At 63.1% G+C, this 54,346-nt stretch carries 54 protein-coding genes and 2 pseudogenes (2 of these 56 only partly in view); 36 read left to right on the top strand and 20 right to left on the bottom strand.

Features of this window, described 5'->3' with window-relative positions:
• Positions 1-493, top strand: partial view of a 2,3-bisphosphoglycerate-independent phosphoglycerate mutase gene (gene gpmI, locus ACZ5MC_RS03715; RefSeq protein WP_306598948.1) — the end only. It extends 1,031 nt beyond the left edge of the window; the window shows 493 of its 1,524 coding nt (coding positions 1,032-1,524); the start codon falls outside the window, past its left edge; the stop codon is at positions 491-493.
• Here gpmI and ACZ5MC_RS03710 read toward each other — a convergent pair.
• Entirely contained in the window at positions 490-1,473 is a 984-nt protein-coding gene (locus ACZ5MC_RS03710) for an integron integrase (RefSeq protein ID WP_306598947.1), read from the bottom strand. The two genes, gpmI and ACZ5MC_RS03710, sit on opposite strands and share 4 nt — an antisense overlap.
• 303 nt (positions 1,474-1,776) lie before the next feature.
• Between ACZ5MC_RS03710 and ACZ5MC_RS03705 the strand changes: the two genes are divergently transcribed.
• The 3 genes from ACZ5MC_RS03705 (at position 1,777) to ACZ5MC_RS03695 (ending at position 4,314) form a co-directional block, all read left to right on the top strand.
• Positions 1,777-2,091: a hypothetical protein gene (locus ACZ5MC_RS03705; protein ID WP_464517061.1), complete on the top strand. Its 315-nt coding sequence runs from the start codon at positions 1,777-1,779 to the stop codon at positions 2,089-2,091.
• Positions 2,092-3,438: 1,347 nt separating this feature from the next.
• Positions 3,439-3,774 carry a hypothetical protein gene (locus tag ACZ5MC_RS03700; RefSeq protein WP_464517062.1) on the top strand — a complete coding sequence of 112 codons (336 nt, stop codon included), beginning with the start codon at positions 3,439-3,441 and terminating at the stop codon, positions 3,772-3,774.
• 225 nt (positions 3,775-3,999) lie between these two features.
• On the top strand, positions 4,000-4,314 hold the full coding sequence (locus ACZ5MC_RS03695) for a hypothetical protein (protein ID WP_464517061.1): 315 nt from the start codon (positions 4,000-4,002) through the stop codon (positions 4,312-4,314).
• Between the two features lie 2,305 nt (positions 4,315-6,619).
• Here ACZ5MC_RS03695 and ACZ5MC_RS03690 read toward each other — a convergent pair.
• The gene (locus ACZ5MC_RS03690; RefSeq protein ID WP_464517060.1) at positions 6,620-7,735 is read right to left on the bottom strand and encodes an IS110 family RNA-guided transposase; all 1,116 of its coding nucleotides are present in this window, start codon (positions 7,733-7,735) and stop codon (positions 6,620-6,622) included.
• Between the two features lie 477 nt (positions 7,736-8,212).
• Here ACZ5MC_RS03690 and ACZ5MC_RS03685 point away from each other — a divergent pair, with 477 nt between their 5' ends.
• The 8 genes from ACZ5MC_RS03685 to ACZ5MC_RS03650 all read left to right on the top strand — a co-directional run bounded on the left by ACZ5MC_RS03685 (position 8,213) and on the right by ACZ5MC_RS03650 (position 15,520).
• Complete coding sequence (locus ACZ5MC_RS03685; RefSeq protein WP_464517059.1) at positions 8,213-8,455, top strand: hypothetical protein; 243 nt, start codon at positions 8,213-8,215, stop codon at positions 8,453-8,455.
• A gap of 853 nt (positions 8,456-9,308) precedes the next feature.
• A complete protein-coding gene (locus tag ACZ5MC_RS03680; protein WP_464517058.1) occupies positions 9,309-10,055 on the top strand; it encodes a hypothetical protein in 747 nt (248 codons plus the stop codon).
• Between the two features lie 245 nt (positions 10,056-10,300).
• Positions 10,301-10,849 carry a tyrosine-type recombinase/integrase gene (locus ACZ5MC_RS03675; protein WP_464517057.1) on the top strand — a complete coding sequence of 183 codons (549 nt, stop codon included), beginning with the start codon at positions 10,301-10,303 and terminating at the stop codon, positions 10,847-10,849.
• Between the two features lie 972 nt (positions 10,850-11,821).
• Positions 11,822-12,136: a hypothetical protein gene (locus tag ACZ5MC_RS03670; protein ID WP_464517056.1), complete on the top strand. Its 315-nt coding sequence runs from the start codon at positions 11,822-11,824 to the stop codon at positions 12,134-12,136.
• Positions 12,137-12,809: 673 nt separating this feature from the next.
• Positions 12,810-13,310 (top strand): hypothetical protein, encoded by a 501-nt coding sequence (locus ACZ5MC_RS03665; RefSeq protein WP_464517055.1) that lies wholly within the window; start codon positions 12,810-12,812, stop codon positions 13,308-13,310.
• A gap of 237 nt (positions 13,311-13,547) precedes the next feature.
• Positions 13,548-14,057 (top strand): hypothetical protein, encoded by a 510-nt coding sequence (locus ACZ5MC_RS03660; RefSeq protein WP_464517054.1) that lies wholly within the window; start codon positions 13,548-13,550, stop codon positions 14,055-14,057.
• Positions 14,058-14,283: 226 nt separating this feature from the next.
• Positions 14,284-14,823 (top strand): hypothetical protein, encoded by a 540-nt coding sequence (locus ACZ5MC_RS03655; protein ID WP_464517053.1) that lies wholly within the window; start codon positions 14,284-14,286, stop codon positions 14,821-14,823.
• 208 nt (positions 14,824-15,031) lie between these two features.
• Complete coding sequence (locus ACZ5MC_RS03650; RefSeq protein ID WP_464517052.1) at positions 15,032-15,520, top strand: hypothetical protein; 489 nt, start codon at positions 15,032-15,034, stop codon at positions 15,518-15,520.
• A 265-nt stretch (positions 15,521-15,785) separates the two neighbouring features.
• Here the strand turns inward: ACZ5MC_RS03650 and tnpC are convergent, their stop codons facing one another.
• A complete protein-coding gene (tnpC, locus tag ACZ5MC_RS03645) occupies positions 15,786-17,303 on the bottom strand; it encodes an IS66 family transposase (protein WP_464517051.1) in 1,518 nt (505 codons plus the stop codon).
• Between the two features lie 161 nt (positions 17,304-17,464).
• Positions 17,465-17,641 (bottom strand): annotated as a pseudogene (locus tag ACZ5MC_RS03640) (transposase family protein); the annotation flags it as partial.
• A 178-nt stretch (positions 17,642-17,819) separates the two neighbouring features.
• Here ACZ5MC_RS03640 and ACZ5MC_RS03635 point away from each other — a divergent pair.
• The 3 genes from ACZ5MC_RS03635 to ACZ5MC_RS03625 are packed head-to-tail and all read left to right on the top strand — an operon-like array spanning position 17,820 to position 21,063.
• Complete coding sequence (locus tag ACZ5MC_RS03635; protein WP_316414410.1) at positions 17,820-19,058, top strand: site-specific integrase; 1,239 nt, start codon at positions 17,820-17,822, stop codon at positions 19,056-19,058.
• Positions 19,055-20,050, top strand: a complete 996-nt coding sequence (locus tag ACZ5MC_RS03630; protein ID WP_316414409.1) for a tyrosine-type recombinase/integrase — start codon at positions 19,055-19,057, stop codon at positions 20,048-20,050. The genes ACZ5MC_RS03635 and ACZ5MC_RS03630 overlap by 4 nt, the downstream gene beginning before the upstream one ends.
• Entirely contained in the window at positions 20,047-21,063 is a 1,017-nt protein-coding gene (locus ACZ5MC_RS03625) for a site-specific integrase (protein ID WP_464517050.1), read from the top strand. Before ACZ5MC_RS03630 ends, ACZ5MC_RS03625 begins: the two co-directional genes overlap by 4 nt.
• Positions 21,064-21,146: 83 nt before the next feature.
• On the opposite strand, the gene tnpB is transcribed toward ACZ5MC_RS03625, so the two are convergent.
• Both tnpB and ACZ5MC_RS03615 read right to left on the bottom strand, forming a co-directional pair.
• The gene (gene tnpB, locus ACZ5MC_RS03620; protein ID WP_464517049.1) at positions 21,147-21,335 is read right to left on the bottom strand and encodes an IS66 family insertion sequence element accessory protein TnpB; all 189 of its coding nucleotides are present in this window, start codon (positions 21,333-21,335) and stop codon (positions 21,147-21,149) included.
• Complete coding sequence (locus ACZ5MC_RS03615) at positions 21,332-21,643, bottom strand: hypothetical protein (RefSeq protein ID WP_464517048.1); 312 nt, start codon at positions 21,641-21,643, stop codon at positions 21,332-21,334. Before ACZ5MC_RS03615 ends, tnpB begins: the two co-directional genes overlap by 4 nt.
• A gap of 270 nt (positions 21,644-21,913) precedes the next feature.
• Here ACZ5MC_RS03615 and ACZ5MC_RS03610 point away from each other — a divergent pair, with 270 nt between their 5' ends.
• The 5 genes and pseudogenes from ACZ5MC_RS03610 (at position 21,914) to ACZ5MC_RS03590 (ending at position 26,194) form a co-directional block, all read left to right on the top strand.
• The gene (locus ACZ5MC_RS03610) at positions 21,914-22,180 is read left to right on the top strand and encodes an Lrp/AsnC ligand binding domain-containing protein (protein ID WP_464517047.1); all 267 of its coding nucleotides are present in this window, start codon (positions 21,914-21,916) and stop codon (positions 22,178-22,180) included.
• A gap of 1,503 nt (positions 22,181-23,683) precedes the next feature.
• A complete protein-coding gene (locus tag ACZ5MC_RS03605) occupies positions 23,684-23,929 on the top strand; it encodes a type II toxin-antitoxin system Phd/YefM family antitoxin (RefSeq protein ID WP_464517046.1) in 246 nt (81 codons plus the stop codon).
• Positions 23,919-24,203 (top strand): annotated as a pseudogene (locus ACZ5MC_RS03600) (type II toxin-antitoxin system RelE family toxin). The gene ACZ5MC_RS03605 and the pseudogene ACZ5MC_RS03600 overlap by 11 nt, the downstream one beginning before the upstream one ends.
• Positions 24,204-24,463: 260 nt before the next feature.
• Positions 24,464-24,943: a hypothetical protein gene (locus ACZ5MC_RS03595; protein WP_464517045.1), complete on the top strand. Its 480-nt coding sequence runs from the start codon at positions 24,464-24,466 to the stop codon at positions 24,941-24,943.
• Between the two features lie 834 nt (positions 24,944-25,777).
• The gene (locus tag ACZ5MC_RS03590; RefSeq protein WP_464517044.1) at positions 25,778-26,194 is read left to right on the top strand and encodes a hypothetical protein; all 417 of its coding nucleotides are present in this window, start codon (positions 25,778-25,780) and stop codon (positions 26,192-26,194) included.
• Between the two features lie 712 nt (positions 26,195-26,906).
• On the opposite strand, the gene ACZ5MC_RS03585 is transcribed toward ACZ5MC_RS03590, so the two are convergent.
• Positions 26,907-27,311, bottom strand: a complete 405-nt coding sequence (locus ACZ5MC_RS03585; protein ID WP_464517043.1) for a hypothetical protein — start codon at positions 27,309-27,311, stop codon at positions 26,907-26,909.
• Positions 27,312-27,608: 297 nt separating this feature from the next.
• Here ACZ5MC_RS03585 and ACZ5MC_RS03580 point away from each other — a divergent pair, with 297 nt between their 5' ends.
• The 4 genes from ACZ5MC_RS03580 (at position 27,609) to ACZ5MC_RS03565 (ending at position 30,821) form a co-directional block, all read left to right on the top strand.
• Positions 27,609-28,769: a hypothetical protein gene (locus ACZ5MC_RS03580; protein ID WP_464517042.1), complete on the top strand. Its 1,161-nt coding sequence runs from the start codon at positions 27,609-27,611 to the stop codon at positions 28,767-28,769.
• Positions 28,770-28,835: 66 nt separating this feature from the next.
• The gene (locus tag ACZ5MC_RS03575) at positions 28,836-29,237 is read left to right on the top strand and encodes a YybH family protein (protein WP_464517041.1); all 402 of its coding nucleotides are present in this window, start codon (positions 28,836-28,838) and stop codon (positions 29,235-29,237) included.
• Positions 29,238-29,914: 677 nt separating this feature from the next.
• A complete protein-coding gene (locus tag ACZ5MC_RS03570; RefSeq protein ID WP_306598941.1) occupies positions 29,915-30,379 on the top strand; it encodes a RidA family protein in 465 nt (154 codons plus the stop codon).
• 52 nt (positions 30,380-30,431) lie between these two features.
• Positions 30,432-30,821, top strand: coding sequence for a hypothetical protein (locus ACZ5MC_RS03565; protein ID WP_464517040.1), 390 nt, complete (start codon positions 30,432-30,434; stop codon positions 30,819-30,821).
• Positions 30,822-30,829: 8 nt separating this feature from the next.
• On the opposite strand, the gene ACZ5MC_RS03560 is transcribed toward ACZ5MC_RS03565, so the two are convergent.
• Complete coding sequence (locus ACZ5MC_RS03560; RefSeq protein WP_306598939.1) at positions 30,830-31,342, bottom strand: VOC family protein; 513 nt, start codon at positions 31,340-31,342, stop codon at positions 30,830-30,832.
• Between the two features lie 190 nt (positions 31,343-31,532).
• Between ACZ5MC_RS03560 and ACZ5MC_RS03555 the strand changes: the two genes are divergently transcribed.
• The 3 genes from ACZ5MC_RS03555 to ACZ5MC_RS03545 are packed head-to-tail and all read left to right on the top strand — an operon-like array spanning position 31,533 to position 33,449.
• Positions 31,533-31,919 carry a VOC family protein gene (locus ACZ5MC_RS03555; RefSeq protein ID WP_306598938.1) on the top strand — a complete coding sequence of 129 codons (387 nt, stop codon included), beginning with the start codon at positions 31,533-31,535 and terminating at the stop codon, positions 31,917-31,919.
• 26 nt (positions 31,920-31,945) lie between these two features.
• A complete protein-coding gene (locus tag ACZ5MC_RS03550; protein ID WP_464517039.1) occupies positions 31,946-32,530 on the top strand; it encodes a TOPRIM nucleotidyl transferase/hydrolase domain-containing protein in 585 nt (194 codons plus the stop codon).
• A gap of 28 nt (positions 32,531-32,558) precedes the next feature.
• Positions 32,559-33,449 (top strand): S-methyl-5'-thioadenosine phosphorylase, encoded by an 891-nt coding sequence (locus ACZ5MC_RS03545; RefSeq protein ID WP_464517038.1) that lies wholly within the window; start codon positions 32,559-32,561, stop codon positions 33,447-33,449.
• A 7-nt stretch (positions 33,450-33,456) separates the two neighbouring features.
• Here the strand turns inward: ACZ5MC_RS03545 and ACZ5MC_RS03540 are convergent, their stop codons facing one another.
• The 3 genes from ACZ5MC_RS03540 to ACZ5MC_RS03530 all read right to left on the bottom strand — a co-directional run bounded on the left by ACZ5MC_RS03540 (position 33,457) and on the right by ACZ5MC_RS03530 (position 35,590).
• Positions 33,457-34,200: a hypothetical protein gene (locus ACZ5MC_RS03540; protein WP_306598934.1), complete on the bottom strand. Its 744-nt coding sequence runs from the start codon at positions 34,198-34,200 to the stop codon at positions 33,457-33,459.
• A 66-nt stretch (positions 34,201-34,266) separates the two neighbouring features.
• On the bottom strand, positions 34,267-34,845 hold the full coding sequence (locus tag ACZ5MC_RS03535) for a hypothetical protein (protein ID WP_464517037.1): 579 nt from the start codon (positions 34,843-34,845) through the stop codon (positions 34,267-34,269).
• A gap of 16 nt (positions 34,846-34,861) precedes the next feature.
• Positions 34,862-35,590: a phosphatase PAP2-related protein gene (locus ACZ5MC_RS03530; protein WP_306598932.1), complete on the bottom strand. Its 729-nt coding sequence runs from the start codon at positions 35,588-35,590 to the stop codon at positions 34,862-34,864.
• Positions 35,591-35,792: 202 nt separating this feature from the next.
• On the opposite strand from ACZ5MC_RS03530, the gene ACZ5MC_RS03525 reads away from it, so the two are divergent.
• Entirely contained in the window at positions 35,793-36,248 is a 456-nt protein-coding gene (locus tag ACZ5MC_RS03525; RefSeq protein ID WP_306598931.1) for a hypothetical protein, read from the top strand.
• 23 nt (positions 36,249-36,271) lie between these two features.
• Here the strand turns inward: ACZ5MC_RS03525 and ACZ5MC_RS03520 are convergent, their stop codons facing one another.
• On the bottom strand, positions 36,272-37,309 hold the full coding sequence (locus ACZ5MC_RS03520; protein ID WP_464517036.1) for a WD40 repeat domain-containing protein: 1,038 nt from the start codon (positions 37,307-37,309) through the stop codon (positions 36,272-36,274).
• Positions 37,310-37,508: 199 nt separating this feature from the next.
• Here ACZ5MC_RS03520 and ACZ5MC_RS03515 point away from each other — a divergent pair, with 199 nt between their 5' ends.
• Both ACZ5MC_RS03515 and ACZ5MC_RS03510 read left to right on the top strand, forming a co-directional pair.
• Positions 37,509-38,042, top strand: a complete 534-nt coding sequence (locus tag ACZ5MC_RS03515; protein ID WP_464517035.1) for a hypothetical protein — start codon at positions 37,509-37,511, stop codon at positions 38,040-38,042.
• Complete coding sequence (locus tag ACZ5MC_RS03510; protein WP_306598929.1) at positions 38,039-38,851, top strand: arylamine N-acetyltransferase family protein; 813 nt, start codon at positions 38,039-38,041, stop codon at positions 38,849-38,851. The genes ACZ5MC_RS03515 and ACZ5MC_RS03510 overlap by 4 nt, the downstream gene beginning before the upstream one ends.
• On the opposite strand, the gene ACZ5MC_RS03505 is transcribed toward ACZ5MC_RS03510, so the two are convergent.
• Together ACZ5MC_RS03505 and ACZ5MC_RS03500 are read right to left on the bottom strand one after the other, a co-directional pair.
• A complete protein-coding gene (locus ACZ5MC_RS03505) occupies positions 38,798-38,986 on the bottom strand; it encodes a hypothetical protein (RefSeq protein ID WP_306598928.1) in 189 nt (62 codons plus the stop codon). The two genes, ACZ5MC_RS03510 and ACZ5MC_RS03505, sit on opposite strands and share 54 nt — an antisense overlap.
• 83 nt (positions 38,987-39,069) lie before the next feature.
• Positions 39,070-40,236 carry a trans-sulfuration enzyme family protein gene (locus ACZ5MC_RS03500; protein WP_306602310.1) on the bottom strand — a complete coding sequence of 389 codons (1,167 nt, stop codon included), beginning with the start codon at positions 40,234-40,236 and terminating at the stop codon, positions 39,070-39,072.
• Positions 40,237-40,516: 280 nt separating this feature from the next.
• Between ACZ5MC_RS03500 and ACZ5MC_RS03495 the strand changes: the two genes are divergently transcribed.
• Together ACZ5MC_RS03495 and ACZ5MC_RS03490 are read left to right on the top strand one after the other, a co-directional pair.
• Positions 40,517-42,259 (top strand): ABC transporter permease, encoded by a 1,743-nt coding sequence (locus ACZ5MC_RS03495; RefSeq protein WP_306598927.1) that lies wholly within the window; start codon positions 40,517-40,519, stop codon positions 42,257-42,259.
• 8 nt (positions 42,260-42,267) lie between these two features.
• On the top strand, positions 42,268-43,563 hold the full coding sequence (locus ACZ5MC_RS03490) for an ABC transporter ATP-binding protein (RefSeq protein ID WP_306598924.1): 1,296 nt from the start codon (positions 42,268-42,270) through the stop codon (positions 43,561-43,563).
• On the opposite strand, the gene ACZ5MC_RS03485 is transcribed toward ACZ5MC_RS03490, so the two are convergent.
• The gene (locus ACZ5MC_RS03485; RefSeq protein WP_464517034.1) at positions 43,550-43,927 is read right to left on the bottom strand and encodes a response regulator; all 378 of its coding nucleotides are present in this window, start codon (positions 43,925-43,927) and stop codon (positions 43,550-43,552) included. The two genes, ACZ5MC_RS03490 and ACZ5MC_RS03485, sit on opposite strands and share 14 nt — an antisense overlap.
• Positions 43,928-43,991: 64 nt before the next feature.
• Between ACZ5MC_RS03485 and ACZ5MC_RS03480 the strand changes: the two genes are divergently transcribed.
• Entirely contained in the window at positions 43,992-45,098 is a 1,107-nt protein-coding gene (locus tag ACZ5MC_RS03480; protein ID WP_464517033.1) for an NADH:flavin oxidoreductase/NADH oxidase, read from the top strand.
• On the opposite strand, the gene ACZ5MC_RS03475 is transcribed toward ACZ5MC_RS03480, so the two are convergent.
• The 3 genes from ACZ5MC_RS03475 to ACZ5MC_RS03465 are packed head-to-tail and all read right to left on the bottom strand — an operon-like array spanning position 45,058 to position 47,466.
• Entirely contained in the window at positions 45,058-45,609 is a 552-nt protein-coding gene (locus ACZ5MC_RS03475; RefSeq protein WP_306598921.1) for a DUF3501 family protein, read from the bottom strand. The genes ACZ5MC_RS03480 and ACZ5MC_RS03475 overlap by 41 nt on opposite strands.
• Positions 45,606-46,991 (bottom strand): heterodisulfide reductase-related iron-sulfur binding cluster, encoded by a 1,386-nt coding sequence (locus tag ACZ5MC_RS03470; protein WP_306598920.1) that lies wholly within the window; start codon positions 46,989-46,991, stop codon positions 45,606-45,608. Before ACZ5MC_RS03470 ends, ACZ5MC_RS03475 begins: the two co-directional genes overlap by 4 nt.
• Positions 46,992-47,046: 55 nt before the next feature.
• Positions 47,047-47,466, bottom strand: a complete 420-nt coding sequence (locus tag ACZ5MC_RS03465; RefSeq protein ID WP_306598919.1) for a rubrerythrin family protein — start codon at positions 47,464-47,466, stop codon at positions 47,047-47,049.
• A gap of 195 nt (positions 47,467-47,661) precedes the next feature.
• On the opposite strand from ACZ5MC_RS03465, the gene ACZ5MC_RS03460 reads away from it, so the two are divergent.
• Positions 47,662-49,188, top strand: a complete 1,527-nt coding sequence (locus tag ACZ5MC_RS03460; RefSeq protein WP_306598918.1) for a sigma-54-dependent Fis family transcriptional regulator — start codon at positions 47,662-47,664, stop codon at positions 49,186-49,188.
• Here ACZ5MC_RS03460 and ACZ5MC_RS03455 read toward each other — a convergent pair.
• Positions 49,178-51,286: a S9 family peptidase gene (locus ACZ5MC_RS03455; RefSeq protein ID WP_306598917.1), complete on the bottom strand. Its 2,109-nt coding sequence runs from the start codon at positions 51,284-51,286 to the stop codon at positions 49,178-49,180. The two genes, ACZ5MC_RS03460 and ACZ5MC_RS03455, sit on opposite strands and share 11 nt — an antisense overlap.
• A 208-nt stretch (positions 51,287-51,494) precedes the next feature.
• Between ACZ5MC_RS03455 and ACZ5MC_RS03450 the strand changes: the two genes are divergently transcribed.
• Positions 51,495-53,546 (top strand): PDC sensor domain-containing protein, encoded by a 2,052-nt coding sequence (locus ACZ5MC_RS03450; RefSeq protein WP_306598916.1) that lies wholly within the window; start codon positions 51,495-51,497, stop codon positions 53,544-53,546.
• 30 nt (positions 53,547-53,576) lie between these two features.
• On the opposite strand, the gene ACZ5MC_RS03445 is transcribed toward ACZ5MC_RS03450, so the two are convergent.
• Complete coding sequence (locus ACZ5MC_RS03445; protein WP_306598915.1) at positions 53,577-54,044, bottom strand: hypothetical protein; 468 nt, start codon at positions 54,042-54,044, stop codon at positions 53,577-53,579.
• Between the two features lie 93 nt (positions 54,045-54,137).
• On the opposite strand from ACZ5MC_RS03445, the gene acs reads away from it, so the two are divergent.
• Positions 54,138-54,346 carry the beginning of an acetate--CoA ligase gene (acs, locus tag ACZ5MC_RS03440; RefSeq protein ID WP_306598914.1) on the top strand. It continues 1,762 nt past the right edge of the window, so the window shows 209 of its 1,971 coding nt (coding positions 1-209); its start codon is at positions 54,138-54,140; its stop codon lies beyond the right edge, outside the window.

Genomic DNA, 54,346 nt, shown 5'->3' with positions numbered 1-54,346 from the left:
GGAGCCCTTCCCCGGCGAGGAGCGGGTCCTGGTCCCCTCCCCGAAGGTGGCCACCTACGAGCTGCAGCCCGAGATGAGCGCCCACGAGGTGGTGCGCGGCCTCGTGCAGGCCATCGGGGCCGGCCAGCACCGCCTCCTGGTGTGCAACCTGGCCAACCCCGACATGGTGGGCCACACCGGCGACCTCAACGCCACCAGCGCCGCCTGCGCCGTGGTGGACGACGCCATCCGCCAGATCGCGGCCGCCACCCTCGCCCAGGACGGCGCCCTCCTCATCACCGCCGACCACGGCAACTGCGAGTGCATGCGCGACGAGAAGGGCAATCCCCACACCGCCCACACCACCAACCCCGTTCCCGCCGTCCTCGTGGCGAAGGGCTTCGAGGCCAGGCAGCTCCGCGCCGGCGGCGCCCTGTCCGACGTGGCCCCCACCCTGCTCAAGCTCCTGGGCATGGAGCAGCCCGCGGAGATGGACGGCGTCAGCCTCTTCTAGATTCCGTCCAGCGGACTCGTCACGCCCCGCCCCCCGCGGTTCAGGACGTGGGTGTAGATCATCGTCGTCTCCACGTCCTTGTGCCCAAGGAGCTCCTGGATGGTGCGGATGTCCTGCCCCGCGTGGAGCAGGTGGGTGGCGAAGGAATGCCGCAGCGTATGGGGCGTCACCGGCTTGGCGATCCCCGCCCGCTGCCCCGCGATGCGGAAGGCCTTCTGGACGCTCTCGGGGTGGATGTGGTGCCGCCGGAGGGCCTCCCCCCGCGGATCCCGGGAGCGCACCGGCGAAGGGAACACCCACTGCCACCCCCAGGAGTTCCCCGCCATGGGGCATTTCTCCGCCAGCGCATCCGGAAGCCAGACCCCAGCGATCCCCTCCTCCAGGTCCAGGGCATGGAGCCCCTCCGCGACCATCAGCTGCCGCCGGAGGGCTCCCTTGAGGGATTCCGGCAGCATGGTTACGCGATCCTTGCCCCCCTTCCCCTCCCGCACGACGATCTCCCCACGCTCGAACTCCAGATCCTTCACCCGCAACCGGAGCCCCTCCATCAGCCGCATCCCGGTCCCGTACAGGAGGCGCCCCACCAGCCCCGCGATCCCGTCCAGGTTCCCCAGGAGCACCCTGACCTCCCCCGGCGTCAGCACGACGGGAAGCCGCCGCGGCACCTTCGCCTGCACCACCCCCGCAAGCCAGGGCAGGTCCACGCCCAGAACATGCTTGTAGAGGAACAGCAGGGAGGCCTTCGCCTGGTTCTGCGTGGCCGCCGCCACCCCCCTTCCGCTCGCGAGGTAGGAAAGGAACGCCTCCACCTCCACCGCCCCCATCTCCGCCGGGTGCCGCTTCCCATGAAAGAGGATGAACCTCCGCGCCCATGCGACGTAGGTTTCCTCCGTCCGCACGCTGTAGCGCCGCACCCGGATCTCCGCCCGCATCCGGTCCAGCAGTTTGGGTGGCTTGCCTGGGGCCTGGGAATTATCCATCCCGGGATTCTATGGGATGAACCCCCGAAACAGAATATTTAAGTCTTTATATTGAATTAGATATATAGCAACTTTGATTTCATTACCCGCATCCCCGGCGCGCCCGTTTCGACCTTCCCCGGGGCGCCCCATCCCCCCCCGGAAGACCGTGCGGAGATAATCCCGATCCGGCCGTGATTGGTACGCCAAAGCCGCCACCCCGGAGTAGAATCCAAGGCATATCAGCGCCTACTCAACTCCCATCATGGTTAGCCCAACCCGGGCCGCCTTTTCTGGGTTGGCCCAATTCACGTTAGGATTCCCATGAAGGGAAAACAATACAGTCTCTCGATTTGGGCATTGCTGGTGCCCTTCCTCGTGGTCTACGGAATCGCCTTGATATTCAATCCTTTTAGTCCAAAGGACCATTCAAGCTGGTCATTGGCTAAGTGGATTGGAACAGGACTCGTTGTTGGAACTGGTGCCCTGGTAATCGAATGGATCTTTGAGAAGGTGCCTTTGACGTTCCTCAGGTCCGATAAACTGACGGACCCAATTTGGAAACGAGGCATGAGAGCCATGGCGCTCATTGCCATCTTTTCGGCCATCCTCTTGGCATCGGTTCTATTTCAAAATTGACCGAACCATCCTGGGCTATTGTCCTGCCATTCAATGATCAATCGCATCGTCACAACGTGGCAATCTTCACGCGCCGATCCTAACCCAGCGTTCGAGGTCGGACCCCAACCTGACCTTCTCCCTTTGAGGTAATATCTTTCCAATCCTCCTTCTCCCCCGTTCGCGCCGCCAGGTTGGGGCCGACTCAACTTCGGCGTTAGGGCATGGGGCGCGCAGATCCTTAGCGGCCCCGCGATGCGCCGCGCCCTGCTGCGGCTCCTTGGAAGGCCACGGTAGGCGGGTTTTTCCGCGCCGGCCTCAGTGGGCGAAAAGCCCGGAGCTACATCACCAGGGCAAGCCGCAGCTCGATGGGCAATCAGCGCCCTTCTCCCTCGGGCGTTTCAACTGAACGCCGACCCCACCGCGCCGCCCCAACGAGGTAATATTCACGCGCCGGTCCTAACCCAGCGTTCGAGGTCGGACCCCAACCTGCACTTCTCCCCTTGGTGGTATCGTTTTTCCAATCCTCCTTCTCCCCCGTTCGCGCCGCCAGGTTGGGGCCGACTCAACTTCGGCGTTAGGGCATGGGGCGCGAAGAAACCCGAGGCCCAGCATCGCGCCGCGCCCTGCTGCGGCTCCTTCGAAGGCCACGGTAGGCGGGCTTCTCCGCGCCGGCCTCAGTGGGCGAAAAGCCCAGAGCAACATCACCAGGGCAAGCCGCAGCCCGATGGGCAATGAGCGCCCTTCTCCTTCGAGCGCTTCAACTGCACGCCCATCCAATCGCGCCGTCCCAACGAGGTAATATTCACGCGCCGGTCCTAACCCAGCGTTCGAGGTCGGACCCCAACCTGCACTTCTCCCCTTGGTGGTATCGTCTTTCCAATCCTCCTTCTCCCCCGTTCGCGCCGCCAGGTTGGGGCCGACTCAACTTCGGCGTTAGGGCATGGGGCGCGAAGAACCCCGGGGCCCAGCATTGCGCCGCGGCACGAGGCGGCTCCCGCGAAGGTCACGGTAGGCGTGCTTCTCCGCGCCGGCCTCAGGGAGCGAAAAGCCCAGAGCTACATCACCAGGGCAAGCCGCAGCCCGATGGGCAATCAGCGCCCTTCCCCTCCCAGCGCTTCAACTGAACGCCAATCCCGTCGCGCCGTCCCAACGAGGTAATATTCACGCGCCGGTCCTAACCCAGCGTTCGAGGTCGGACCCCAACCTGCACTTCTCCCCTTGGTGGTATCGTCTTTCCAATCCTCCTTCTCCCCCGTTCGCGCCGCCAGGTTGGGGCCGACTCAACTTCGGCGTTAGGCATCACCCACCACGCAACAATTCCGTCTCGGGCAGCACCGCAATATGCCAAGCCAAAGGAGGCGACCCATGGGGCACGAAATTCCCGAAAGTGATTGGAAGCTCCTCAGGAAATTTCACGAGAACGCGCTTGAACGCTATTGCAAGGCCACCATCGAAGCAATCGGCAAGAAGTGCGTCGGCACACCCGCCAAGTTCCACGAACGCTACCTTGAAATCTTCTCGCTGATCGACGAAAAAAATGATGAGCTTGGTTCCATTTTCGACAACATGCTTCGCCGGTCTGTCGCCACCCTTCATATCGATGGCCTCAGAAGACATGGCCTCATGACCGATGAAGAATTTGGTCAATTCAGCGAGGAGGTCCAGGCCAAAATCAACTTCATGCTCAAAGGCAGAGGGTAGTTCCGTCAATGACTTCAATGCTTTCACAGAAGAGGTGTTCCAAGAGGCATTGGCCCTTAGCGCCGCGTCATGCAGCGACATCATCAGCGGCGCGTCTGCCTAACCATCCCTTCGACCCGGACCCCAAAGTGCCTTCATCCCACCAGGTATCCAAGAACTCAATCTTCCTTCTCCACCAACCGCGCCGCCACTTTGGGGCCGGTCAAGGCGGGCGTTAGGATTCCCATGAAGGGAAAACAATACAGTCTCTCGATTTGGGCATTGCTGGTGCCCTTCCTCGTGGTCTACGGAATCGCCTTGATATTCAATCCTTTTAGTCCAAAGGACCATTCAAGCTGGTCATTGGCTAAGTGGATTGGAACAGGACTCGTTGTTGGAACTGGTGCCCTGGTAATCGAATGGATCTTTGAGAAGGTGCCTTTGACGTTCCTCAGGTCCGATAAACTGACGGACCCAATTTGGAAACGAGGCATGAGAGCCATGGCGCTCATTGCCATCTTTTCGGCCATCCTCTTGGCATCGGTTCTATTTCAAAATTGACCGAACCATCCTGGGCTATTGTCCTGCCATTCAATGATCAATCGCATCGTCACAACGTGGCAATCTTCACGCGCCGATCCTAACCCAGCGTTCGAGGTCGGACCCCAACCTGACCTTCTCCCTTTGAGGTAATATCTTTCCAATCCTCCTTCTCCCCCGTTCGCGCCGCCAGGTTGGGGCCGACTCAACTTCGGCGTTAGGCATCCACTATGCACCTACCCGTTTGGTACCGCGCAATCGTCATAATTTTTACGACCTTAGCGTTCCCAACAATACTCGGCCTTATCACAAGTCGGATGAGCCCATCCACACCGGTGAAGCAGGGATTCTTCATCTTCCTGCCATCCGGCATCGTCTGGGCAATTTCCAATTGGCTAGCTTGGTCCTTTCCCGGTATCCCTACCGACGTAATGAGGGCTACTGCCCCATGCCTCGGCCCTTGGCTGACTGTCAGATTTCTCCCCATTTCCTACTTCCGACCACGCAGTGAACTAAAGAAATAGTTGGGCGGTCTGCGGCCGATACCACCGAGCGTTTCAACTGAACGCCCATTCCACCGCGCCGTCCCAACGAGGGAATATTCGCGCGCCGATCCTAACCCAGCGTTCGAGGTCGGACCCCAACCTGACCTTCTCCCTTTGAGGTAACATCTATCCATTCCTCCTTCTCCCCCGTTCGCGCCGCCAGGTTGGGGCCGACTCAACTTCGGCGTTAGGGCATGGGGCGCGAAGAACCCCGGGGCCCAGCATCGCGCCGCGTCCTGCTGCGGCTCCCTCGAAGGTCACGGTAGGCGTGCTACCCCGCGCCCGCCTCAGTGGGCGAAAAGCCCAGAGCTACATCACCAGGGCAAGCCGCAGCCCGATGGGCAATCAGCGCCCTTCCCCTCCCAGCGCTTCAACTGAACGCCAATCCCGTCGCGCCGTCCCAACGAGGTAATATTCACGCGCCGGTCCTAACCCAGCGTTCGAGGTCGGACCCCAACCTGCACTTCTCCCCTTGGTGGTATCGTCTTTCCCATCCTCCCTCTCCCCCGTTCGCGCCGCCAGGTTGGGGCCGACTCAACTTCGGCGTTAGGGCATGGGGCGCGAAGAATCCCAGGGACCAGCATCGCGCCGCGTCCTGCTGCGGCTCCTTCGAAGGTCACGGTAAGCGGGCTTCTCTGCGCCGGCCTCAGTGGGCGAAAAGCCCAGAGCTACATCACCAGGGCAAGCCGCAGCCCGATGGGCAATCAGCGCCCTTCTCCTCCGAGCGCTTCAACTGAACGCCCATTCCACCGCGCCGTCCCAACGAGGTACTATTCACGCGCCGGTCCTAACCCAGCGTTCGAGGTCGGACCCCAACCTGCACTCCTCCCCTTGGTGGTATCGTCTTTCCAATCCTCCTTCTCCTCCGTTCGCGCCGCCAGGTTGGGGCCGACTCAACTTCGGCGTTAGGCAGCTCCCTTCGAGCATCCATCGCTAACAACGACAACTACACATCGGTTCATGCACAGGCAGGATTCAAATGCCAAGGTCCCGATTCCAAAACGTCCTAACCGTATCCCTCCTCGTCGCGATCGTTCTCGCTGCAGCCGTTGCTTTGACTACAAACGATCCGACTCTTAAAGCATCAATCCAAGCAACCCTCGTTTCCGAAACACTCAAACTCAAGCTAAAAAGCTTGCCAATAATGCTTGCGATAGTTGTCGCTTATATTCTCGCCAGAGGATTGGCACCAAAACGAACAATCCGACTAAAGGACTTTGCCAAATATCTAGTCAATTCAACGGGCCAGAAGATGAATGCCAAACAGACCGTAGCTGTCACCATTTGGATGGCTACATTTCTGGCCACCGCTCTTATTTTTCAACCAAACATCAGCGCGTGGCTCGGTTGGTTCCTTTCATTATGTTGGTTTGCCCTACTTCTGCTTCTGCTTCACGTTCTACGTTCAGAAGTCTCTCGGCCCACTTTGAATCCTACCCCCCATGGCCCCGCGCCCTGCAATGACATCACCAAAGGTCCGACTGCCTAACCCAGCGTTGATATGTTTTGGCCTGTCAAGGGGAGCGACAGCCAATTATTTCACTGTAGCCGGGCAGTGGGTGAGGAGCAGGACGAGCGGTGTTTCCGACGGTTGCTCAGTTTGATATGCGCGGGTTGGTTACCGGAATGACAACCGATACGTCGGGGAGCTGCCTCCCGCTCGAACCTTGGATCAGGCCGTTGCCGGCCGCCAGAACAACGCTGTCGAGGGTGCTCCCACCGGGGCTCATCCTGCTGCTCACGCACTGCGTGACGATATCTTCACGTCCTGGTCGCCCGGCCTAGGCCTTGGGGGTCAGGGGTGGCAAGGCCTGGCCGATGGCCCAGATGAATCCGGTCAGTTCCCGGGCCAGGGCGGTGGCGATTTTGACCGGCAACATGCCGCGCTTGGTCAGGGCCCGGTAGCGGGCACAGAGCCGTTTCTGGGCCGCCCAGGCGATGTCCTGGACCGCCTGGGGAGCCTGCTCGGCGCGGCGCTGGATGATACGGGTCTTGCGCGCAGGAAAGCGATAGGTCCAGGCCGCCTCCAGCAGGATCCGGCGAACGTGGCCATTTCCGGCCTTGGTGATGGCCCCGCGGACATGGTGGGGGCCACTGGAATGCTCGCTCGGGTTCAGGCCCACGAACGACCACAGGTTGGGCGCCTTGGGAAAGCGCCGGAGCTCGCCGATCTCGGCCGCGACGATGGTCGCAGCCAGCCGATCGATGCCGCGCAAGGCCATGAGCGCCGTGATGGTCGGGGCGAACTCAGCCTGGGGCTCGGCCGCCAGGATCTGGGTGTCCAGGGCCTTGACCCGGACCCCCATGGCCAGGACCAGGTCCACGTATTCCTGGAACACGATCTGCTGCACAGGGCGGTCGAACTTGATCGTCTCCAGCCAACGGAAGTGCGCCTGGGTCCAGTGGCTCTTTTCCGGATAGCGCTTGCCGTGGCGCAGCAAGAAGCCCAGCAACCGCTGCTTGGCTTGCTTATGCACGCGCATCAGGTCCTCCCGGGCCCGGGTCAGGTCGCGCAGCGCTTCCTGGGGTTCGCCCGGCACCCAGACTGCGGTCAAGTGGCCGGAGCGAAACAAATCCGCAAGCGACAGGCTGTCCCGGCGGTCGTTCTTGATCCGGCAGCCGGGCTTTTTCGGGATCAGCGACGGCGCCACCACCTGGCACTCCTGGCCCAGGCTGCGCAACTGCCTGTATAGCCCGAACCCGCACGGACCGGCCTCGTAGCAGAACCGGAGCGGGGCGTGGTCCTTCTTCAGCTTCCGGACCAACTGGGCCACCGCTTCCGGGGTGTTTGGGATCTCCCCCAGATAGCAGGGCACTCCGCCCGCACCTTCCGCCACAGCAGCGGCGATCGTTGCTTTGTGGACATCCAACCCGACGAATTTGCAGTAGACTTCCATCGCCTGCCCTCCTCATTTACGGCTCTGAGCCGGTTGGTTGAAAAGCGACCCGAGCTTAATCCACGAACGCTGCGGACGGGCAGGCCCTTTTCCTCTCTTGCGAACCCACCGCGAGGGACTCACCCTTCGTTCAGCCGGGCGGAAGACAAGGCTCCGCAGGGATGCGACCTGAGCGCCGGCCCGGGCCCGGAAACTGATGGGCCGGGAGCTTCCCGGCCCCCTTTTTCAGTGATGCCCCAGTTTCTGGGCGTCAGGCGATAAACCCCGGGGGCCCGGGGGCAGAGCCCCCGGAGTAACCTGGAGAATCGATCCCTTCAAATTCGCCGGGCCAATACATGATGTCTCGAGGTTGGACCTCAACCTGCGCTTCTCCCCTTGGTGGTATCGTCTTTCCAATCCTCCATCTCCCCCGTTCGTGCCGCCAGGTTGGGGCCGACTCAACTTCAGCGTTAGGAATCCCGGGCCTTTGAGAAACTCATGACCTTAATCCTGGCCGTTTCTGCTTTCCTGATTGCCAGCTTCGCTGCGGTTGCGGGGGGAGCAGTCGTATTCTTGATCCTTGCCAAGCTATCCGGCTACCAGCTTGGAATCTGGTCCAAGGAAACCGTCTGTCCCAACTGTGGAAATCCCTACAAAGTTTCGCGGTTCCTTGGCACCAGGAATTCAATTTGCGCCCATTGCGGTATCCCGAACATCCAGGATCCAACACTACCCAGGTAATGGCTGGCCTTCGCACCCACCGAACTACCGCGGGAAAATTCAAGCCAGAAAGCTCGTCCCATCGCGCCGTCCCAACGAGGGAATATTTTCGCGCCGGTCCTAACCCAGCGTTCGAGGTCGGACCCCAACCTGAACTTCTCCCCTTGGTGGTATCGTCTTTCCAATCCCCCTTCTCTCCCGTTCGCGCCGCCAGGTTAGGGCCGACTCAACTTCGGCGTTAGGCTCCACCGACGCTCGCCTCGACACTTCTTCAGGCACCCTATGAACGCAACGCACCATTCGGAAGCAGATTGGGCTCACTATCAACATCAAAGGAGGCGTGCAATCCTGGGCGCAATTTTAGTCCCAGTTTGCTTGTCACTATATGTTGTATGTATTGTCATTGGTGCTTTCTATTTTCAGTACCTGTTTGCAATAATTATCCTTTATGCGATTTATTCCATGATTAGACTTTACAATTCTGGATGCCCGGCGTGTGGAGAGTTTTTCTTTGAACATAAAGGTTTCAGCGATCGCCGAGGTTGGTACCTATTCAGAATTTTCTTCTCAAAGAAATGTCAATCTTGTGGCGTTGAGCGACCTTAGCATTCAGGCCAAACCAGCCTGTCTCGCATACAAAGCCAGCCTTCCTTCGCGCCGTCACAACGAGGCAACATTGGCGCGCCGGTCCTAACCCAGCGTTCGAGGTCGGACCCCAACCTGACCATCTCCCTTTGAGGTAAGATCTTTCCAATCCTCCTTCTCCCTCGTTCGCGCCGCCAGGTTGGGGCCGACTCAACTTCGGCGTTAGGCATCACCCACCACCCATCAAACCCACGTTAAGCATCCCGAGCCTCATTCAAAAGGGTCTTCAATGCTACGCACAATCGGCTTCAGTTTGATCTCCCTGACCGTACTAACGACGGTTGTTAGTTGTTCAAAGCGATTGCCACTAGATGAAATAATCTCGAAACACATTCATGCCAGGGGAGGTCTGGAGAATTTAGCCGCGAAATCCTCATGGCGGATGGAAAGCCATATTTTGAATTCGGCTTCTGTCACTACCAAGATTTCAATCATAATGAAGCGGCCTCAATTCTTTTATATGCGTTCTGAAATGGGTAGCCTTCAATCAATAACAGCTTTCGATGGGCATACGGCATGGGGCAAGAGCGGTGATGCTGAATCCACCCCGCTGAGTGAACCAGAGTCAAAGGCTCTTGTCTCTGAACTGGATTTTGATGGTCCCCTTGTCAACTGGCGCGCCAAGGGTAGCAAGGTAACGTATATGGGGAAAGAAGCAATAAATGGTGAACCATCCCATCATTTGAAGGTTCTTCGAATCAACGGCCTGACTTCTGACATCTTTATTAGCGCGAATTCCTTCCTCGAAATCAAAAATATCCTCCGGGCGTACAGAGATGGGAAGGACTTGGTTTCCAGCGAAGAGTTTTCGGATTATCGTTTAATTGACGGAGTCATGGTGCCCTTCCGTAGAATGTTCACAGATAGCAGTGGCTCAATCACCATCATCTGCGATAGATTTTCATTTGATCGAACCATCGACCAATCGGTATTCGCTTTTGTTAAAGCGCCGCGAAATTCGGCCACGCCATCGTAAGTGCGGCTGCCTAACCAAGCGTTCGAGCACGGACCCCAAAGTGCCTTCATCCCACCAACACTCGTCAAACTCAATCCTCGTTCTCCACCAATGGCGCCGCCACATGAACGAAGCCGCTTCGCGGCAGGGTGAAAAACGCCCGTCCAGTCCGGTCGCTCACCGGGGGACTTGCGGAAGTATATAAAAGCAGGCTCCTTGGTTATGGCGGTGTGTCAGCACCGTCCCCATAACCAAGGAGGAACTGCATGCGTGCAGATAGTGTATCTCTGTCCAGATTTTCCGGCGATCTCCGAATGGCGGGCCGGGCGGAAAGAACCATCGAGTTGTATGTCGCTTCGGCCCGGCGTTTCGAGGAGTTCCTCGGCCAGGACCTGCCGGATGCGAGCCAGGAGGCGATTCGGCGCTGGGTTGACCATCTCCGCGGCCAGGCGGTCGGGGCGTCCCGGCTTGGGCAGCATTACTCGGCCCTGAAATTTCTCTATTCAAGGACACTGGGCCAGCCGGAGAAGGTGGCCTGGATCACCATCCCCAAGGCCAAGGCGCACCTGCCCTCGATCCTCGGCCGGCCTGAGATCCAGCGGCTCCTGGACGGGTTCACGACCGCCAAGTACCGCATGTTCTTCACCCTGATCTATGCCACCGGCTTGCGTATCAATGAGGCCAGCCTGCTGGAAACCCGTGATATTGATGCCATGCAGAAGGTCAGGGGTTCCGCGAAATCTCTGCTCTTCTGCTGTCCGCATTTGTTGCGGGGTTCGCCGGAGTTATCCTCGGAATTATTGGTTACACGATGAAATCAGTTCGCATAAGAGCAATTGGTTTTTGTCTATCCGCACTCTCTATCGGATTCCTGGTTCTTTCATTACTTACGCAGTTTGGCCTCATGCCACGCCACGACACACCGTGACCGGCATTGATCAGATGCGCCGTCCCAACGAGGGAATATTCACGCGCCGGTCCTAACCCAGCGTTCGAGGTCGGACCCCAACCTGCACTTCTCCCCTTGGTGGTATCGTCTTTCCAATCCCCCTTCTCCCCCGTTCGCGCCGCCAGGTTGGGGCCGACTCAACTTCGGCGTTAGGCATCGCGAGAAATGAAACCACCCTACACATGGAAAATCCGAATCATTTTCTTTTTGCTAGACGCACTACTTTTATCCGCACTTATCTATTCATTCAGCCTCTCGAGGAGATTGAATTTCATTGGAATAGCTCTGTATTTACTTACAGGGTCAATAGTTCGAATAATCGGCAACTTCCATTTTCCAGCTTGGCTCCCAGGCAACTGCCAACTCGGAGAAGACAATATTACCGGGAATCGATTCAGCCTCTTTTCTTTGGGCATCGGGATGCTACTGGTCCTAATTGGCATTATTTACCAATAGCGAACTGGACACACTTTGCTATCCTTCTGGTCAATTCCGATTTCCGTGTGGCGCCGCGTCATGAAGCGCCTCCCATGAAGTCCACGGTAGGCGTGCTTCTCCGCGCCGGCCTCAGTGTGCCGAAAAGCCCAGAGCTAAATCACCAGGGCAAACTGCAGCCCGATGGGCAATCAGCGCCCTTCTCCCTCGGGCGCTTCAACTGAACGCCCATCCCGCCGCGCCGTCCCAACGAGGTAATATTCACGCGCCGGTCCTAACCCAGCGTTCGAGGTCGGACCCCAACCTGCACTTCTCCCCTAGGTGGTATCGTCTTTCCAATCCTCCTTCTCCCCCGTTCGCGCCGCCAGGTTGGGGCCGACTCAACTTCGGCGTTAGGATTCCCATGAAGGGAAAACAATACAGTCTCTCGATTTGGGCATTGCTGGTGCCCTTCCTCGTGGTCTACGGAATCGTCTTGATATTCAATCCTTTCAGTCCAAAGGACCATTCAAGCTGGTCATTGGCTAGGTGGATTGGAACAGGACTCGTTGTTGGAACTGGTGCCCTGGTAATCGAATGGATCTTTGAGAAGGTGCCTTTGTCGTTCCTCAGGTCCGATAAACTGACGGACCCAATTTGGAAACGAGGCATGAGAGCCATGGCGCTCATTGCCATCTTTTCGGCCATCCTCTTGGCATCGGTTCTATTTCAAAATTGACCGAACCATCCTGGGCTATTGTCCTGCCATTCAATGATCAATCGCATCGTCACAACGTGGCAATCTTCACGCGCCGATCCTAACCCAGCGTTCGAGGTCGGACCCCAACCTGACCTTCTCCCTTTGAGGTAATATCTTTCCAATCCTCCTTCTCCCCCGTTCGCGCCGCCAGGTTGGGGCCGACTCAACTTCGGCGTTAGGATCCTTATATGATTACGACTACAAATTCAAAATGGCCCCCTGTGCTGATTTATCTATACCTTTCTATAGGTGTAGTAATGGGGGTTGAAGGATTATTGCTTACATACCAAAGGCCCACGAACAGGCTATTTCCCCTAATCCTTGCAGGTCTAGGGCTCGCATTTATAGCACAAGGAATAGCAAACTTGCTCAAACCAGGTCACCCACGCGCATCTAGGGCGTTTGTATTCGCCTCAAGACTCATCTATGCCTCAATACTCGTATTCTGCGTTTGGCAAATCTCCCATTTGCGATAACCGGTCGGCCCCGCGCCGTCCCAACGAGGGAGTATGGGCGCGCCGATCCTAACCCAGCGTTCGAGGTCGGACCCCAACCTGACCTTCTCCCTTTGAGGTAGCACCTATCCAATCCTCCTTCACCCCCGTTCGCGCCGCCAGGTTGGGGCCGACTCAACTTCGGCGTTAGGCATCCCATGACCAAACCCCATTTGGCAGGTGTCTTGATAGCAACCATTGCTTGCCTAACCGCAAGCGCGGGCGATGATTTTCAACTCATGCATTCAGAATCAATCGGGTCCTTGAAACTGGGCATGAGCAAAGTAGATGTTCTTCTGAAGTTCCGAAGCAAGCCGAAGAACGGCCCGGTCGAAGAATGGGGTGCCGATGGGTGCTTCCACCAGGAGATTGCTTTACCAGAGGAGGGGATCAGATTGATGCTCGTCTCTGATACCAAGACCGGGAGACAGAAGCTCGAATCAATCACAGCCAAAGCTCCCTGTACCTTACCGACCAAGGCCGGAATAGTGATCGGTAGTTCTGAACAGGAAGTTATTCGTGCCTACAAGCGCCATTTCAACAGGGCGGAAAGCCGACCTGGATCGGTCTTCGTAGCCGGCTCAACGTACGGTGGTGTCATCTTCCAATTCAAAGCAGGAAGGGTTTCCCAAATATTCATCGGAGCCGCCAGCGAATAAGGCGTCCCTCCAAGCGTCCTAAATGAACGGCCATCCCACGGCACCGTCCCAACGTGAGAATGTCCGCGCGCCGGTCCTAACCCAGCGTTCGAGGTCGGACCCCAACCTGACTTTCTCCCTTTGAGGTAACATCTCTCTAATCTCCCTTCTCCTCCGTTCGCGCCGCCAGGTTGGGGCCGACTCAACTTCGGCGTTAGGTATCACCCAGACACGCAAGAACATTGCACAGGGCCTCAAATGCAAATCACCAGCAGCACAGCACTCCTGGTTGTCCTTGCTTTATTGTCGAATGTCAATTGCGTAGGATCAATTTCCTATTTCTCGCAAAAACATACGTACCAACTGCATGGATGGGGCACAACGCTACCCGGCCAAGAAAGTGGTGGACTTCACACGATGAAGCGGGCTGAAACTCCGAAGCGAATCTTTCCACACTCATCTAATGGTGAAATCGAAATCGTATTCTCATCCGGCGCTTCAACCACTTTCCCATGCAGCGTCACCACTGAATACCTACGCAATGTGGCCAGCCAGAATAGAGAAGGCGTGGTTACCCCTCTGGGCGATATTCAGGATTGGAATTGGGTAGCAGTAGTTGTTATAAATCGCCCTATCTCCGGAATCACTGTAAAATCACAAGGGCAACAGTTGACTAGCATTTCCTTTGACCCACCAATTCTCGAATGGCCGCCATCCTCTCCTCAAAACGGTCACATGGTTTACAGGACACCTTCCCCGAAGACCTGATCAACATAGAATGCCACCCCCGAGGAGCCGTCCCAACGAGGTAATATTCACGCGCCGGTCCTAACCCAGCGTTCGAGGTCGGACCCCAACCTGACCTTCTCCCTTTGAGGTAACATCTTTCCAATCTCCCTTCTCCTCCGTTCGCGCCGCCAGGTTGGGGCCGACTCAACTTCGGCGTTAGGAATCCTGTGCAAAATCCAAGCTTATGAAGAGTCCAGATCTCCAGATGGTTTTGGTCGCCGCCCTCTCGTTCTTTGGCGGATGGATGATTCTTCATGCGCTGATGGTTGGGGTTTCTACTGGAGTGATAATGGTTCGCGAAGAACCGTTTGTTCGCAAACGTGGTCGATTCGGCAGCCGAAATGCTTCTGACTTCTGGTTCATTTTCTGTTTCTATGGCCTCTTCGGTCTCTTCTTCTGGCTGATTCTAGCTTGTGTCATCGCATTATTATCATTTAGCCCAATGGGGATTTGGCTTATTGTAATTTCCCTGGTTGTTTTGGCTTGCGTGGCCATCAGGCCAACACCGGAAAAGAAAGCAAAGCCAAATATCGCTTTTGCCTACATCTCAATATTCACAGCATTAATATGCTGTTTGAGTGTCATTGCACAATTGTTTAATGATGAAGGCGGTTTGATTATTTTGCTTATCGATCTAACGCTGTCAATAAGCATTATAACAACTAATATTATAAAATTAATCCGCAAGCGCTTTCTATTTAATCAGCTGACCAAAAAACGTAACCTCAGGCGATCAGCCGAGTAACTATATCCTCGCGGACCTGTGCTTCCATTTGATGTGGTCCCACCGCGCCGTCCTAACGAGGTAATATTCACGCGCCGGTCCTAACCCAGCGTTCGAGGTCAGACCCCAACCTGACCTTCTCCCTTTGAGGTAACATCTTTCCAATCTCCCTCCTCCCCCGTTCGCGCCGCCAGGTTGGGGCCGACTCAACTTCGGCGTTAGGCATCCCATGAGAACTATTCTAGATGAGTCCCGCAGTTGGTTTTTCGAGGGGCTACTTCATCGTCCTGATGGCTCTCTCGTTGTTTCTTTAGTGGAAGGTATCAAGGCCGTTGAGCCCTGCATGGTGAATATTGGCTCAATTCAAGAAGTAGGCCCTTACTTCCAAATCCGGGTATTGGCCAAAAGCAAATGCGTCGATATCGTCTTTCCCGAAGCTGATGCTTTCTTCTCGTATAACGAATCTTACGATGTCGGTGATGATTTGCTACAGGGTGACGAGGGCACCCTCAGAAAGCTTTCCAATTCCGCCTTCCATCAATTTCTCAAAGCCGGAACCGGTCTCTACAAACTGAAGGATGAAGGCGTGGACGTCTGGTTCCTATGGACCGAAGACCGCATCTTCTATGTAATCAGCTCGAGTGAACCGTTGGTTCGGCTACTCGAAAAATCCCCAGATCTCTCCATTGCTCGAACTTCCACTTGGTCGGCAACCTAAACTCCAAGAATAAGCGCCCACCTGCCTGATCAACCATTCCCCAACACGTCGTCCCAACGAGGTAATATTCACGCGCCGGTCCTAACCCAGCGTTCGAGGTCGGACCCCAACCTGACCTTCTCCCTTTGAGGTAACATCTTTCCAATCCTCCTTCTCCGTGAGCTTTCGGCGGACGTGCGCAATGCCGCCAGATTCCCAAATTGGCCAGTCTTTGGTTGAGTCGTAGGGACTCACCTGGAACCAAAACACCCAACGACCCTGGGAACTATTGGGCTTCCAGCCCCTTCAGCGTGGCCTGGTATGTCCAGGGCATCCACTCCTCCGGGTTTTCCTCGGCGAGGACGTGGTTCCTCTGGACGGCGACGAGGTACTCGAACGGGTTCACGTCGTTCATCTCCGCCGTGTGGATCAGGCTCATGTAGATATCGCCGACCCTGGCGCCCTCCTCGCTCTTGTAGAACAAGCTGTTCTTGCGGTGCAGGATGGCGCGCTTCAGGGCGCGTTCGCAGACATTGTTGTCCAGGGGTGCCCCGGGTTCGCGGAGGAACAGGGTCAGGGCCGTCCAGTGTTTGAGCATGTAGGTGATGGCCTTGCCCAGGCCAGAGTTCGGCTCCACTTTCCGGGCCTCCATCTGGCGTTCCAGCGAGCCTTTCAGGGTCTCCACGACCGGGCCACTGTGCTCCTGGTGGAACCGGAGTCGCTCCTGAGGGGTCAGGGCTTTGGCCTGGCTGTCGTGATGGTAAACGTCCCGCAGGGCCTCCAGCAGGTGCCTGCACTCCTCGGGGAAGTCGTCCACCACCTCCACAAACCTACGGCGGGCATGAGCCAGGCAGTGTGCGACCAGGGTCTCGAAAGGTCCCTTGGTGTTGGCCGCCAATGCATCACACATCTGGATTGGTGGTGGCAGGTTCTGGTTCCGGAAACGGAGAATCTCGGCCAAATTCTCCCCGGCGTGGTGGTGCCCGGTACGGAATAGGACGACCCCCCTTGCCCGGCCGGGTCCTGAATGCTGGAGCCGGGCCACGATCCCGGAGGTGTAGACCCCCTTCCGTTCCTTCCGGTCGAGTCGGAGGTCTGGGCGATCGACAAGTTTCATGGTGGTGTCGTCGTTGAACACCACCTCCGCCTGGGCCGCGAGGCGGGCCAACTCGTCCATCACGGGATCCAGGAGGCCGGCCTGCTTCTGGACCAGCTCCCACTGGGTGGAGGCCGGGAGGGGGATGCCCAGGTTGGCCTGCAGCCGAGCCAGGCGGTGGAAGGGGGCCCCGGTTCCGTACTTCAGCAGGGCCACCATGGCCGCAGCGGAGGCGTCGAACTTCTCCGGCCCAGCCCCCTCCGGGGCCTTGGCCGTGAACACTTCGCCGCAGGCATTGCAGCGCAGGCGCTCCCGCTCGATCACCTTGGCTTGGAGGGGGGAAAGGCCCACGATCCGGACCATGACGGCGGGTTGGGCCATCGGGTAGACCCGGCCATTGGGGCATTCCGGGCACTCGTCCCCGGACTTCAGGCGCTCATGGGGGACCTTGACGCGCTGGGCCCCAGGATAACTGCCCGCCCCGGCCCTGCCATGGCCCTTCCTGGGCGCCTTCGGCTTCGGCTTGGGCCTCGGTGTTGTCGGTGGGAACAGGTTCTCCATGGCCTCGGTGGCATCCCCGAACAGCATCTGGGAGAGCCTCAGGATGGACGTGCGCTTGGATTTGAGCTCCTGGGCCATGAAACCGAGCGTGGCCAGGCTGCCCTGGATGATCAGGAAATCCTGCTCATCGGTGACCACCAACCGCATGCGCTCGATAAAGGCGGTGACCTGCGCCGGAGTCAGCTTTAGGATCTCTGGATTCACCAGAGCCGACGGCGACTGGGCCTTCCCGGCCTTTGAGGTGTGTGGTTTCGAGCGCCCCATAGTACGAGCCTGCCAGCCTCGGAAGGAAAGTACAAGCCCTGATTTCAGGGGCGGGACCGGGGCCCCACTGTGCGCCAGGCAGGGGGGTTCCCGGTGGCGGCCGGATTGCCGAAGCAGAGTAGGACCTGCAGTTCGTGGGCGAGCAGCTCCGTCGCAACTTCTTGTTCCTGGGGCCAATGCCGGAACCTACCCTGAGACAGGCGCTTGTGACAGAGCCAGAAGCCTTGCCCGTCGAATTATGTGGAGCTCCACATAATTCGATTTATGTTGAGACTTCCGTAATGTGGAGTCCCTCCAGGGGAAGGGCGGTCATCCACAATGGTGACCGTAAATACTGCACATTAATGGGCCTAGCATCGGAGCCGTGCCAATGGTGGCACAGGCTCTTTGGAGGCTCCGATGCTTCTGGAAATGCTTCCTGTTGTTCGCCAGCGCGTCTCCCTTTCGTCCCTGCCGGTTCTGGGACCTTCCCTGGGCGATTACGTGGACTGGATGCTTGAGCGAGGTTATCCCCGTAGAACGGCCAGGGAATACTTGCGACAAATCTGCCGCCTGGAAGAACGTCTCCTTGCTCTGGGCGTGACCTCCGATCATCAACTCACTAGGGAGGCCCTCCTTTCCTGCCGCGAGCCTTGGCATCCAAGGGCGGATCCGAGGGATTTTCTCCCGACCCTGGTCAACAGCCTTGACCGGTATTTCCTTGCCCAGGGCCGGTTCCACCCTCCTGCGCCCGCCATACGTGAACTGAAGGCCCTGGCCTTCGGCGAATACCTCCGGAATGTCCGCGGATTCGCTCCCGTCACCATCCAGCGGTACGAATCGATCATCCAGGAGTTCCTGGTTTACATCAGTTTCGATGGCAGCCCCGAGCGTCTAAGGAACATCGACGGCAGCATGATCGAATCCTTTGTCAAATTCCGGGCGCGACGAGCAGCCCGAGCCCATCTCCAGAAAATCGCGGCCGCGATGCGCGGCTTCTTCAAATTCCTGGCCATGTCCGGAGACATCCTTCCGGGTTTGGAGGACCAGATCGTTTCCTCCCGAGTCTACCGAGGCGAACGGCTTCCACGGGCCCTTTCCTGGGAGTCCGTGCAGGCCTTCCTCAACGCCATCGACCGATCCACACCGATGGGAAAGCGCGATTACGCTATCTTTCTCCTGATGGCCACCTACGGCCTCCGGGCAGTGGAGGTGGGGACTCTGGCGCTGGAGAACATCGACTGGCGCCTGGAGCGGATTTCCTTGATCCAGACCAAAACTGGAAACGGCCTCACCCTGCCGCTGACTGACGAGGTTGGCGCCAGCCTCGTCGACTACCTCCGGCATGGGCGACCCCCCTGTCCTGTCAGAGAGGTCTTTCTCCGGGTAGTCGCACCCACGGGCCCCCTGGGGCCTCAGGGCATCTCCTACACCTTCAGGAGCCGGGTGAAACGCTGTGGCCTTCCCATCCCCTTCAAGGGGCCTCACTGCCTGCGCCATTCCCTCGCCGTTCACCTGCTGCGGCAGGGTGGTTCTCTCAAGGAGATCGGGGATGTCCTCGGCCATAAGAATGCAGAGAGTACCTGTGTCTACATCCGCCTTGCCGTGGAGGACCTTCGGGAGGTCGCCCTTTCCCTGCCAACAGGGGTGCGGCCATGACCGGCGCAATCGGATTCATTTCCTGCCTCGGGCCCATCCTGGCGCAGTACGTGGAACTCAAACAATCCGTGGGCCTGAACTTCGATGCCGCAGGCCGAGTGCTCCTACACCTTGACCGGTTCCTTTCAGAAAAAGCCAATGGTCCTGAGGATTTCGACGCAAATAGGTTCGGGGCATGGTGTCGGACCTTCGAGCATGTGGGTACCGGGACCCGGCGGGCCCGGATGCGGATCATCTACCTTTTCTGCCTCTATCGACGACGGACGGAGCCCGGATGCTTTCTGCCCGACCCGGCGCTGTTCCCTCCATACTCCCGACACCCTCGCCCCTACATCTTTGATGAGCATGAAATTCCGCGCCTGCTGGATGCCACCCAGGAGCTGAAGCCTCATCCGATGAGCCCCCTCCGCCGGGAGGTCTATCGCCTTGCCCTCGTCCTCCTCTACACGAGCGGGCTTCGCAGGGGCGAGCTGCTCCGCCTAACGCTGGGCGACTACTTGCCCACAGAACAAACGTTGATGATCCGGGAATCCAAGTTCTACAAGTCGCGCATGATCCCGCTTTCAGTGGATGGAAGCCGGGAACTTGACGCGTATCTGACGGCTCGACGGAACCGCCACCTCCCCATGGATGCGGCCTCGCCGTTGCTCGTCCAGGGCCGGAGGGACGGGTATTCAGGGGGAGGCATCTACGATGGATTGCGGGGCCTATTCAAGGCCGCCGGCATCCACACCGAGACCGGCGGCACGCCGCGGGTCCATGATCTGCGACATACCTTCGCCGTCCACGCCCTCCTGCGCTGGTACCGGGAAGGTGCGGACCTCGGGGCCAAGCTTCCTTTCCTGTCCGCCTACATGGGCCATGTCTCACCCGTGTCCACGGAATACTACCTGCCATTCGTTGCTTCCCTGGCGGGTGCCGCGAGCGAGAAGTTCGCCGAACACTGCAAGCCCCTGCTCGAATCCTTCGAGGGACTCGGAGGGTCATTGTGAAGGAGGCCAAACCCAACCCCCTGGCCATGGCCCTGCGCGAGTTCTTTTCGGAGTTCCTTCCGAGGGCCCGTGGCCTCAGCCCCTGCACGCTCCTCAGCTACCGGGACAGCCTGTCCCTGCTGCTCAAGTTCCTGGCTGGCCATCTCGGACGTCCCGTCGCCGAACTGGGCCTGGAGGCCATCACCCCTGAGGTGGTCATGGCCTTCCTCGACCACCTGGAGGAGGGCCGCCACAACAAGGCCTCGACCCGGAATGTGAGTCTCGCGGCGATCCATGCCTTTGCCCGTCACGTCGCCACCTGCCGGCCCGAATGTCTGGAAGGGTGCCAGCGAATCCTGGCTGTTCCGTTCAAACGGGCTGGCGCCCGCGTGGTCGATTACCTGGAATTCGAGGAGATCCAGGCCATTCTGGCGGTCATCGATCAGTCAACTCTGGATGGCCGGCGGGATTTCGTTCTCCTGGCAACGATGTTCAACACCGGAGCCCGGGTCCAGGAAATACTCGATCTCCGGCCCTGCGACCTCCAGTTGGAGAGGCCCTTCCAGGTTCGCCTGTTCGGTAAAGGGCGAAAGGAGCGTGCCTGCCCACTTTGGCCTCAGACAGCCCAACTGCTGAAAGCCTTCCTTGCCGCAATCGACATGGAACCCGGGTCCAGGGAGCGCTTGTTCCGCAATCACCGGGGAGGGCCCCTGACCCGATTCGGGGTCCGTTACCTCCTGGCCAAGCATTGCCACCAGGCCAGGGCCTGCGCTCCAACGCTGACGGGGAAGCTTCTCCATCCCCACTCCATGCGCCACAGCACCGCGGTCCACCTCCTCCAATCCGGAGTTGACCTACCGACCATCAGCCACTGGCTGGGGCATGCCAGCATCAATACGACCAACCGCTACGCCAAGGTGGACCTCGAGATGAAGCGGCGTGCGATAGCAAAGGCCAAGCCCCTCGCTATGGATGGGGCCGAAGCGACTTGGAGAACCGACAAGTCCATCCTGGAATGGCTGGAGTCCCTGTAAGCCAGTTCCGTAATGTGGAGAACCACGGCCTGTTGTCCGCACATTGAGGGGCTCCAAACCTGGGCCTCCACATTACGGAAGTCTCAACATAAGTCATAGACCAGGAGCTTGATGGCCTGGTCGCCACGGCTGCGAAACACGAACACCGTTCCCGAAAAGGGGTCGCTGCTGAGTTTCTCCCGGCAGAGGCTGACCAAGCCGTCGATCCCCCGGCGGAAGTCCACCGGCTCGACCGCCACCAGCACCCGCATTTGCGGGGTGATCTGGATCAACCCCGGCCCCCCAGGAATGCAGCGACAATCCCGGCAGCCTCCAGACCCCGTCCCGACTCCAGGGTGATGCGCATGCGCGAACCATCGGGGGAGGTGATCTCGATGGAGGTCCCGGGGAGGGGGGCCGGCACAGGCTCCGCCGCCAGGGACGCCGGCAGTTCGACAAAGGTGGGCTTGATCAGGCCGGGCTTTACCGGAGCCTTGGCGACCCGGGTCCGGAGGGCCTTGTAGTCGAGGCCGACGGCGCGGGCGATTTGGCAGACACCGTAGATCCGGGCCAGGGCCACCGCGCTATCCCAGATTTCCACCGGCGTCTCGCCGCGGCTGGGGCGCGTCATGCGCCAGGTCTCTATGCGCCTGCGCAGTGGGGCCAAGTCCTCGGGCAAAGCAGCTTTCCTGGGTTGGGCCATGGGCAATCTCCAGCGACCCATGAGCCTACCGGTGATCAACCTACGGGTTCACGCACGCCTGCCGAAAGGACACTTCCAATCCGCCTTCTCCCCCGTTCGCGCCGCCAGGTTGGGGCCGACTCAACTTCGGCGTTAGGCCTCACCGATTGGCACCTTGTGGAGTTTAAAATGAACATCTGGGCGTACATCTTCATCACGACATCGCAGCCCAAAAAGGTGGTCCGCCAGCTTCGCAGTATTCCCGGAGTTCTTCATGCAGATGCGATCTTCGGAAGTCCGGATGTCATTGCGATCGTCAATGGTACTGATGTCGCCGATATGGATGCAGTCATCGACCGCATCGCGGAAATTCCAGACATTGCTGGTACTGACTCAAAAATCGCTCGATGGATCGATGGGATTGAATTCCCCTCAAAGAATTCTGTTGGCGCTTAAACCTTCGCCCAGGTCATAACTGTTGATTCCTATCTCAGCAAAGGCCCATTCCTGCCACCTCCTCATATTTTCCCACGCCCGGAGGCGCCGTTCGAGTGCGGCATGATTTGCACGCCGCTCCAAACTCAGCGTTCGAGGTCGGACCCCAACCTGACCTTCTCCTTTTTAGGTAGCATCAATCCAATCCTCCTCCTCCCCCGTTCGCGCCGCCAGGTTGGGGCCGACTCAACTTCGGCGTTAGGATGTAATTTGCACAGACCTGCCATCCAGTTCAGATAAAACCGTGGTACAGCATATCCGAAGCAAAGTTATTTTTCATTAATCCATACTAATAATCCTTGGATTCAAGTTCATGGGCCTTCTTGGAAGCCATATAATCTTTCTCGCATTGATTCCATTGGAAAAATGCCAAAACTCCACCACCAATCGTGAAGGTAATTACTGTTACAATTACATTGGCCCGAAGATTATATGTACGTTGCAATAGGCTCATTATTACCATATATATAGAGGCCGTGGAAAGTCCCCAGTGGAAAATGCTTTCCATAAGAATAAACCTCGTTTTCCCTTGATGGCGAACCACGGCCCAGAGTAGATTTCTTTCAGATTTAGACATGAAGTATGGTGGCATATATTAAATCGCCAACAACGGCGCTACCGCCTTGGAGTCGGCTCCATTCGGGTTTGGGTTGGACGATACCCATGGGATCCCATTGATGGTCCGAACGAAGGTATCGGCGAGGGGAAACCACCGAGGCTAGGAACATTGGAAGGCGGGTTGATCATGGTCTGCACGCAGTAAGCAGTGCCCCCTAATATGGCCCCCCCAACGGCATCTTTTACTGCCCCCCTAGTTCCTCCCCTCGCTGCGCCCTCGAGGCCCCCAACTACAGCACCAGCCCCAGTCCAGGCACCGAATTCCCGCCAGTCAACTCCCGTGAAAGGATTCCCAGGTCTGCGCATCATTCCACCAGTTACATTCTCCAAGCTTTTTTCCGGAAGGACTGCGATTTTTGCTTCGTTATTCATATTATCCTCCAATTATTAAGAGTTATTACGCCCTCAACACACTATGCGTTGAAGACTGGTTACCCTTCTTGCCGTCAAACAGGAAAAAGTTCCAAAGTACCAATCTCCGAGCAATGGACGATAGGCATCCTTCGCCTCAAACCCCACCTATCGGGCGACATCCGAAACTGACCCCCCGTTGGCCATGAAAATTGACGGGCGGTCAATTTACGGTGTCCCTCGACAGCACCGCGTCCTGCTGCGGCTCCCCCCGAAGGCCACGGTAGGCGGGTTTCTCCGCGCCGGCCTCAGTTGTCGAAAAGCCCAGATCTAAATCACCAGGGCAAGCCGCAGCCCGATGGGCAATCAGCGCCCTTCCCCCTCGGGCGCTTCAACTGAAAGCCATCCCGCCGCGCCGTCCCAACGAGGTAATCTGTACTCCCTTGCGATGACCTAAAATTGGTACCATAATTAGGTCACCAAGGAGGGGCTCCAATGCAACGCATCCATGCCCGCTCATCTGTAAGCATTAGTGATTTAAAGAAGAACCCTAGTGGCGTCATCTCTCAATCAAAGGGAGAACCTATCGTGATACTTAACCATAATCGTCCTACCGCCTACCTTGTCCCAGCTGCAACCTTTGAAGCAATTTTGGATCACCTCGATGACATCGATCTTGCGCGCTTGGTGAGGGACCGTCAGGACGAGCCTTCAGGCAAGGTGAGTCTGGATGATCTATGAGCTCGAATTCAAAGAATCGGCGTTGAAGGAATGGCGAAAACTAGACGGACGCATTCGCGAGCAATTCAAGAAGAAGCTTGTGGAGTGACTGTCAAATCCAAGGGTGGAATCCGCCAAGCTGTCTGGCATGCCAGATTGCTACAAAATCAAGCTCAAGGGTGTCGGCTATCGGATGGTCTATCAGGTTCTCGATGCATGTATGGTAGTAACCGCAGGTGCAGTCGTTAAGCGCCAAGGGAATGCTGTTTATATTTCTGCTTCAGATCGCCTGTAGACAGTCCCCAAGCCTGAACTCCAATTTTGTGCCCATTCCATACCGTCCAATTGCCGCCGTCCCAACGAGGTAATATTCACGCGCCGGTCCTAACTCAGCGAGGTCGGACCCCAACCTGCACTTCTCCCCTTGGTGGTATCGTCTTTCCAATCCTCCTTCACCCCTGTTCGCGCCGCCAGGTCGGGGCCGACTCAACTTCGGCGTCAGGCATCCCAAGGCACCATCATCAATGGCCGTCCAAACGCCAGTAGGCATCTCACATGCTCACCATCCTTAATCCCAACATGCTCGTCGACCAACTACGAGCTGAGCGCGTACCAACCGTTCCGATCGTCGTTCTGATGGCCTTGAACATCGCATTCCAAAACGTGGCTGGGCATCCGGGCTTCATTGGGGCCTTGGCATCACCCGCGGCGCTACCTTTTGTGCTCCTTCAATTAGGCATGTCGCTAGCCTCCCTTCTAATTGCCTTCCGCTCGAATGGCGGCGAGAAAGGCCGCGACTTCTTCACTAGGTTCTTCTCACTTACAGCGGTCCTCTACTTCTGGGTCTACATAGCTGGGTATTTCGCATACGTCCTTTTGTCTTGGTTCGTTGTGGGGGCACTTGGTGAACCCGGCCGAGATCTTTATCGCCCTTTCGGGCCTGCACAACTCGTTTTCGGCGCAGTTACTTCCCTTGTATACCTACTCTCACTGCAATACTTCTTCTCAAAGGTTGCGTCCAAGGCCACTCCTTAATCTTGGCGTCGCGTGCTCGGTTTCATCATCCAACGTCCGTCTGCCTAACCCGGCGTTCGAGGTCGGACCCCAACCTGCACTTCTCCCCTTGGTGGTATCGTCTTTCCAATCTCACGTCACCTCCGTTCGCGCCGCCAGGTTGGGGCCGACTCAACTTCGGCGTTAGGCATCACCTTCCAACCACTTTCGGCATCTGGAGTCACTGCACATCCAAGAGAATCTTGTGAACATAGAATCCGATGGTAATCCCAAACGAAATTCCAAAGATTCATTCAGTCTGATTGGAGGCTGGATCCTGATCGGCGTCTGGCTTCTAATCGAGTTATGGAACCTCCTTGCAGTGCACGTAATTCTTGGGAATCACTTCGTGCTCCAATTTGGATTACTTTTCGCCGGAATTGCCCTTGTGAAAACAAGCGCAGGCATTAAAGACAACCAGACCTGAATCGAATATTGATTACCAGGGCAAACTGCATCTCGATGGGCCGTCCAGCGCCCAACGCCTCCGAGCGCTTCAACCGGATGCCTGTCCCACCGCGCCGTCCCAACGAGGTGATTTTGGCGCGCCGTTCCTAACCCAGCGTTGAAGTAGGCCCCAACCTGACCTTCTCCCTTTGAGGAAGCATCTATCCAATCCTCCTTCTTCCCCGTTCGCGCCGCCAGGTTGGGGCCGACTCAACTTCGGCGTTGGGCGACCGTAGACTGGAGATACGCCTCGAACATCGAATCACCTGAATCGCTCACGATCATCGAAGAAGTAGGATATCCACCAACGCAAATCGAAGAGTATGCGGGTTGTCCCCTTTCTTATACGCAATTGGATGGAGGGCCGAGGTGACCAAACTACCTGTAATGCATACGAACCGCTTTCTATTATTCCGGCGCCTGATCATCCTTGTTCTCGCCGGACTGCTGGTCTACTACCATACCTTTACCCTGTACGACCTGTATCTTGGCGCGGGCAGCAGTACCCACACAGCATTCGAATACGTACAATCGGTCCTTCGAGTGGTGATTACTCTCAGTTTGCTGCTCGTCCTATTTGGCAACCGATGGGCTTTATGGGGTATGTGGGCAGGCATCACCGGACTTATTGCAACGCACTATTGGGCGCATTTCAGGCACCTGCCCGTCGATTTCACCGTGGGCAGGCACCCGCTTTCCTATCTCAAGGGCTTTATTTTTCCGACAATCATTACCGCGGCATTCAACACTACAAGCCGGGTGGAAGATTCAAATTCAGACGCCTAGCCTCTCGCTCACCTCGGACCCCATCGCTGCGCACCAGAGTCCTCAAAGAATTCAACAGTCGTGTATCGCAGCAAAAGGGCTGGTCGGCTTGGTCCGCCAGGGCCCGCAGGGCGCCAACCCGAAGCCTCCTCCGGATTCAAAGCACCCGATATCCGAAGGCTCCTCGGGGTGCACCCATGCTCTATTTACTTGAAACCATTGGCCTCATTGGCATCACCATTTGCGATTTAATTGAAATTCCCGATCGGCCGTGGCGAAGGCGTTGAGGTCCAGGGCCAGGCTCTGATTGACGCCAACGTCCGACCGCCGGCAATGTGTCCGTGCCGTCCTCACCCAGCGCTCGACGTCGGACCCCAACCTGCACGGCTCCCCTTGGTGGTAGCGTCTTTCCGATCCTCCTTCTCCCCCGTTCGCGACGCCCTACGGGGGCCGAACCAACTTCGGTGCCATGGCATGGGGCGCAAAACCCCAGGGCCACAGGTCTGCGCCGCGTCATGAGGCGGTTTCCCGGGAGGCCAAGGCAAGGCGGATTTCTACATGCCGACTTCATCAGGCGAAAATCCCGGAGCTACATCACCAGGGCATGCCGATGGGCAATCAGCGCCCGTCTCCCTTGAGCGCTTCAACTGAATGCCTGGAATCGGTCGATTATTTGTTGAACTTTATCAATTGTTGGTCCGAAAATTCAAAGTGGCGATATAATGGTTTATTCCTATCGATTTACAATCAAATCCCCACCCAGCAATAGAGACAATGGTCCATCAACGCCCTGATCAGGTACATGTTGAGACAGGAGTCCTTCAATGCTAGACGAACCTTCACGCACAATCGGATCCACGCGAGCCATTTCCACTGCCTGGAAAATGGGAATCCTCCTGATTGGCATCCTGGTATGCTGCATTGCTGCGCTGGCGACAGCCAAGATTGTCAATAAATTCAATTCCTCGATGGGTATATCTGGAAGCTCTTCCAGATAAGACGGGTCGGGCCATATATTTTTTGCGCGCGTCCAGCTGTGGGCCCCCAGAAGGCCTCGGTTGGCGGGCTTCTTTGCACCGGCCTCGGTGAGCGAAAAGTCCAGCTCCATCACCAGGGCAGGCCGCCGTCCGATGGGCAATCAGCGCCCTTCCCCCCCGGCGTTTCAATTGGACGCCAATCCCACCGCGCCTTCCCAACGAGGTGATTTTCACGTGCCGGCCCATGGAGGGTGTCGGCTGGATGGAAGGCCCCGCGACGGCGTCCAGGTTCGGGCCGACTCGCCTTCGGCGTTGGGCGCGCACGGACCACCTGAAGGAATGGTTAAAACCGATTATGGATTTGGGATCTTCCCCCCTCGTTGTGGGTGCATAGGCTGGACAGCTATCCTGTCTTCCAATCCCCGTTGCATTAACGGAACATCCTGCGGAGGCGGCAAATGGCTTTTCGATCGCGTTGGCCCATCCTGATCGCAACGGCCTGCGCCTTGGGCGCAGAACCGGCCCCGCCGGAGGTGCGCCCATCGACCTACGTGGCCATCGATCGGCTACCCAACGGCGATACGGTGACCTTTGCGGCCACGGGCCAGGCGCCGGCCCCTCTCTTCCGCACGGGGTATTTCGGGATGCCCGTCGTCCTGGCGCCCTACGACCCCAGCGGGACCGACCAGGCCTTGATCTTCGAGTCGAGCATCTACCGCTTCGAGAAGCGGGAGAGCGGTTTTGCCCTCCGGTCCAGGGAAGCCTTGCCGGAGGCGCCGGTGGAAGAGACGTTAAGCCGGTTCGACGCTGACCCGGGACTGAGTGATGCGATGCGAGAGGGCTTTGTGCGGTCTGACCGCTCGCTCAATTCCAGCATCGGTTTCCAGCTGGACGAGACCGGGGCCCTGTATTGGGTGGGTTCCACCGCCCTCTTCAAGCACGTGGATCAGGCGTGGGTGCAGGTCTACAAGCTGCGGCCGTCCTTCGCCAAACGCAATGGGCGCCAGTCCCCGAGAGCGGGACTGGTGGTGCTTCCGGGGCACCGGATCGCCCTGTTCGGGGGGGAGGTGAACTTCATCGAGATCCTGGAACCGGGCTCGGGGCCCGGCGAGGCCACGATCGTGAAAACAATCGACTACGATGTCCTCGGGTGCGACGCGGAGTCCTACCCGAACCGGGCCACGCCGGTCTTCTGCGTCTCGAACGGATCGCTCTTCGTATATCTGCGGGGCACGGGGCGGTTCTATAGGATGAACCTGGATTCCTACAACCTCAAGGAGATCACCGTCCCCTGGATGAAGGTCGCCTTCGCCCGGAAGGGCCAATCTCCCCGATGGACAGGGGCCGACTCCAGCGCCACCTGCTCGACGCCCCTGGTTCCGGAGGCCATCGATTTCGCCCTGGAGGCTGACGGCAGCGTCCACGCCACAGCCCTGATGTTCAACATGGACCGGGCCGCCGCCCACACCTTCACCCTGGACGGCGAGAAGGGTTCGATTGTCTCGGAGTTCAAGCTCGGCGACGAGATCCCAGGTCCTGGCGCCTACCAGGACGTGAAGGGCGACTTCGTGCCCCTGCGCGGGGCGAAGCGAACGCCTGAACCCGAAAGGGTCCCCTGAAGGCCAGGAAAGGGATTCGCAAACCATCCTTCGATGCGGCTTATCATTCAGGGTCGGAGGTGACGGATGGGATCCGATGAACAAGAAATCCGTGAGGTTCATTCGACCTGGCTGGGCGCCGTCAATGACGGCAATCTGGCCCGCCTACTCACCTTGATGGCGGACGATGCCGTATTCCTCGGTCCCGGCCAGGCGCCATTCGGCCGGGATGGATTCTCAGCCAACTTCTCGGCAGCTCGCCAACGGATACGGTTCCTGTGCACCAGCGAACTGGAGGAGGTCGTGGTCGTCGGCGCAGTCGCGTATACGCGGAGCCGGGACACGTTGTCGGTCACCCGGCCCGGAAGTGGGGAAGGGACCCGGTTGGCCGGCCATCGGATAACGATCTACCGCAAACAGGCGGATGGCCGGTGGCTCCTGGCCCGCGATGCCCATACGTTGTCCCCGGTTGAGGGAGGGGGATCATGAGATTCCCTTTATCCAGGGCTTCAAGCCACCCTGCCTGACCCTCTGCTCCTGACGGACCCCTGCCGGCCTCTCGCCCAAGGTGGTATCGTCTTTCCCATCCCCCTTCGTCCCCGATCGCGCCGCCAAGCTGGGGCCGACCCGACTTCCGCTCCAGGAATCCTCCAAGGAGGGCCCCATGCCATCCGGGTTGATCATCTTCCTCGCCATGATGGGAATAGCCCTGATCTTCTGGTTATTGTTTCGATCCCGAATGTACCGGGAGGCCCTCGGCGATCTCCAAGGCATGCGGGACGCTCCGGAGAACAGGATGGGTCCGACAGGCCTGCATAATGCAAATTCCCTCTATCAGATGTCCGACGATGACCGCCCAAGGAAGCCCAAGCAATAGCCCTTCCAGCCGCCATTCCGCTCAACCCCGGCCGGGACGTTCCAGGAGATGAAAGCCATGAAGGACCGGACTCGATTCGCAGTCGCCTTCTCCTCAGCCTTCTCCCGGCCTTCTGGGTTGCGAGCCGGATCAACAACCGCTCCTTCCCGGTCTGCTGCATGGGCGCCTGTATCCTGGCACTGGGTTGCGGGTGGCTTTTCATGCGCTTCTCCGGCAAGGGAGGTGGTACGCTTTCGGCCAGCTGATTTCGTGAGGTGTGATTCCACGTCAAATGGAACCGGGGTTCTTCATGCGTGCTGAACAACGAATCAAGGAGCTTGGAATCGATCTCCCCGCCGGCGGCGCACCTGCGGGCAATTACGTGTCGGTCGTGCAGTCCGGGAATCTCCTGTTCACCTCGGGCCGGGCGCCTCTGCCCATCGACGGGAAAAAGCCAAAGGGCCGCCTGGGGAGTGAATACTCCACCGCCCAGGGCTACGCCTTCGCCCGTTCCGCCTGCATAGATCTGATTTCGGCATTGAAGGATCACCTCGGTTCGCTTGACAGGGTCGTCCGATTCGTCGAGCTCCACGGTTCGATCAACGCGACCGCCGAATTCGAAGAGCATGCAAAGGTCCTGGATGGTGCCTCCGACCTGCTGGTGGAGGTTTTCGGCCCGGCAGGTGTTCATGTCCGCTCCGTCATCGGGGTGAATTCGCTTCGCAACGGCGTGCCACTGACCGTCAAGGCCACGGTTGAAATCAAGGAAGGGTGACGTCCGCGCCGCCAGGCTGTGGCCGGCTCCCTTGTCAGCGTCAGGAGCCCACATGCGAATGAACCGTCATCTCGTGATCCCCATCGTGACGCTGGCCATCGGCGCCGCTCTCGGCGGTGGCGCGGCCACGATCTATTGGCTGGACGCAGACACGCGATCAGCTGAGCTTCGGCTCCGCGTTTCGACGTTCGAGCGAACGCGGCTCCTTCAGCACCTCAGGGCCCAGGAAAATCCGACGGCCATCGCCGAGCATGAAATCCTGCTTGACGGAGATGTCGCGGGCCTGAGGTTCTACGTGGATCACTTCAAGCGCAAGGATCCAGGATCGGCCGAGGCCTTGCTGCGGGCAGCCCGCTACCGGGCTCAGCACCCCACGCCATCCGCGGCTTCCGAAACGGCAGCAACCCTCCAGCCGGCTCCATCCCAGCCCCTGCCCAGGTAGCCCGGAACTCAACCCGATGGCCTGCCGGCAGGCCAGGACCGCGCGGTTCCGGAACGTGCGGCCTCGATCACGGCGATATCGATCCTCGTCATTCCCATCATCGCCTCAAACGCGCGCTTCGCTGCCGCAGGATCGGGACCGGTCGTCGCCTCCAGCAGGACGCGGGGCGTGATCTGCCAGGACAGGCCCCATCTGTCCTTGCACCACCCGCAGGCGCTCTCGGTGCCGCCATTCCCGACGATGGCATCCCAGTAGCGGTCCGTCTCCTCCTGGTCCTCGGTGACGATCTGGAAGGAAAAGGCTTCGCTGTGCCTGAAATGCGGACCGCCATTCAGGCCAAGGCAGGGCAGGCCCAGCACCGTGAACTCGACCGTGAGGACCTGCCCCTCCTTGCCCCCCGGAAAATCGCCAGGAGCGCGGTGAACGGCTTTCAGGGCGCTGTCCGGAAACGTTCGCGCGTAGAACCTGGCCGCTTCTTCAGCCGCGTCGTCATACCAGAGGCAGATCACGTTCCTGGCCATCGGCGTCCCCCTTGGCGCTGCAAGCTGGGGGAGTCTACCATGGGGTCCGTCCGGCGTCGGCACCCGACCCCCAGCCGGGCGGTTCAAAACACCTCCCAGGAATGTCATAGTTCGTTCAAGCGGCAGGGCCCAGCCGCCCGCCCAACCCGGGGCCTTCGATTTTCCCTTCTTCGATGTCCAGGAGTCACCCATGAACAGAGTCACGGGTATCGGTGGAATCTTCTTCAAGGCAAAGGACCCGGTCGCACTTCGGGCCTGGTACCAGAAGCACCTGGGGATCGATGTCCAGGCCTGGGGCGGGGCGGCATTCAGCTGGGCCGACAGCCAGGGGACCCCCACGGGGGGAACGACGATCTGGAGCATCGGGGGCGAAGAGGGGGAGGGCTTCGCCCCGAGCAAGGCCTCCTTCATGATCAATTACCGGGTCGAGAACCTTCAGGCCCTCGTAGCGGTCCTGCGGACGGAGGGCTGCAACGTCCTCGAGAAGGTCGAAGCGTCGGAATACGGCATCTTCGCCTGGGTCATCGACCCCGAGGGGAACAAGGTGGAACTCTGGGAACCCCCGGCCGGCCAGTGAACCGGAACGGTGCTTGACGCTCCCGAATGGCACCCGCGACCATGATCCGGACCCTGGTGCTCGTCGAAGGCGACAGCGATGCGGCCGCGGTCCGCGCGCTGGCCGATCTCGTCGGTTGCGACCTGGGCTCGCGTCGCATCCGGATCTGGCCGGCGGGCGGCGTCACCAACTTCCCGAAGGTGCTGGCGGAGCTGGTGCGCGAAAACCCCCGTGCGGGTTTCTGCGGCCTGTACGACGTCGCCGACGAGCGGCACGTCCGCCGTGCGCTCGAGAACGCCTCCCTTGGGGCCGCCCCCCACGAATCCCTGGATGCGTCCGGCTTCTTCGCGTGCGTCGACGACCTCGAGGACGAACTCATCCGGGCCCTGGGAACCGGGGCCGTGGAGCGGGTCCTCGAGGCCCAGGCCGAGCTCAACTCGTTCCGGCGCTTCCAGGCCATGCCCCAGCACCGCCATTCCCCGGTGCATCGCCAGCTGCGCCGCTTCCTGGGAACCCGGGCGACGCGGAAGATCCGTTGCGCGCAGAGCCTCGTGGAAGCCATGGATCCTGGCCAGCTGCCGTCCCCCCTGGTTCAGCTCGCGGCCAGGCTGCTGGGGCCGGCCTCCCGGTGATCTGCGATAATCCCTGGGGGAGAAGACCATGAGCGAAAAGGGCGGCCGGACGGTCATCGGGTTCATCGGGGGCAGCGGGGTCTATGACCTGGAGGGCCTTTCCCATCAGCGCTGGGAGAAGGTCGCGTCCCCCTTCGGCGCGCCCTCGGACGAGCTGCTGTTCGGAGACCTGGACGGGCAGCCCCTGGTGTTCCTTCCCCGCCATGGCCGGGGGCACCGGATCTCGCCGTCGATGATCAACTACCGGGCCAACATCGACGCCCTGAAACGGGCCGGCGTCACCGACCTGGTCTCGGTGAGCGCGGTGGGTTCCCTGCGGGAGGACCTCAAGCCGGGCACCTTCGTCATCGCCGACCAGTTCATCGACCGGACCTTCGCCCGGGAGAAGAGCTTCTTCGGCAGCGGCCTGGTGGCCCACATCTCCATGGCCCACCCGGTGTGCAGCCGCCTGGGCGATCACCTGGAGGCCGCGGCCGCCGAGGCGGGCATCGAGGCGGTGCGGGGCGGCACCTACCTGGTGATGGAGGGACCCCAGTTCTCCACCCTGGCCGAATCCAGGCTCTACCGGTCCTGGGGCTGCGACGTGATCGGGATGACCAACATGCCGGAGGCCAAGCTGGCCCGGGAGGCGGAGCTCTGCTACGCCACGGTCGCCATGGTGACGGACTACGACTGCTGGCACCCGGACCACGACCACGTGACGGTGGACGCCATCGTCAAGGTGCTGCTGGCCAACGCCGACCGGGCCCGCAGTCTGGCCGGGCACGCGGTGCCCCGGATCCAGGCCGATGCCAAGGCGCCCGCATGCTCCTGCCGCACCGCCCTGGAGCATGCCCTCATCACCGCTCCGGGCCACCGGGATCCGGAACTTCTGCGCAACCTCGACGCGGTCGCCGGGCGCGTGCTGGGTCCGCGCTGAACGGCCGTCAGGGCTGGCGGGAATCCGCGATGTAGGTGGTGCCCAGGGAAAGGGGCTGGGCCGGGCCGAGGACGACGATCGGCCGGATCCTCAGGGCCTTCATGGCGGGGGCCAGGCCCTGGAGGTGCAGCCGCGCGGCCTGGACGGAGGGGAACGGCCCGCTGCGGACCAGCTGGTAGGGGCGCCCGGCCCGGCGATGGCGCACCACCAGGGAGGATTCGGTGGCGGCGGTGCGCAGGAGGGTCCGCTGCAACCGCGCGGCCCCCCGGGGGCTGACGGTGGCGGCGAACTGGATCCAGACGGCGCGGGGCGCGTGGTGCGGCAGGGGCAGCGCCACCCGCAGAACGGGCGCCGGGGAGGAGGGAACGGCCGGAAGCGCCGCCAGTCGGGGCCGTTCCAGGGGCATCATGGGCGGAAGGACGGAGGGAGCCGGGGTGGGGGGAGGGGCCGGAACCGGTTCCTCCGGCAGGAGGTCCACGACCAGGGGCGCGCTTTGGCCGCCGGCCCCGTTGGTGACATGGAGCCAGTAGACGGTGCGGCCGGTGACCAGGTGGGTGATCTCACCCTTGGCGGGCAGGATCAGGCCCAGGGGATCCAGGCGGACCTGGTCGACGCCGGTGGCGGACCACCTCAGGGTCACGGTGCCGCCCCTGCGCACGGCCTTGGCCGTGGTCTGGAAGGCCTCGATGTGGGCCGGGACGGTCTGGGCCGCCAGGAGGCAGGGCAGGAGCGAGAGGAGGATGCGTTTCATGGGTGGGCCCGTCGAAGACCCCTAATTCTGTGCGCGCGACCGCCAAAATCCAATCAATTTAAGCGCCTAGAAAGGGCAGTCGACGGCCTGGGCCGTCTCCTGGCGCAGGGCCTCCAGGTCATCCTGGGTCTGGAAGTCCAGGATCAGCGCCAGGAGGTCCGCCTCCCGGTTGTCGATCCACCAGCCGGCGTCGGTCCTCGCCAGGACGGGGGGCAGGACCAGGGCGAGGTAGCGCTCCGCCGCCGGCGCCAGGCCCTTGCGCTTGCGTTCCTGGTCCAGGCGCCAGGCCTCCAGCTTGACCTGGGCGATCACCGCCGCGCGCAGGGAGCGGGCCCAGGACACCTGGCGGGGGGCGCCCTCCAGCTCGGGCAGTCCCGGAAGGTCGCAGAGGGCTTCCTGCTCCTCGGCCTTCCCCATCGACCAGCAGGCGGTGCAGGCCTGGCCCTTCTGCCACAGGGCGTCCTTCTCCTTCTTCCACTTGGGACCGCTTAAGGCGTGCTTTTCCTTGTGGCCGCAGGCATGGAGGACGGTGGTCCCGCGCGCCCGGCCCAGGCCGGAAGCGCGGCGCAGGGGCTTCGCCCTGGGCTTGGCGCGGTTTAGGCCGGTCTTCGCGGGGCGGGGGGATTTCCGTTTGGGGAAGGGCATCGTGAACCAGTGTGCCTCAATCCTGGGACGGACACTCCGCTTCCGGGTCGTCCTTCAGTTCCCAGGAGGGATTCCAGACCCAGGCGAAGGAGAACCCGCAAAGCTCGCTCGCTCGGTATACGCCGTAGGTGATGGAATACCCGGCGATGATATCGATCGTGTAGTGGAGGTGCGCCAGCAGGACCACGGCCAGCGTGAAGAGGTTCAGGGCCAGGAAGACGCGGCTGGCCTTGCCGAACCGGCGGGAGAAGAGGTAGAGGAGGAACGTCGTGGCGATGTGCCCGCTGAAGAAGAGGTCCTTGGTCAGGTAGACGCCCGCTGAATTCTCCCCGATGGCCTTCAGGGGGTTGAGGATGGACAGCAGGGCCGGCCACACCGCGAAGGGGTGGAGGGCGTTGATGTCGGCGCCGAGGACCGGGCCGATGCCGGTGAGCGGGATCATGAGGCCGCGCAGCAGCGAGAGGAGACCGTCCGTCACCACCAGCCGAATGAACAGCTCGCGGTCCTGCCGCCCGATCCAGAGGGCCGAGGGGATGTAGCAGAGGAGCCACAGCACGTAGTTCCACCGGGCCAGGACCGCCACGTAGGGCACATGGCGCAGGAGCAGGTCGGGCAGCGCGCTTCCGGGCTGCATCTCGTTGGGCAGGATCAGGAGCAGGGCGGCGGCATGGCAGAGGTAGCGGAAGGCCAGCACGGCGAGGAGGATCAGCCACAGGGGCCGAGGTTTGGGTTCATTCGGGTTCATGGTCCATCCTGGGGTCCGCCTCCGATGCGGCGGACCGCTGGAAGGCCGGGGGCTGTCGGGGGCCCGCGAAGGCGGGCGTCCCTTCCATGTTATCTCAAATATTTGTACTAATGGGGTTGGGAATTCCCGCGAGGGACGGGGGGGGCGAGGTTGTAAGCTGGGGGAAAATCCAGCCCCCCTTCCAAACTGGGAGATCCGACCCATGGGTTTCATGTCCGTTCGACAAGCAGGCTTGTTCCTGGCCGGGATCGCGCTGGGTGGCACGGTTGTTCTCCTGGTCGCCCACCGTGGCGCCCGGGACTTCCAGGCCCGGGCCGCGGCCAGGGCTCCGCGAGGATTCCTGGTGGCCGCGGCCAGGCTTCCGGGGCAGGCGGCCATCACCATCGACCTGGCGAAATCGTACGGGACGAATCCCGGGGATCCGGTCCGGTACTATGCGGGGAGCGCCTCCACGGCGGACGGGTCCGTGTCCTTCTCCTACCCGCCGGCGGCCGCTCCCATCCTGGGCGACGTCATCCTGGTCCAGGTTGCCCCCAGGGATGGGGCGGGCCGGAATTTCGTGGTGCGCAACGGGGACTTCGGAACCCTGTTCCAGAACCGGGAATTCCAGGTGACCTACGCTTCGCAGGGACCGGGCGGCTCTCCGGAGGTCCCTTGACCCGCCAGCGAAGGCTCGTCAGCCTAGGCGCTGAGGGCCCCCTCGGCGGCATGGAAGACCAGGACGGCTTCGCCGTCCAGCTCCCAGGCGGCGTAGATGGGGTCGTCGAAGGGGCAGACGAGCGCTAGGTGCTCCTGCTGGCTGGGGCCCACCGGATCGATGAGGTAGACGGACCGCGGGCCGAGCACGCACAGATGACCGCTGGCGGGCAGGATCTGGAGGCCGGTGATGGGCCCCACGTTGGGCGAGAAGAGGCCCACCTCCCCGGTGGCGGTGTCCAGCACGTAGACCCGGTCGTCGCGCCCTGCCAGGTAGATGGAGTAGCCGCGGCGGCCCGTGGTGACCCGGTGCACGAGGACGCCGGGGGCCGAGTGCCGCAGGGCCTGGACGGCGTCGACAGCGGGGCTCGGCGCCAGCTCCAGCTGAACCAGGGCGCCGGTGGCCAGGGTGGCGTAGACGGTGGGATGTTCGGCGTGGAAGGCCAGGCTCTCCACCTGGGCCTCGAAGCCGGCCGACAGGACGGGTGTGGGGTGGCCGGGGCCCAGGAGCCACACCTGGACCTTGCCGTCGCGGTTGCCGGCGGCCGCGAAGCGGCCATCGCAGCTGTAGGCCAGGGCGGTGACCGCCTGGAGGGGAAGGCCGGCCAGGGGCTGGCCGGCCTGGACGTCGAACCGGGTGATCTCAGGCTGGTCCGGGGGCCCCACGATGGCCAGTTCGATGGAAGTCCCGGTGCCCTGCCGGGGGCGAAAGGCGATCATCCTGGCGAACGTCAGGCCGCCCAGTTCGAGGCGGCTGAGCGTGAGGCGGTTGGACACCTCCAGCTTCGAGCCGTCCCGGATGGTGGCCAGGTGGACCCGTTCCGGGCACAGGTGGATGGCGGTGACCTCCCGGGCGCCGCCCTTCAGGAACGGCACCCCGAAGAACCGGGCGACCGGCTGCGTGGGAGGGAAGGAACGCACCTCGGGCGGCGCGGAGGGGGCGGCGGGGGCCGGGGATTCCCAGGACGCCCGGGGAGCGGGGAGCGTTCCCAGTTTCAAGGGGATTCGCTTGGGCTTGGGCATCGGCCTTTCCTCAACCTGCAAGGATAGGCCGGGATTTCAGAAAGCCCGGTCTTAAATAGAAATTATTTATACGGGTGGTTCCTCCACCTGCCCCCTGTCGGAGCCATAGACTCTATCCAAAGGACTTGTCCAATCAGCCGCCGGAGCGGGGCAGGACCCGCTTTTTTTGCGGCGGCCGGGACCCGGGGTAACATCCAGCATGGTCCCCGTGCTGATGCTCTTTCTGCTCCCGGTCGGCGGCGGGATTCCCGCCGGGGTGCTGCTGGCCCGGTCCCAGGGGCTGGCCTGGCCGCTGACGGCGGGGATCTACTTCGTGTCGGACCTGATCCTGGCCCTGGCCTTCGAACCGGTCCTGCGGCTGCTGGTGGAGCTGGGGGCCCGGGTCCCCTTCCTGTTCCGGCTGGGCTTCGCCATGAAGCTGGCCATGGCCCGGGGCACTAGGCACTTCACCGGCACGGGCGCCGGGCCCTTCGGGCTCCTGATGATCGCCTTCGGGGTGGACCCCATGACGGGACGCGCCGCGGCCCTGGCGGCGGGCCACGGGTTCGTGGCGGGCTGGGCCTTCGCCATCGCGGGGGACATGCTCTACTACGCCGTCATCGCGGTGACGACCCTCCGGCTGAACGCGTATTTCAGGAACCCCACCCTGACCATGGGGATCGTCCTGGGGGGGATGCTCCTGGTGCCGGTGCTGGTACGCTATGGCCGTTCCGCCCTGCGGGGAGCCCCATGACCGACGTCTTCGACCTGGAAGCCTACCTCGGGCGCATCGCCTTCCAGGGCGCGCCCGCGCCGTCCCTTGCCGCCCTGGAGGCGCTGCACGCGGCCCACACCCGCGCCATCCCCTTCGAGAACCTGGATATCCACCTGGGTCGGCCCATCCGGCTGGACCTGGCCTCCCTGCAGGCCAAGCTGGTGGCTGGGCGCCGGGGGGGCTACTGCTTCGAGCAGAACTCGCTGTTCGCGGCGGCCCTGGAGGCGCTGGGGTTCGCGGTGCGGCTGCGGGAGGCCCGGGTGCGCCGGGGCGCCACCGGCCCCATGGCCCGCTCGCACCTGGCCCTGGAGGTGGCGCTGGAGGACGGGCCCTGGCTGGCGGACGTGGGGTTCGGGGGGGACGGCGTCCTGGGCCCGGTGCCCCTGGACGGCCGCGAAGCGGCGCGCCACGGCGACCGCAACCGCGTGGTCCCGGAGGGCTCCCGGCAGGTGCTCCAGGCCTGGGAGGACGGGGCCTGGAAGGACCTCTACGCCCTGGAGCCCGGCGAGGTCCTCCCGGTGGACCTGAAGGTGGCCAACCACTACACCAGCACCCACCCGGACTCGAAGTTCACCCAGGTGCTCACGGCCCAGCGGTGCGCCCCGGGGGACCGGGCCTGGCTGCGGGGGCTCTCCCTGACCCGGGGGGGCGTCACCCGGGAACTGGATCCGGACGAACTCCTGGCCGTCCTGGAGTCGGTCTTCGGCCTGCGCTTCCCGCCCGGCACCCGGTTCTCACCCCCCCAGGATCCGGCCGGGCAGAAGGAAGACGCCCCGCACCAGGGATAGCGCCCCCTCCACCGCGAAGCCCAGGATCCGCAGGGGCAGGAGAAGCAGCCAGATCAGGGGGCAGAGGACCAGCAGGAGCAGGGCCAGGGGCCAGCAGATGACCAGCAGGATGAACCACAGCAGGACCTTGATCATGGAAACGCCTCCGGGACGAGGATAGGTCCGTCCGGGAGGCGTTCCAGGGGCAGATCGGCCGGTGGCGGCCGGGAGTCGGCGAACTACACGTTCTGGAGGGCCTGTTCCAGGTCGGCGATGAGATCCTCCACGTCCTCGATGCCCACGGCGTAGCGCACGAGGCCGTCGGTGACGCCGCCTTCCAGGCGGGCCTCCCGGCCCATGCTGGCGTGGGTCATGGAGGCGGGGTGGCAGATGAGGGTCTCCACGCCGCCCAGGGACACGGCGAGGGCGGCCAGCTTGACGCTGTCCATGAGCCGCGCGCCGGCCTCGACGCCGCCCTTGACCTCGAAGCTGATCATGGCGCCGGGACCGGCCATCTGGCGCTTGGCCAGGGCATGCTGGGGATGGCTGGGCAGGCCCAGGAAGCTCACCCACTCGACCTTGGGGTGCTTCTCCAGCCAGAGGGCGATCTGCATGGCGTTGGCCTGGGCGCGCTCCATGCGGATGGCGAGGGTCTTGAGGCCGCGGCTGACCAGGGAGGCCTGGTGGGGGTCCATGCAGGGGCCCATGATCACCACCATGGCCCGCAGCTTCTTGTGGAGCTCCTCGGTTTTGGCGATGATGACGCCGCCCACCACGTCGGCGTGGCCGTTGATGAACTTGGTGATGGAGTGGAGGACCACGTCGGCGCCCAGGTCCAGGGGCTTCTGGAGGCACGGGCTGGCGAAGGTGTTGTCCACCACCAGCAGGGCGCCGGCCTCGTGGGCGATGGCGGCCGCGGCGGCGATGTCCGTGACGATCATGGACGGGTTGGAGGGGGACTCGATGTAGACGATCTTGGTGTTGGGGCGGATGGCGGCCTTGAGGGCGGCCAGGTCGTTGGTGTCCAGGTAGGTGGACTCCACCCCGAAGCGGCTCATGTGCTTGTCCATGAGCACCCGGGAGGGGCCGTACACGCCGGCGGTGGACACCATGTGGTCGCCCTGGTTCAGGAGGGCCATGTAGACGGTGGAGACGGCGCCCATGCCCGAGGAGGTGGCGGTGCAGCCGAAGCCGTTCTCCAACTGGGCCACGTTCTCTTCCAGGGCGCAGACGGTGGGGTTGCCGATGCGGCTGTAGATGAAGCCGGACGCCTTGCCCGCGAAGCGGTCGGCGCCCTGCTGGGCGTTGCGGAACGCGAAGGTGGAGGTCTGGTAGACCGGCGTGGTGACGCTGCCCATCGGATCGTCCGGAATGCCCGCATGGACCAACTTGGTATTGAAACCCATTTTCCTGGTGTCCAAGGTGAAGCTCCTTTGGGTTGATTTTGACCCACCTGAAGCCGGAGGTCCAATTTCCCGCATCGGGGTTGACCCTTTCATCAGGGGGGGGCATGCTGCCTAATGAGGATTTGCCCGGAAAGGAGGTATCGATGCTGAACATGAACCCCGTCGAAGAACCTCCTTTGTGCCGCCCCTGACGCGCTAGGCGTAACACGCTGGTGACACACGCATGCAAGGATGCGGGAGCGGCTGGAGCCGCCCTGCCCCCCTCCGTTCCGGATTTCCCATGCTCAACCGCATCATCGACACTGTCTGGGGCCAGGCCAACGCCCTCTTCTTCCCCTTCCGGCGGCGCCGGTGGGCGGACCTGGTCGTCATCCTGACGGGGTGCGCCCTGCTGTTCGGCCTGGTGCAGCTCGGGCAGCAGTGGACCGGCGCCAAGCGCCCGGTCGTGGAGATCGACCTGTCCCCGTGGTCCCTGCCCCTCTACACCTTCTTCTCCATGATGCGGGGGCTGGTGGCCTACGTGATCTCCCTGGCCTTCACCCTGGTGTACGCCTACTGGGCGGCCAAGGACAGCCGGGCCGAGAAGCTCCTGGTGCCGCTCCTGGACATCCTGCAGAGCATCCCGGTGCTGGGCTTCATGCCGGGCCTGGTCCTGGCCCTGGTGGCCATCTTCCCCCGCAGCAACCTGGGGCTGGAGCTCGCGGCGATCCTCATGATCTTCACCGGCCAGGCCTGGAACATGACGTTCAGCCTCTACCACTCCCTGAAGTCCGTGCCCCAGGACCTCCAGGAGGCCGCCACGGTCTACGGGTTCACCTGGTGGGAGCGCCTGAAGTGGGTGGAGCTGCCCTACGGGACCTCGGGCCTGGTGTGGAACAGCATGATGAGCATGGCCGGGGGCTGGTTCTTCCTGATGATCACCGAGGCCTTCACCCTGGGCGACCAGGATTTCCGCCTGCCGGGGCTGGGCTCGTACATGAGCGTGGCCGTGGACAAGGGCGACACCAGGGCCATGGTCTGCGCCATCTTCGCCATGGTGTGCATGATCGTCTTCCTGGACCAGGTGCTTTGGCGCCCCGTGGTGGTGTGGGCCCAGCGGTTCCGGGTGGAGGAGACGTCCCAGGGCGAGCAGCCCCGCAGTTGGCTCCTGAGGCTGCTGCGAAGGTCCCGGCTGGTGCGGTGGCTGGAGGCGCGCCGCGTCCACCGGCGCCACCAGGGGCTGGGCAAGGCGCGGCCCGCGCCCAGGCCGCGCGCCGCCAAACGCGCCAACACCATCCAGAGGGCCGTGGCCAACGCCGCGCTCCTGGCGCTGCTGGCGGTCATCGTGTGGGCGGCCGTCAGCCTCGTGCACTACCTTTCCGCCATTCCCGGCCGCCAGTGGTCCTACCTCTCCAAGGCCGGCGGGCTCACCCTGGTGCGGGTGCTGGTGTCCACGGCCCTGGGCACGCTCTGGGCGGTGCCCGCGGGCCTGGCCATCGGCCTCTCGCCGCGCCTCAGCCGGATCCTGCAGCCGGTGGTCCAGGTGGCGGCGAGCTTCCCGGCCCCCATGCTCTTCCCCGTGGTGATCGCCACCCTGGCGCGCTTCCACATCGGCCTCAACTACGGCTGCGTCCTCCTGATGCTGCTGGGCACCCAGTGGTACATCCTGTTCAACGTCATCGCGGGCTCCATGGCCATCCCCGGGGACCTCAAGGAGGCGGCCATCAGCTTCCGCCTCTCCCGGTGGCAGCGCTTCAAGGCCCTCTACCTGCCGGCGACCTTCCCCTACCTGGTCACGGGCTGGGTCACCGCCGCCGGCGGCGCCTGGAACGCCAGCATCGTGGCCGAGTACTATTCCTTCCACGGCGAGACCCTCAAGACCTTCGGCCTGGGGGCCACCGTGAGCCAGGCCGCCTACGAGCGCAACCTGACGCTGCTTGCCGCGGGCGTGCTGCTCATGTCCGCCATCGTCGTGATCTTCAACCGCCTGGTGTGGAAGCCCACCTACCAGCTGGCCCACACCCGCTATTCCCTGACGAAGTGAGGACGACCATGGCCCTCGACCCGAACGCCCAGCCCATCCTCGAACTCCGCGGCATCCAGAAGTCCTTCGACCGCGGCACCGGCGTGCCCCTGCGCGTGCTGGAGGACATCAACCTGGACATCCGCCCCAACGAGGTGCTCTGCCTCATCGGGCCCTCGGGGTGCGGGAAGTCCACCATCATGCGGATCTTCGCGGGGCTGATCGAGCCCACGCAGGGGCAGGTGCGCTACCGCGGCCAGAAGCAGGCCGGGCTGAACTCCAACGTCGCCATCGTGTTCCAGGGCTTCGCCCTCTATCCCTGGATGACGGTGGAGGCCAACGTGGAGAACGTCCTCATCGCCAAGGGCCTGGACCGCGCGGAGATCCGCGAGCGCACCAACAAGGCCATCCGCATGGTGGGCCTGGAGGGCTTCGAGGAGGCCTACCCGAGGGAGCTCTCCGGCGGCATGAAGCAGCGCGTGGGCATGGCCCGGGCCCTGTCGGTGAACCCCGAGATCCTCTTCATGGACGAGCCCTTCAGCCAGGTGGACGCGCTGACCGCCGAGGGCCTCCGGGCCGAGATCCTGGACATCTGGGACGACGTGGACCGCAACCCCTCCTCCATCCTCATGGTGAGCCACGACATCAAGGAAGTGGCCTACATGGCCGACCGCATCGTGGTCCTCTCCGCCAATCCCGGACGCATCCGGACCATCGTGGAGAACACCCTGCCCCGCCCCCGGGACACGCGCAGCGCGGACTTCATCCGGCTGGTGGACCAGCTCCACGACATCATCACCAGCGCCGAGCTGCCCGACATCCAGGTGAGCACCGTGGAGCCCTCCGTGGAGGCCGACATCGTCGAGCCGCTGCCCGGGGCCCAGAACGCCGACATGCTGGGCCTCCTGGAGCTGCTGGACACGCTGGGCGGCACCTGCGACCTGTTCCAGGTGGTCTCCCACACCCACGTGCCCTTCGAGAAGGTGCTCACGACCGTCAAGGGGCTCGAGATGCTCGAGCTGGTGGACACGCCCAAGCGGCAGGTGGTGCTGACCCCGCTGGGCCGGCGCTTCGTGCAGGGCGGCATGGACGAGCGCAAGCTCATCTGGCGGGACCAGCTCATGGAGCTCAAGCTCTTCCGGGTGGTGCAGGACATGCTGGAGCTGCGGGAGGGGTCCCTCGCCCGGGAGGAGCTGATCCGGGAGATCGCCAGCCGGCTGCCCATGGAGGATCCCGAAGTCACCTTCGAGACCATCGTGGCCTGGGGGCGGTTCGGGGAGCTCTTCGCCTACCGCAAGGAGCCGGGCGTCCTCACGTTCGAGTAGCCAGCGCGTCGGCGACGGCCCGGCCCAGGGCCTCGGGGTCCGCGGGCTTGAAGAGCACCTCGGCCACGCCCAGGTTCTTCAGCCGCGCCACGACCTCCTCGTCGTGGTGGGCGGTGAGGACGATGGTGCGCATGCCCTTGAGGTCGGAGTCCTCGCCCACGACCTTCGCCAGGCTCGTGCCGGGGCAGTTGGGCATGAGGAAGTCCATGATGAGGAGGTCGGGCCGGAGTTCCTTGAGCACCTTGACCACGTCGAAGATGCTGGTGGGCTCGGCGACCTCGACCTCGTGGTCGAGCTTCTTCAGGCAGCTGGCGGTGAAGGTCCGCGCCAGCCGGCTGTCGTCCACGATCACGATCTTGGCCATGTCGACCCCTCATTACCTCCACCAATGTAGCGCACTTCCTATAATCGGATGAAAGGCGGCCCCCATGACCCGGTTGTTCTCCCCCCTTCCCCTGCGCGGCGTCACCCTCCCCAACCGCATCGCCGTTTCGCCCATGTGCCAGTACAGCGCCGTGGACGGCCTCGCCAACGACTGGCACCTGGTGCACCTGGGGGGCCTGGCCCAGGGCGGGGCCGGACTCGTCCTCACCGAGGCCGCCTCCGTGGCGCCGGAGGGGCGCATCAGCGCCGAGGACCTGGGCATCTGGGAGGACGGCCAGATCGGGCCCCTGGCCCGCATCGCGGCGTTCATCAAGAGCCAGGGCGCCGTGCCCGGGATCCAGCTGGCCCACGCGGGGCGCAAGGCGGGCTCGGGCGCGCCCTGGAAGGGGAACAACGTGCCCCCGGCCTCCTGGCCCGGGCTGGCGCCCAGCGCCCTGCCCTTCGACGAGGGCTGGCCGGCGCCCCGCGCCCTGGAGGAGGCCGGGCTCCGGCGGGTGGTCGCCGAATTCAGGGCCGCGGCCGCGCGGGCCCTCCAGGCCGGGTTCCAGGTGGCCGAGATCCACGGCGCCCACGGGTACCTGCTCCACCAGTTCCTGTCCCCCCTGGCCAACCGGCGCGAGGACGCCTACGGCGGGTCGCTGGAGAACCGCTCCCGGCTCCTGCGGGAGGTGGTGGCCGCGGTGCGGGAGGTGTGGCCCGGCAACCTCCCCCTGCTGGTGCGCCTCTCCTGCACCGACTGGGTCCCGGGCGGCTGGGACATCGGCGAGAGCGTGGACCTGGCCCGCATGCTGGGGCCCCTGGGCGTGGACCTGGTGGACTGCTCCTCGGGGGGCATGGCGCCCCGGGCGGCCATCCCCGTGGGCCCGGGCTACCAGGTGGATTTCGCCGCCCGCATCCGCCGGGAGGCGGGGATCGCCACCGGGGCGGTGGGGCTCATCACCGGGCCGGCCCAGGCCGAGGAGATCCTGGCCAAGGGCGAGGCGGACCTGGTGCTCCTGGGGCGCGAGCTGCTGCGGGACCCCCGCTGGCCGCTGCGCGCCGCCCACAAGCTGGGCGCGTCCACGCCGTGGCCGGCGCCCTACGCCCGCGGGTCCCGGGAGGCCGTGCCCCTCAGAGATCCGCAGCCAGAGCCCGACGCGTGGCCTCGGTGAAGTCGGCCCGGACCGCCAGGTCCGGGTGCTCCACCACCACCGCCTTCGGGCGGGCCCCGTCGCCCACGGCGAACAGGAGGAACTGGACCGAGCTGAGCTTCCCGTCGCTGATCTGGGAGGCGTCCCAGCGCGCGGGGACCTTCCGGCCGTCCTCCAGCAGGAGGGAGATGCGCTCGGGCAGGTCCACCCAGCGCCGCAGCAGCTCGGCGCGCTCCCGCTCGTCCTCGATCTCGATGAGGAGCGTGGCGCCCAGGTCGCCGGGGCCGCCCAGGAGGCCGTTGTAGGTCTCGAGCTCGTGGGCGATGTCGGACTCGCGCACCATGTGCTCGGCCCGCACCATCTCCTGGATCTGGTAGCGCACCGTCTCCCGGTTCTCGAACAGGAAGGTGAGGTCGCGGCCGGCGTGGACGCGGCGGAGGTCCTTGGCGGCCATGGCCGAGGCGCGGATGGCGTCCCGCCCCTCGGTGTAGGTGACGTAGTCGAGGATCTCGTCGCGGGTGACGCGCTTCATTGGGGCTCCACGGGATTGGGGAAGCCGTCCTTGCGGTAGGCCCTCGCCAGGATGGTCATGGGGTGCAGGGCCTTGCGGCCCGCGTGCTGCTCGAACTGGATGCCGGCCAGGGGGCACTCCGTGGCCCACACCTCCGCCGCGGCGTCGGCCTTCATGCCGGCGAAGGCCTTGGCCCCGATGCGCCGGCTGTCCTCGAAGGTCTCGGACTTCATGGCGTAGGTGCCGTCGTGGCCGCAGCACTCCATGACGGTGTTGATGGAGACGCCGGGGATCTTCTTGAGGAGGTCGCGGCCCTTGAAGCCCACGGACTGGGCGCGCAGGTGGCACGGGGCATGGTAGGAGACGGGGCCCGGGCTGGAGAGGAACTCCCACCGGGCGCGCTCCTCGTTGCGGATGCTCCAGAGGAATTCGCCGGTGTCGCGCACGGCGGACGCGAGCTTTTTCGCGCGCTCGCGGTCCTCGCCCTCAAGGAGCTCGGGGTACTCCCGGCGCAGCATCATGGCGCAGGTGGGGTTGATCACCACCACCTTGGAGCCGGCCTCCACGTGGGGCATGAGGACGTCCAGGTTCTGCCTGGCCTGCCTGCGCAGGCTCGCGAGGTCCCCGTGCTCCCAGGCCGGCATGCCGCAGCACACCAGGCCGCCCACGCACTTGGCCTGGCAGCCGTTCTTCTCGAGCACCTCGAGGGTGTCCTTGCCGATCTGGGGATCGTTGTTCTGGATGTAGCAGGTCTGGAAGAGCACCACCTCCGCGCCGGGTCCGGCGGCCATCTTCCCGCTCTTTTCCGCCCAGGCCTCGAAGGTGGCCGACGCGAACTCCGGGAGATGGGCCTGGGGGTGCACGCCCAGGGCCTTGTCCATGAACCAGCGGTGGATGGCCACCCGGTTCATGGTGTTGGCCAGGCCGAAGCTCTTGCGGGCCAGGGAGGCCGCCAGGTCGGGATCCCCCAGCACGCGGTCCCGGAGGGTGAAGCCTTCCTTCTTCTTGCGCACGGCCTGGTAGCGGTGCACCAGCCTGGGGAAGTCCAGGGCGAATTCGTGGCCCTCCCGGGGGGTGTAGGGGCACTGCACCTCGCAGAGCTTGCACTGGAAGCAGTCGTCCATGACGCCGTCCCGGTCCTCGGCCGTCAGGGCGCGCACGTCGCCCTGGCGCTTTTCGTCCAGGAGGCTGAAGAGCCCGGGGAAGGAGTCGCAGTACTTGAAGCAGAGGCGGCATCCGTGGCAGATCTCGAAGGCGCGCTCCACCTCCTCCTTGAGCAGCCCCTCGTCCCAGTAGCGGGGGTCGGAGGGGTCGTAGACGGTGGACGGCCCGGCCACGTAGCTGATGCGGTGGCCCGGGGTGGTCTCCGGCTTCTCGTGGTCGAGGGGGGCGTGCTCGGACATGGATTCTCCAGGGGTTCCCGCCGCGGGCTAGGCCCGCGGCGGGGGACGTCGGGGTCTAGCTGATGCTTTCGAGCATCTTCTGGAAGCGGCCCGCGTGGCTCTTCTCGGCCTTGGCGAGGGTCTCGAACCAGTCGGCGATCTCCTTGAAACCCTCTTCCCGGGCGGCCTTGGCCATGCCGGGGTACATGTCGGTGTATTCGTGCGTCTCGCCGGCGATGGCGGCCTTCAGGTTCAGGGCGGTGTCGCCGATGGGGAGGTCCGTGGCGGGGTCGCCGACGGCCTTGAGGTAGTCCAGGTGGCCGTGGGCGTGGCCGGTCTCGCCGTCCGCGGTCTCCTTGAAGTTGCCCGCCACTTCGGGGTAGCCCTCGATGTCGGCGACCTTGGCGAAGTAGAGGTAGCGGCGGTTGGCCTGGGACTCGCCCGCGAAGGCGGCCTTCAGGTTGGCGTGGGTCTTGGAGCCCTTGAGCGTTGTCATCGATCTCTCCTCAGGAACGGGGGCCACGGGCCCTCGACGTTCAAACCAAGGCAAGGCGGGTGCCACAAGTTTAAGTCCCCGGTAAACCTGGGGTAAGGGAATCGGGTGACCCGCGAGTGCACCGATATGTCGTTGATTTCACCGAAAATTTGGGTTTACACCGAAATGGCGGTAGACTTGCGCCGCGGAGGCGCCATGCCCAAAGGGACCCTCGATCTGGCCCAGGCCCTGAAGGAGCTGGCCCTGGTGGCGGGGCGGCTGCCCCAGGGGGAGACCTTCCTGGGCGCGGCCCTGGACGCGCTGGCGGCCATCGTGCCCTACGACCTGGCCGCGGTGCTGCGCCTGGAGAAGGGGCGCCTGCGGGTGGTCTGCGCCCGGGGACCCCTGGCGGGGGAGCCGGTGCGCGGCCACACCCTGGACCTGGCGCGCTTCCCCAGCATCGGCGAGGCCATGCGCTCGGGGCGCACCCGGGTCATGGACGCCCACGACCACGCCGAGGGGGACGGCGACCCCTACGACGGCGTGCTGGACCTGCCCCACGGCCACGCCTGCATGGTGGTGCCGCTTCTCGGCGGGGGCCGCATGCTGGGGGCCCTCACGTTCGACCGGGCCACGTGCGGCACCTTCGAGCCCTTCACCGTGAGCCTGGCCACCATCTACGGCCAGCTCATCGCGCTGACCTGGATGGCGCAGGAGCAGAGCGCGGATCAGCGGGTGCTCCTGGAGGCCGAGAACCGCCTCCTGCGCAGCGAGGTGGTGGGGGCCGACGACGCCGGGGCGCTCATGGAGCGCAGCCTGAACCCGGCGTTCCGCCAGCTGGCGGGCCTGGCCCGGCAGGTGGCGGCCTCCGAGACCGCCGTGCTCATCACGGGGGAGACGGGCACCGGCAAGGAAGTGATGGCCCGGGCCATCCACGGGTGGAGCCGGCGCTCTGAGCGCCCCTTCCTGCGCCTGAACTGCGCGGCGCTGCCTGAGCACCTGGTGGAGAGCGAGCTCTTCGGCCACACGCGCGGGGCCTTCAGCGGGGCCAGCCAGGCCCGGCCGGGGCGCTTCCAGGTGGCCGACGGCGGCACGCTGCTCCTGGACGAGATCGGCGACCTGCCGCTGCCCATGCAGTCCAAGCTCCTGCGGGTGCTCCAGGAGGGCACCTTCGAGCCGCTGGGCTCGGACCGCAGCGTGACGGTGGACGTGCGGATCCTGGCCGCCACCAACGTGGACCTGGAGCGGGCCGTGGCCGAGGGCCGCTTCCGGGCCGACCTCTACTACCGCCTCAACGTCTTCCCCCTGCGCCTGCCGCCCCTGCGGGAGCGCCGGGAGGACATCCTCCTGCTGGCCGAGGACTGGCTGTACCGCCAGGCCCGGCGCACCGGCCAGGGCCCCTGGCGCATCCCGCCCGGGGACGCCGCCCGCCTGGAGGCCCATGCCTGGACGGGCAACGTGCGCGAGCTGATCAACGTCCTGGAGCGGGCCACGATCCTCGCTCCCCAGGGGGACCTGGACCTGGGGGCCGCCCTGCGGTCCCCTGCGGCCGCGCCCCTTCCGGAACCCCAGGGGGAGGACCTGCAGAGCGTCGAGCGCAGCGCGATCCTCAAGGCCCTGCGCCAGTGCTCGGGCCGGGTCTACGGGGCCGGGGGCGCGGCCCTGCGGCTGGGGCTCAAGCCCACCACGCTGCAGAGCCGCATGAAGAAGCTGGGGATCGCGCGGACCACCCTTATTTCGTGATCCCCATCTGGCCCAGCATCCAGGCGTACTCGAAGGCCTTGTCCCGGAGCCGGTCGTAGCGGCCCGAGGCGCCGCCGTGGCCGCCGGGCTCCAGCTTCATCCTGAGCAGCAGCTCGTTGCCGTCGGTCTTCAGGGTGCGCAGCTTCGCCACGTACTTGGCCGGCTCCCAGAAGCCCACCTGGCTGTCGTTGAGGCTGCTGGTGACGAGGATGGCGGGGTAGGCCCCCTTCCGGAGGTTGTCGTAGGGGCTGTAGGACCGCATGTAGTCGTAGGCGGCCTTCTCGTTGGGGTTGCCCCACTCCAGGTACTCGCCCACGGTGAGGGGGAGGGTGGGGTCGAGCATGGTGTTCATGACGTCCACGAAGGGCACGGCGGAGTGCACGGCCTTGAAGAGGCCCGGGGCCAGGTTGGTGACGGCGCCCATGAGGAGCCCGCCGGCGCTGCCGCCCTCGATGACGAGGCGGTCGCTGGAGGTCCACTTCCCGGCCACCAGGCTCTGGGCGCAGTCGATGAAGTCCGTGAAGGTGTTCATCTTCTTCATGAGCATGCCGTCCCGGTGCCAGGCCTCGCCCAGCTCGTCGCCGCCGCGGATGTGGGCCAGGGCGAACACCACCCCGCGGTCCAGGAGGCTGACGCGGTTGGAGTCGAAGGTCGCGGGTGATCCGTAGCCGTAGGAGCCGTAGGCATACAGGTACATGGGCGCCTTGCCGTCGCGCTTGAGACCCTTGCGGTAGACGAGGCTCATGGGGACCTTCACGCCGTCCCTCGCGGTGGCCCAGACCCGCTCGGACTGGTAGAGGGAGGGATCGTAGCCGAGCACCTCCTGGCGCTTGAGCAGGGTCTTCTCCCGCTTCGCCATGTGGTAGTCGAACGTGGTGGCCGGGGTCACCTGGGACTGGTAGTGGAACCGGAACTGCACGGAGTCGTACTCGGGGGTGGAACCGCCGGAGGCGAAGTAGACCGCCTCGGGCTGCGTGATCTCGTGCCACTGCCCGGTGGCGAAGTCCAGCACGCGGAAGACCACCAGGCCCTCCCGCTTCTCGCGCACCACGGCGAAGCCCTTGAAGAGCTCCAGGCCCTCCACGTGCACGCCGTCGCGGGGGGCCACGAAGGTCTTCCAGTCCCTGGTGCCGGGATCCGTCACGGGGACGGTGACGATCCTGAAGTCCAGCGCGCCCTTGTTGGTGCGCAGGTAGAAGAGGCCCTCCCGGTGGTCCACGGCGTACTTGTGGCCCTTCTCCCGGGGCAGCAGGACCCGGAAGGCGGCCTTGGGATCGGCGGCGTCCAGGTAGCTGCACTCCCAGGTGTCGGTGCTGTCCACGCTCATGATCACGAACTTGCCGTCCTTGGTGCGGTACAGGCCCACGCGGTACAGCTCGTCCTTCTCCTCGTAGAGCCGGGTGGCCTTGCCGTCCAGACCCATGCGCCAGACCGTGTCGCTGCGCTTGGTGACGGGGTCCTCGGTGGTGAAGTAGAAGGTGCGGTTGTCGGCGGCCCACTCCACGGAGGTGACCCGCTGGGCGGTGGGGGCCAGCACCTTGCCTTCCCGGAGGTCCTTGACGTGGAGGTCGTACTGGCGGTAGCCGGTGGTGTCGGTGCAGTAGATGAGCAGGTTCCCGTCGTCGCTCACGGAGACGTCGGCCACGCCCAGGAAGGCCAGCCCCTTGGCCATCTCGTTGAGGTCCAGGAGCACCTCCTCGGGGGCGGCGGCGTCGAAGGCCATGCCGGGGCCCGCGGCCTTGCGGCAGTGCACCTGGTACTGCTTGCCCTCCTCGGTGCGGGTGTAGTAGTAGAACCGGCCCCGGCGCACCGGCACCGACAGGTCGGTCTGCTTGATGCGGCCCAGCATCTCCTTGTAGAGGGTCTCCCGCAGCGGCTTCAGGCCTGCGGTGAGGGTTTCCGTGTAGGCGTTCTCCGCCTCCAGGTACCTGATCACCTCGGGGTTCGCCTTGTTCCGCAGCCAGGCGTAGGGATCGGAAACGGATTCGCCGAAGCGCACGTCCACATGGGGGATGGTGGGGGCGACCGGCGCGGCGGCCCTCACCTGGGCAGCGGTCACGAGCGCCAGCGCGATCAAGGGGAACCGGAACAACTTCATGATGGCCTCCAGGTGGCAGGATGCCTCACTTCGTGAGGCAACGTCAAACCAAGAATTAACAAACTATTCATACTTTTGCTTTGACAGGCTCAGCCGGCAGCCCCATAGTTTGGCACCTTCCTTCTGCCCGGACATGCCCCCTCCCCTCCTGCTTCGCCTTCTGACCCCCCGCCGGATCTTCACGGCGGCTTGCGGGTTGGCGGGCCTGATGGGGTTGCTGCTGGGCCTCGCCATCCGGCGGGTCCAGCAGGAGACCCGGGCCCTCCAGGCCCTGGCCGTGGCCGCAGGCCAGGCGGGGGCAAGGCGCACCGCCCAGGCCATCGACGAGGAGCTCGCCAGTCTGGCGCAGGTGGCCCACGGCCTGGTGACGGATCTGCAAGACGGCCGGCTCGCCCCGGAGGCGATCGGGGCGAGGCTTGGCCCGGCCCTGGACCAGGCGCCGCCCAGCATCGCCCGGATGGGCGTGCTGTTCCAGCCCGGCGCACGGGGCGGGGAACCGGCCCGGTTCGCCCCCTATGCTGCCCGCGACCATGGCCCGCTGCGGGTCTACGACTACGGGCGCCAGGGGGACTACACCCTCAAACCATGGTTCAAGCCGGACCAGGGCGGGCCCGCCTGGACGGAACCCCACCGGTCCACCGACGGCAAGGCCTTTCTGGTGGATTACCTCGAACCGTTCCGCCTGCCCGGGGCCGCCGCCCCCTCGGGCCTGGTGCGCCTGGAGGTGTCCCTGGCCCACCTGCAGAAACGGCTCCAGGACCTGGGCATGGGTCACGAGGGGTACGCCTTCCTCCTGTCGGCCCGCACGGCCTTCATCGCCTTCCCATTGCCCGAACGGGTGAGGGAGGGCAGGACCTTGGCGGCCTTGGCCAAGGAGAGGGGGGACCCGGCCCAGGCCTACCTGGCGGAGTGCGCGCTCAAGGGGCGCGCCGGCCATGCCGAAACCCTCGCCCTGGCCACGGGGCAGGACGGGATCACGTTCCTGGAACCGGTCCCATCCGCCGGGTGGTCGGCCTGCGTGCTTCTCTTCAAGGACGACCTGAAGCTCGCGCCCTCCGACCTGAACAGGCAGGTGCTGCGCATCGTGACCCTGGCCGTCGCCCTGGCGTGGGTGCTCCTGTTCCTGGCCTTCAAGGGTCCATGGCTGGCGCCGTGGAGCCTCTGGTGGACGGTGGCCCTGGGCTCCCTGGCGGTGGCCGCCGGCATCGGGGTGCTGTTCCGGTTCGCCTACGCGACGCCCCCGCCCCCCCCGGACAACGAGATCCAGATGATGGATCCCTTGAGCCTGGAACGGTTCAAGGCGAGCCACGGCTCGCTGATGGCGGGCCTCGACGCGGTGAAGGCCGAGTTCGTCCCGACGGGGGTCCTCCTGCAGACCCTGGAGATCACCGGTCCCAGCCAGGTGAAGATCACGGGCATGGTCTGGCAGCGCCTGCCCAAGGGCACGCCCAGGGAGCAGCGCGGGGTCACCCTGCCGGAGGCCCTGGCCGGGGACATCAGCGTGGGCGCCGAGAAGGAGGAGAAGGACTGGGTCGTCCAGTTCTATCCGTTCCGGGTCACGGTGGAGCCGGACCTGGACAGCACCCGGATCTACCCCTTCGACCGCATCCGGGCCAGGCTGCGCATCTGGCCCAAGGCCATCCACGGCAACCAGATCCTGGTGCCGGACCTGGCCAGCTATCCGGTCCTGGCCTTCGGGAACGGCCCGGGCATGGACCCGGAATTGAGCCTGCCGGGCTGGGACGTGGAGGGCAACGAATTCGTCTACCTCCTGGAAAACTACAACACCCGCCTGGGGGCCGAAGGCTTCCTGAGGGAACGGCAGTCGCCCGAACTGGTGATGTCCGTCCGGATGCGCCGGCAGTGGCTGGGGCCTTGCATCATGGTGTTCCTGCCCCTGCTTGCGGTGGCGGGACTCCTGTTCACGATGACCCTCACGGTCGGCCGGGACGGGCCCTGGACCAGGGCCACCGGCTACAGCTACCTGAACTTCCTGCGCACCACCATCGCCCTGTTCTTCTCCCTGGTGGTGTCCCAGTTCAACATCCGCAACCGCATCGTGGCCAGCGGGGTGCTGAACCTCGAATGGTACTATTTCATCCTGTACGCCTTCATCCTCCTGGTCTCCGCGGATGCCCTGGCCTACGCCCGCGGCAGCGGCCACGGGCTCCGGGCCGGCGACAACGCCTGGGTCAAGCGGGCGTTCTGGCCGGTCCTGATGGCCTCCTATTTCGCGGTCACCACGCTGTTCGTCCTATAGGAGCCTGTCTACGTAATAGGAGGCAGGCTCCTATAGATCCCCGGCCAGGGCCTCGTCGCCGAGGTCAGGGTCCACGGCAGCCCACCGGGCCCGGGCCTGGAAGGCGGGATCCTCCAGGCGGGCCAGGAAGGCCACCATGCGCTTGCCCCACCCCGTGGCCGCTGCGCTGCCGGGCGGCGTGAAGGGCAGGAGGTCGGCAGGCGCCTCCTCGAGACACAACTGAACCAAAATAAGGAGTTGCTGGAAGCTTCCGCCCACCGGGAGCAGGTTGGCGGAGAGGGTGTCCAGGGTCTCGGCAAGGGGGCCTTCGGTCTGGGCGGCCAGGCCGTCCAGGACCTCCGAGGCCTGGTGGCAGGCGAGGGTGAGCTTCTGGTGGAGCCGCTCCAGGTCCCTGGGACCGGCCCCGGTGGCCAGGGCGTGGGCCACGTCCTCCAGGTGGGGGTGCAGTTTCTTGAAGAGCAGTTGAAGGGCCTGTTCGGCGGGGGCGGGATTCTCCATGGCCGAAGTTTGAATGACTTCAACATGTCTTGGGTGGAAAAAGTGATATACGATGTTCCACCACCCAGCCTCCCCCCCCATCCAGGAGACATCATGGCTCAGCTCCCCGAAGGCGAGTCCCATCCCTCCCATGAGATGTATCCCCCGTCCGAGGCCATGAAGGGGCGCGCCCACCTCGGATCGATGGCCGAGTACCAGAAGATGTACGACCGCAGCATCCAGGATCCCGAAGGCTTCTGGGAGGAGCAGGCCCGCAAGGAGATCGACTGGTTCCATCCCTTCGGCAAGGTCCGGGAGTTCGA

The organism is Mesoterricola sp. JemC181 (genome assembly GCF_055384585.1).
This window is presented reverse-complemented; position numbering and strand designations above follow the sequence as displayed.

Bases quoted from the DNA above. Each gene is read 5' to 3' on its own strand.
- ACZ5MC_RS03680 (WP_464517058.1), top strand. From the start codon at position 9,309: ATGCTACGCACAATCGGCTTCAGTTTGATCTCCCTGACCGTACTAACG.
- ACZ5MC_RS03515 (WP_464517035.1), top strand. From the start codon at position 37,509: ATGGTCCCCGTGCTGATGCTCTTTCTGCTCCCGGTCGGCGGCGGGATT.
- ACZ5MC_RS03450 (WP_306598916.1), top strand. From the start codon at position 51,495: ATGGGGTTGCTGCTGGGCCTCGCCATCCGGCGGGTCCAGCAGGAGACC.
- ACZ5MC_RS03530 (WP_306598932.1), bottom strand. From the start codon at position 35,590: ATGAACCCGAATGAACCCAAACCTCGGCCCCTGTGGCTGATCCTCCTC.
- ACZ5MC_RS03470 (WP_306598920.1), bottom strand. From the start codon at position 46,991: ATGTCCGAGCACGCCCCCCTCGACCACGAGAAGCCGGAGACCACCCCG.
- ACZ5MC_RS03575 (WP_464517041.1), top strand. From the start codon at position 28,836: ATGGGATCCGATGAACAAGAAATCCGTGAGGTTCATTCGACCTGGCTG.
- ACZ5MC_RS03455 (WP_306598917.1), bottom strand. From the start codon at position 51,286: ATGAAGTTGTTCCGGTTCCCCTTGATCGCGCTGGCGCTCGTGACCGCT.
- ACZ5MC_RS03465 (WP_306598919.1), bottom strand. From the start codon at position 47,466: ATGACAACGCTCAAGGGCTCCAAGACCCACGCCAACCTGAAGGCCGCC.
- ACZ5MC_RS03520 (WP_464517036.1), bottom strand. From the start codon at position 37,309: ATGCCCAAGCCCAAGCGAATCCCCTTGAAACTGGGAACGCTCCCCGCT.
- ACZ5MC_RS03540 (WP_306598934.1), bottom strand. From the start codon at position 34,200: ATGAAACGCATCCTCCTCTCGCTCCTGCCCTGCCTCCTGGCGGCCCAG.
- ACZ5MC_RS03495 (WP_306598927.1), top strand. From the start codon at position 40,517: ATGCTCAACCGCATCATCGACACTGTCTGGGGCCAGGCCAACGCCCTC.
- ACZ5MC_RS03460 (WP_306598918.1), top strand. From the start codon at position 47,662: ATGCCCAAAGGGACCCTCGATCTGGCCCAGGCCCTGAAGGAGCTGGCC.
- tnpC (WP_464517051.1), bottom strand. From the start codon at position 17,303: ATGCGGTTGGTGGTCACCGATGAGCAGGATTTCCTGATCATCCAGGGC.
- ACZ5MC_RS03570 (WP_306598941.1), top strand. From the start codon at position 29,915: ATGCGTGCTGAACAACGAATCAAGGAGCTTGGAATCGATCTCCCCGCC.
- ACZ5MC_RS03660 (WP_464517054.1), top strand. From the start codon at position 13,548: ATGCAAATCACCAGCAGCACAGCACTCCTGGTTGTCCTTGCTTTATTG.
- ACZ5MC_RS03445 (WP_306598915.1), bottom strand. From the start codon at position 54,044: ATGGAGAATCCCGCCCCCGCCGAACAGGCCCTTCAACTGCTCTTCAAG.
- ACZ5MC_RS03485 (WP_464517034.1), bottom strand. From the start codon at position 43,927: ATGGCCAAGATCGTGATCGTGGACGACAGCCGGCTGGCGCGGACCTTC.
- ACZ5MC_RS03475 (WP_306598921.1), bottom strand. From the start codon at position 45,609: ATGAAGCGCGTCACCCGCGACGAGATCCTCGACTACGTCACCTACACC.
- ACZ5MC_RS03650 (WP_464517052.1), top strand. From the start codon at position 15,032: ATGAGAACTATTCTAGATGAGTCCCGCAGTTGGTTTTTCGAGGGGCTA.
- ACZ5MC_RS03560 (WP_306598939.1), bottom strand. From the start codon at position 31,342: ATGGCCAGGAACGTGATCTGCCTCTGGTATGACGACGCGGCTGAAGAA.
- ACZ5MC_RS03685 (WP_464517059.1), top strand. From the start codon at position 8,213: ATGACCTTAATCCTGGCCGTTTCTGCTTTCCTGATTGCCAGCTTCGCT.
- ACZ5MC_RS03595 (WP_464517045.1), top strand. From the start codon at position 24,464: ATGCTCACCATCCTTAATCCCAACATGCTCGTCGACCAACTACGAGCT.
- ACZ5MC_RS03565 (WP_464517040.1), top strand. From the start codon at position 30,432: ATGCGAATGAACCGTCATCTCGTGATCCCCATCGTGACGCTGGCCATC.
- ACZ5MC_RS03545 (WP_464517038.1), top strand. From the start codon at position 32,559: ATGAGCGAAAAGGGCGGCCGGACGGTCATCGGGTTCATCGGGGGCAGC.
- ACZ5MC_RS03690 (WP_464517060.1), bottom strand. From the start codon at position 7,735: ATGGAAGTCTACTGCAAATTCGTCGGGTTGGATGTCCACAAAGCAACG.
- ACZ5MC_RS03705 (WP_464517061.1), top strand. From the start codon at position 1,777: ATGAAGGGAAAACAATACAGTCTCTCGATTTGGGCATTGCTGGTGCCC.
- ACZ5MC_RS03480 (WP_464517033.1), top strand. From the start codon at position 43,992: ATGACCCGGTTGTTCTCCCCCCTTCCCCTGCGCGGCGTCACCCTCCCC.
- ACZ5MC_RS03525 (WP_306598931.1), top strand. From the start codon at position 35,793: ATGGGTTTCATGTCCGTTCGACAAGCAGGCTTGTTCCTGGCCGGGATC.
- ACZ5MC_RS03490 (WP_306598924.1), top strand. From the start codon at position 42,268: ATGGCCCTCGACCCGAACGCCCAGCCCATCCTCGAACTCCGCGGCATC.
- ACZ5MC_RS03700 (WP_464517062.1), top strand. From the start codon at position 3,439: ATGGGGCACGAAATTCCCGAAAGTGATTGGAAGCTCCTCAGGAAATTT.
- ACZ5MC_RS03665 (WP_464517055.1), top strand. From the start codon at position 12,810: ATGACCAAACCCCATTTGGCAGGTGTCTTGATAGCAACCATTGCTTGC.
- ACZ5MC_RS03695 (WP_464517061.1), top strand. From the start codon at position 4,000: ATGAAGGGAAAACAATACAGTCTCTCGATTTGGGCATTGCTGGTGCCC.
- ACZ5MC_RS03500 (WP_306602310.1), bottom strand. From the start codon at position 40,236: ATGGGTTTCAATACCAAGTTGGTCCATGCGGGCATTCCGGACGATCCG.
- ACZ5MC_RS03505 (WP_306598928.1), bottom strand. From the start codon at position 38,986: ATGATCAAGGTCCTGCTGTGGTTCATCCTGCTGGTCATCTGCTGGCCC.
- ACZ5MC_RS03655 (WP_464517053.1), top strand. From the start codon at position 14,284: ATGGTTTTGGTCGCCGCCCTCTCGTTCTTTGGCGGATGGATGATTCTT.
- ACZ5MC_RS03635 (WP_316414410.1), top strand. From the start codon at position 17,820: ATGCTTCTGGAAATGCTTCCTGTTGTTCGCCAGCGCGTCTCCCTTTCG.
- ACZ5MC_RS03550 (WP_464517039.1), top strand. From the start codon at position 31,946: ATGGCACCCGCGACCATGATCCGGACCCTGGTGCTCGTCGAAGGCGAC.
- ACZ5MC_RS03710 (WP_306598947.1), bottom strand. From the start codon at position 1,473: ATGGATAATTCCCAGGCCCCAGGCAAGCCACCCAAACTGCTGGACCGG.
- ACZ5MC_RS03555 (WP_306598938.1), top strand. From the start codon at position 31,533: ATGAACAGAGTCACGGGTATCGGTGGAATCTTCTTCAAGGCAAAGGAC.
- ACZ5MC_RS03580 (WP_464517042.1), top strand. From the start codon at position 27,609: ATGGCTTTTCGATCGCGTTGGCCCATCCTGATCGCAACGGCCTGCGCC.
- ACZ5MC_RS03535 (WP_464517037.1), bottom strand. From the start codon at position 34,845: ATGCCCTTCCCCAAACGGAAATCCCCCCGCCCCGCGAAGACCGGCCTA.
- ACZ5MC_RS03605 (WP_464517046.1), top strand. From the start codon at position 23,684: ATGCAACGCATCCATGCCCGCTCATCTGTAAGCATTAGTGATTTAAAG.
- ACZ5MC_RS03675 (WP_464517057.1), top strand. From the start codon at position 10,301: ATGCGTGCAGATAGTGTATCTCTGTCCAGATTTTCCGGCGATCTCCGA.
- ACZ5MC_RS03610 (WP_464517047.1), top strand. From the start codon at position 21,914: ATGAACATCTGGGCGTACATCTTCATCACGACATCGCAGCCCAAAAAG.
- ACZ5MC_RS03670 (WP_464517056.1), top strand. From the start codon at position 11,822: ATGAAGGGAAAACAATACAGTCTCTCGATTTGGGCATTGCTGGTGCCC.
- ACZ5MC_RS03630 (WP_316414409.1), top strand. From the start codon at position 19,055: ATGACCGGCGCAATCGGATTCATTTCCTGCCTCGGGCCCATCCTGGCG.
- ACZ5MC_RS03510 (WP_306598929.1), top strand. From the start codon at position 38,039: ATGACCGACGTCTTCGACCTGGAAGCCTACCTCGGGCGCATCGCCTTC.